Annotated in this window: 54 protein-coding genes (1 of these 54 cut by a window edge); 32 read left to right on the top strand and 22 right to left on the bottom strand. The window is 72.0% G+C overall.

Going from position 1 to position 55,492, the window contains the following annotated elements; genetic code table 11:
• A protein-coding gene (locus E1300_RS17560) for an SIS domain-containing protein (RefSeq protein ID WP_131758087.1) crosses the window boundary here: on the bottom strand, window positions 1–551 show its 5' portion. The gene continues 322 nt to the left of window position 1, outside the view; the window shows 551 of its 873 coding nt (coding positions 1–551); it begins with the start codon at window positions 549–551; its stop codon lies off the left edge, out of view.
• A gap of 227 nt (window positions 552–778) precedes the next feature.
• Between E1300_RS17560 and E1300_RS17555 the strand changes: the two genes are divergently transcribed.
• Entirely contained in the window at window positions 779–2,335 is a 1,557-nt protein-coding gene (locus E1300_RS17555; protein WP_131758086.1) for a CYTH and CHAD domain-containing protein, read from the top strand.
• A 69-nt stretch (window positions 2,336–2,404) separates the two neighbouring features.
• Here the strand turns inward: E1300_RS17555 and E1300_RS53450 are convergent, their stop codons facing one another.
• Both E1300_RS53450 and E1300_RS17545 read right to left on the bottom strand, forming a co-directional pair.
• Window positions 2,405–4,108, bottom strand: a complete 1,704-nt coding sequence (locus E1300_RS53450; protein ID WP_131758085.1) for a serine/threonine-protein kinase — start codon at window positions 4,106–4,108, stop codon at window positions 2,405–2,407.
• A gap of 69 nt (window positions 4,109–4,177) precedes the next feature.
• Window positions 4,178–4,558 carry a VOC family protein gene (locus E1300_RS17545; RefSeq protein WP_131758084.1) on the bottom strand — a complete coding sequence of 127 codons (381 nt, stop codon included), beginning with the start codon at window positions 4,556–4,558 and terminating at the stop codon, window positions 4,178–4,180.
• Window positions 4,559–4,716: 158 nt separating this feature from the next.
• Here E1300_RS17545 and E1300_RS17540 point away from each other — a divergent pair, with 158 nt between their 5' ends.
• Together E1300_RS17540 and E1300_RS17535 are read left to right on the top strand one after the other, a co-directional pair.
• Complete coding sequence (locus tag E1300_RS17540) at window positions 4,717–5,274, top strand: RNA polymerase sigma factor (protein WP_165502882.1); 558 nt, start codon at window positions 4,717–4,719, stop codon at window positions 5,272–5,274.
• Window positions 5,271–6,377, top strand: coding sequence for a CU044_5270 family protein (locus tag E1300_RS17535; RefSeq protein WP_131758082.1), 1,107 nt, complete (start codon window positions 5,271–5,273; stop codon window positions 6,375–6,377). Before E1300_RS17540 ends, E1300_RS17535 begins: the two co-directional genes overlap by 4 nt.
• Window positions 6,378–6,497: 120 nt before the next feature.
• Here the strand turns inward: E1300_RS17535 and E1300_RS17530 are convergent, their stop codons facing one another.
• Complete coding sequence (locus tag E1300_RS17530) at window positions 6,498–7,724, bottom strand: MFS transporter (RefSeq protein WP_131758081.1); 1,227 nt, start codon at window positions 7,722–7,724, stop codon at window positions 6,498–6,500.
• A gap of 63 nt (window positions 7,725–7,787) precedes the next feature.
• On the opposite strand from E1300_RS17530, the gene E1300_RS17525 reads away from it, so the two are divergent.
• Entirely contained in the window at window positions 7,788–8,177 is a 390-nt protein-coding gene (locus tag E1300_RS17525; protein WP_131758080.1) for a MerR family transcriptional regulator, read from the top strand.
• 6 nt (window positions 8,178–8,183) lie between these two features.
• On the opposite strand, the gene E1300_RS17520 is transcribed toward E1300_RS17525, so the two are convergent.
• Window positions 8,184–8,597 (bottom strand): ATP-binding protein, encoded by a 414-nt coding sequence (locus E1300_RS17520; RefSeq protein ID WP_165502881.1) that lies wholly within the window; start codon window positions 8,595–8,597, stop codon window positions 8,184–8,186.
• 110 nt (window positions 8,598–8,707) lie between these two features.
• On the opposite strand from E1300_RS17520, the gene E1300_RS17515 reads away from it, so the two are divergent.
• The 4 genes from E1300_RS17515 to E1300_RS17500 are packed head-to-tail and all read left to right on the top strand — an operon-like array spanning window position 8,708 to window position 10,089.
• Window positions 8,708–9,523: a helix-turn-helix domain-containing protein gene (locus E1300_RS17515; protein WP_131758078.1), complete on the top strand. Its 816-nt coding sequence runs from the start codon at window positions 8,708–8,710 to the stop codon at window positions 9,521–9,523.
• The gene (locus E1300_RS17510) at window positions 9,520–9,708 is read left to right on the top strand and encodes a DUF397 domain-containing protein (RefSeq protein ID WP_131758077.1); all 189 of its coding nucleotides are present in this window, start codon (window positions 9,520–9,522) and stop codon (window positions 9,706–9,708) included. The genes E1300_RS17515 and E1300_RS17510 overlap by 4 nt, the downstream gene beginning before the upstream one ends.
• 2 nt (window positions 9,709–9,710) lie before the next feature.
• Window positions 9,711–9,911 carry a DUF397 domain-containing protein gene (locus tag E1300_RS17505; RefSeq protein WP_131758076.1) on the top strand — a complete coding sequence of 67 codons (201 nt, stop codon included), beginning with the start codon at window positions 9,711–9,713 and terminating at the stop codon, window positions 9,909–9,911.
• Entirely contained in the window at window positions 9,883–10,089 is a 207-nt protein-coding gene (locus E1300_RS17500; protein ID WP_242619206.1) for a DUF397 domain-containing protein, read from the top strand. Before E1300_RS17505 ends, E1300_RS17500 begins: the two co-directional genes overlap by 29 nt.
• A 58-nt stretch (window positions 10,090–10,147) precedes the next feature.
• Here E1300_RS17500 and E1300_RS17495 read toward each other — a convergent pair whose 3' ends face one another.
• The 3 genes from E1300_RS17495 to E1300_RS17485 form a co-directional block, all read right to left on the bottom strand.
• Window positions 10,148–11,572 (bottom strand): M20/M25/M40 family metallo-hydrolase, encoded by a 1,425-nt coding sequence (locus E1300_RS17495; protein WP_165502880.1) that lies wholly within the window; start codon window positions 11,570–11,572, stop codon window positions 10,148–10,150.
• Window positions 11,573–11,586: 14 nt separating this feature from the next.
• Window positions 11,587–12,732: a carboxylate-amine ligase gene (locus E1300_RS17490; protein ID WP_131758074.1), complete on the bottom strand. Its 1,146-nt coding sequence runs from the start codon at window positions 12,730–12,732 to the stop codon at window positions 11,587–11,589.
• A 156-nt stretch (window positions 12,733–12,888) separates the two neighbouring features.
• On the bottom strand, window positions 12,889–13,794 hold the full coding sequence (locus tag E1300_RS17485) for an NmrA/HSCARG family protein (protein WP_131758073.1): 906 nt from the start codon (window positions 13,792–13,794) through the stop codon (window positions 12,889–12,891).
• An 86-nt stretch (window positions 13,795–13,880) separates the two neighbouring features.
• Here E1300_RS17485 and E1300_RS17480 point away from each other — a divergent pair, with 86 nt between their 5' ends.
• From E1300_RS17480 to E1300_RS17445, 8 genes are all read left to right on the top strand, one after another.
• The gene (locus tag E1300_RS17480; protein ID WP_131758072.1) at window positions 13,881–14,681 is read left to right on the top strand and encodes a TetR/AcrR family transcriptional regulator; all 801 of its coding nucleotides are present in this window, start codon (window positions 13,881–13,883) and stop codon (window positions 14,679–14,681) included.
• Between the two features lie 793 nt (window positions 14,682–15,474).
• Window positions 15,475–16,185 (top strand): hypothetical protein, encoded by a 711-nt coding sequence (locus E1300_RS17475; protein WP_131758071.1) that lies wholly within the window; start codon window positions 15,475–15,477, stop codon window positions 16,183–16,185.
• A gap of 13 nt (window positions 16,186–16,198) precedes the next feature.
• Window positions 16,199–16,522, top strand: coding sequence for a hypothetical protein (locus E1300_RS17470; protein WP_131758070.1), 324 nt, complete (start codon window positions 16,199–16,201; stop codon window positions 16,520–16,522).
• Window positions 16,522–17,016: a WXG100-like domain-containing protein gene (locus E1300_RS17465; protein ID WP_131758069.1), complete on the top strand. Its 495-nt coding sequence runs from the start codon at window positions 16,522–16,524 to the stop codon at window positions 17,014–17,016. Before E1300_RS17470 ends, E1300_RS17465 begins: the two co-directional genes overlap by 1 nt.
• Before the next feature lie 8 nt (window positions 17,017–17,024).
• Window positions 17,025–17,906, top strand: coding sequence for a hypothetical protein (locus E1300_RS17460; RefSeq protein WP_131758068.1), 882 nt, complete (start codon window positions 17,025–17,027; stop codon window positions 17,904–17,906).
• Complete coding sequence (locus tag E1300_RS17455) at window positions 17,903–18,691, top strand: hypothetical protein (protein WP_131758067.1); 789 nt, start codon at window positions 17,903–17,905, stop codon at window positions 18,689–18,691. Before E1300_RS17460 ends, E1300_RS17455 begins: the two co-directional genes overlap by 4 nt.
• A gap of 129 nt (window positions 18,692–18,820) precedes the next feature.
• Window positions 18,821–19,396 carry an RNA polymerase sigma factor gene (locus E1300_RS17450; RefSeq protein WP_131758066.1) on the top strand — a complete coding sequence of 192 codons (576 nt, stop codon included), beginning with the start codon at window positions 18,821–18,823 and terminating at the stop codon, window positions 19,394–19,396.
• Window positions 19,389–20,318, top strand: a complete 930-nt coding sequence (locus tag E1300_RS17445) for a CU044_5270 family protein (RefSeq protein ID WP_131758065.1) — start codon at window positions 19,389–19,391, stop codon at window positions 20,316–20,318. The genes E1300_RS17450 and E1300_RS17445 overlap by 8 nt, the downstream gene beginning before the upstream one ends.
• A gap of 124 nt (window positions 20,319–20,442) precedes the next feature.
• Here the strand turns inward: E1300_RS17445 and E1300_RS17440 are convergent, their stop codons facing one another.
• Window positions 20,443–22,044: an alkaline phosphatase D family protein gene (locus E1300_RS17440; protein ID WP_131758064.1), complete on the bottom strand. Its 1,602-nt coding sequence runs from the start codon at window positions 22,042–22,044 to the stop codon at window positions 20,443–20,445.
• A gap of 352 nt (window positions 22,045–22,396) precedes the next feature.
• Between E1300_RS17440 and E1300_RS17435 the strand changes: the two genes are divergently transcribed.
• The 7 genes from E1300_RS17435 to E1300_RS17405 all read left to right on the top strand — a co-directional run bounded on the left by E1300_RS17435 (window position 22,397) and on the right by E1300_RS17405 (window position 34,638).
• Entirely contained in the window at window positions 22,397–23,185 is a 789-nt protein-coding gene (locus E1300_RS17435) for a DeoR/GlpR family DNA-binding transcription regulator (protein WP_131758063.1), read from the top strand.
• Between the two features lie 175 nt (window positions 23,186–23,360).
• Window positions 23,361–26,048 carry an alpha-L-rhamnosidase gene (locus E1300_RS17430; RefSeq protein WP_207399804.1) on the top strand — a complete coding sequence of 896 codons (2,688 nt, stop codon included), beginning with the start codon at window positions 23,361–23,363 and terminating at the stop codon, window positions 26,046–26,048.
• Window positions 26,049–26,142: 94 nt separating this feature from the next.
• On the top strand, window positions 26,143–27,426 hold the full coding sequence (locus E1300_RS17425) for an ABC transporter substrate-binding protein (RefSeq protein ID WP_131758062.1): 1,284 nt from the start codon (window positions 26,143–26,145) through the stop codon (window positions 27,424–27,426).
• Between the two features lie 2 nt (window positions 27,427–27,428).
• Window positions 27,429–28,448 carry a carbohydrate ABC transporter permease gene (locus E1300_RS17420; protein ID WP_242619205.1) on the top strand — a complete coding sequence of 340 codons (1,020 nt, stop codon included), beginning with the start codon at window positions 27,429–27,431 and terminating at the stop codon, window positions 28,446–28,448.
• Window positions 28,445–29,272: a carbohydrate ABC transporter permease gene (locus E1300_RS17415; RefSeq protein WP_242619204.1), complete on the top strand. Its 828-nt coding sequence runs from the start codon at window positions 28,445–28,447 to the stop codon at window positions 29,270–29,272. Before E1300_RS17420 ends, E1300_RS17415 begins: the two co-directional genes overlap by 4 nt.
• Entirely contained in the window at window positions 29,269–33,003 is a 3,735-nt protein-coding gene (locus E1300_RS17410; protein ID WP_131758061.1) for a glycosylhydrolase-like jelly roll fold domain-containing protein, read from the top strand. The genes E1300_RS17415 and E1300_RS17410 overlap by 4 nt, the downstream gene beginning before the upstream one ends.
• Window positions 33,004–33,042: 39 nt before the next feature.
• Window positions 33,043–34,638 (top strand): alkaline phosphatase D family protein, encoded by a 1,596-nt coding sequence (locus tag E1300_RS17405; protein WP_131758060.1) that lies wholly within the window; start codon window positions 33,043–33,045, stop codon window positions 34,636–34,638.
• On the opposite strand, the gene E1300_RS17400 is transcribed toward E1300_RS17405, so the two are convergent.
• A complete protein-coding gene (locus tag E1300_RS17400; RefSeq protein WP_131758059.1) occupies window positions 34,601–35,650 on the bottom strand; it encodes a LacI family DNA-binding transcriptional regulator in 1,050 nt (349 codons plus the stop codon). The two genes, E1300_RS17405 and E1300_RS17400, sit on opposite strands and share 38 nt — an antisense overlap.
• Before the next feature lie 314 nt (window positions 35,651–35,964).
• Here E1300_RS17400 and E1300_RS17395 point away from each other — a divergent pair, with 314 nt between their 5' ends.
• From E1300_RS17395 to E1300_RS17385, 3 genes are all read left to right on the top strand, one after another.
• A complete protein-coding gene (locus tag E1300_RS17395; RefSeq protein ID WP_131758058.1) occupies window positions 35,965–36,984 on the top strand; it encodes a class I mannose-6-phosphate isomerase in 1,020 nt (339 codons plus the stop codon).
• Between the two features lie 16 nt (window positions 36,985–37,000).
• Window positions 37,001–37,891 (top strand): carbohydrate kinase family protein, encoded by an 891-nt coding sequence (locus E1300_RS17390; RefSeq protein WP_131758057.1) that lies wholly within the window; start codon window positions 37,001–37,003, stop codon window positions 37,889–37,891.
• A gap of 120 nt (window positions 37,892–38,011) precedes the next feature.
• The gene (locus tag E1300_RS17385; protein ID WP_131758056.1) at window positions 38,012–38,938 is read left to right on the top strand and encodes a M23 family metallopeptidase; all 927 of its coding nucleotides are present in this window, start codon (window positions 38,012–38,014) and stop codon (window positions 38,936–38,938) included.
• 300 nt (window positions 38,939–39,238) lie between these two features.
• Here E1300_RS17385 and E1300_RS17380 read toward each other — a convergent pair whose 3' ends face one another.
• Window positions 39,239–39,733, bottom strand: a complete 495-nt coding sequence (locus tag E1300_RS17380) for a VOC family protein (protein WP_131758055.1) — start codon at window positions 39,731–39,733, stop codon at window positions 39,239–39,241.
• Window positions 39,734–39,993: 260 nt separating this feature from the next.
• Between E1300_RS17380 and E1300_RS17375 the strand changes: the two genes are divergently transcribed.
• Complete coding sequence (locus tag E1300_RS17375; protein WP_131758054.1) at window positions 39,994–41,364, top strand: HNH endonuclease signature motif containing protein; 1,371 nt, start codon at window positions 39,994–39,996, stop codon at window positions 41,362–41,364.
• Between the two features lie 20 nt (window positions 41,365–41,384).
• Here the strand turns inward: E1300_RS17375 and E1300_RS17370 are convergent, their stop codons facing one another.
• A complete protein-coding gene (locus E1300_RS17370; RefSeq protein ID WP_370784977.1) occupies window positions 41,385–41,810 on the bottom strand; it encodes an ATP-binding protein in 426 nt (141 codons plus the stop codon).
• On the opposite strand from E1300_RS17370, the gene E1300_RS17365 reads away from it, so the two are divergent.
• From E1300_RS17365 to E1300_RS17355, 3 genes are all read left to right on the top strand, one after another.
• Window positions 41,782–42,732 (top strand): helix-turn-helix domain-containing protein, encoded by a 951-nt coding sequence (locus tag E1300_RS17365; protein ID WP_131758052.1) that lies wholly within the window; start codon window positions 41,782–41,784, stop codon window positions 42,730–42,732. The genes E1300_RS17370 and E1300_RS17365 overlap by 29 nt on opposite strands.
• Window positions 42,729–42,917: a DUF397 domain-containing protein gene (locus tag E1300_RS17360; protein WP_131758051.1), complete on the top strand. Its 189-nt coding sequence runs from the start codon at window positions 42,729–42,731 to the stop codon at window positions 42,915–42,917. The genes E1300_RS17365 and E1300_RS17360 overlap by 4 nt, the downstream gene beginning before the upstream one ends.
• Before the next feature lie 89 nt (window positions 42,918–43,006).
• Window positions 43,007–43,189, top strand: a complete 183-nt coding sequence (locus E1300_RS17355) for a DUF397 domain-containing protein (RefSeq protein WP_131758050.1) — start codon at window positions 43,007–43,009, stop codon at window positions 43,187–43,189.
• Window positions 43,190–43,220: 31 nt separating this feature from the next.
• Here E1300_RS17355 and E1300_RS17350 read toward each other — a convergent pair whose 3' ends face one another.
• From E1300_RS17350 to E1300_RS17315, 8 genes are all read right to left on the bottom strand, one after another.
• A complete protein-coding gene (locus E1300_RS17350; protein ID WP_131758049.1) occupies window positions 43,221–43,403 on the bottom strand; it encodes a hypothetical protein in 183 nt (60 codons plus the stop codon).
• A 325-nt stretch (window positions 43,404–43,728) separates the two neighbouring features.
• Window positions 43,729–44,517, bottom strand: a complete 789-nt coding sequence (locus E1300_RS17345) for an SAM-dependent methyltransferase (protein WP_207399801.1) — start codon at window positions 44,515–44,517, stop codon at window positions 43,729–43,731.
• A 66-nt stretch (window positions 44,518–44,583) separates the two neighbouring features.
• Window positions 44,584–45,351 carry a peptidoglycan recognition protein family protein gene (locus E1300_RS17340; protein WP_131758048.1) on the bottom strand — a complete coding sequence of 256 codons (768 nt, stop codon included), beginning with the start codon at window positions 45,349–45,351 and terminating at the stop codon, window positions 44,584–44,586.
• Window positions 45,352–45,428: 77 nt separating this feature from the next.
• Window positions 45,429–46,079 carry a TetR/AcrR family transcriptional regulator gene (locus tag E1300_RS17335; RefSeq protein ID WP_131758047.1) on the bottom strand — a complete coding sequence of 217 codons (651 nt, stop codon included), beginning with the start codon at window positions 46,077–46,079 and terminating at the stop codon, window positions 45,429–45,431.
• Between the two features lies 1 nt (window position 46,080).
• A complete protein-coding gene (locus E1300_RS17330; RefSeq protein WP_131758046.1) occupies window positions 46,081–47,337 on the bottom strand; it encodes an acyl-CoA dehydrogenase family protein in 1,257 nt (418 codons plus the stop codon).
• Window positions 47,338–47,486: 149 nt separating this feature from the next.
• On the bottom strand, window positions 47,487–47,852 hold the full coding sequence (locus E1300_RS17325; RefSeq protein WP_131758045.1) for an STAS domain-containing protein: 366 nt from the start codon (window positions 47,850–47,852) through the stop codon (window positions 47,487–47,489).
• Window positions 47,853–47,914: 62 nt separating this feature from the next.
• Window positions 47,915–48,235 (bottom strand): STAS domain-containing protein, encoded by a 321-nt coding sequence (locus E1300_RS17320; RefSeq protein WP_131758044.1) that lies wholly within the window; start codon window positions 48,233–48,235, stop codon window positions 47,915–47,917.
• Complete coding sequence (locus E1300_RS17315; protein WP_242619202.1) at window positions 48,232–52,359, bottom strand: SpoIIE family protein phosphatase; 4,128 nt, start codon at window positions 52,357–52,359, stop codon at window positions 48,232–48,234. The genes E1300_RS17320 and E1300_RS17315 overlap by 4 nt, the downstream gene beginning before the upstream one ends.
• A 282-nt stretch (window positions 52,360–52,641) precedes the next feature.
• On the opposite strand from E1300_RS17315, the gene E1300_RS17310 reads away from it, so the two are divergent.
• Complete coding sequence (locus E1300_RS17310; protein WP_242619201.1) at window positions 52,642–53,001, top strand: STAS domain-containing protein; 360 nt, start codon at window positions 52,642–52,644, stop codon at window positions 52,999–53,001.
• Between the two features lie 49 nt (window positions 53,002–53,050).
• Here E1300_RS17310 and E1300_RS17305 read toward each other — a convergent pair whose 3' ends face one another.
• A complete protein-coding gene (locus E1300_RS17305; protein ID WP_207399799.1) occupies window positions 53,051–53,593 on the bottom strand; it encodes a hypothetical protein in 543 nt (180 codons plus the stop codon).
• 209 nt (window positions 53,594–53,802) lie between these two features.
• A complete protein-coding gene (locus E1300_RS17300; RefSeq protein ID WP_131758041.1) occupies window positions 53,803–54,363 on the bottom strand; it encodes a hypothetical protein in 561 nt (186 codons plus the stop codon).
• A gap of 125 nt (window positions 54,364–54,488) precedes the next feature.
• Between E1300_RS17300 and E1300_RS17295 the strand changes: the two genes are divergently transcribed.
• Window positions 54,489–55,247, top strand: coding sequence for an Fpg/Nei family DNA glycosylase (locus E1300_RS17295; RefSeq protein WP_131758040.1), 759 nt, complete (start codon window positions 54,489–54,491; stop codon window positions 55,245–55,247).
• Window positions 55,248–55,492 lie beyond the last annotated feature (245 nt).

The following is a 55,492-nucleotide window of genomic DNA, read 5'->3' as shown; positions in this document are numbered from 1 at the left end:
CAGCCCGTCCCGAGGAACGTGACCTGGCCCCGCCCGGCGGCGCCCGCGGGCAGCGGCTCCGCGACCGCGGCGCGGCACTGGTCGACCAGGTCGGCGGGCAGCGCGCCGAGGTGCGCGCGCAGCAGCACGAGCGCGGACGTGGCGAACCGCGTCTGCACCACCGACCGCTCGTCGGCGAAGTCGAGCGCCGTCCACGCGTCGGCGACCTCCGTGATCGGCGTGTCCGCGCTGCCGATCACCGCCGCGGTGGGCAGGTCCGTCGCCCGCAGCAGGTCCAGGACCTCCGTCGTCGTGCCCGACCGGCAGATCGCCACGATCCGGTCGTAGGCGCGCGTGCGGGGGAACTCCGAGGCCGGGAAGGCGTCGCTCTCGCCCGCCCCGGACGCCTCGCGCAGCGCGGCGTACGCCTGCGCCATGAACAGCGAGGTGCCGCACCCGACGACCGCGATCCGCTCGCCCGGTGCGGGGAGCCCGTCCGCCGCGCCGGCCAGCTCGGCGGCGCGCCGCCAGCAGTCCGGCTGGGACGCGATCTCCGCACTAATGAACGACACCGCAGCTCCCAAATGCTCGTTTGTGCGCTTTATCCGCGTGTAACGTACAAGAGTGAGCACATCCGGGCAAGGGTCCGGGCCTCCATGACCGGACGGCACCCCCGGCCGCGGTCACGGCTTCGTCCCAGAAAGATCAGTTTCGTCAGTGTTCGTGGCCTCGATCACTGTTAGGTCGTGCTGAGCGGGTAGGGCTCAGCGCATACCGAGACGCGGAAGGGGACGATCACGTGAGCGGCCACGTTGAGGTCGAGCACAAGTACGAGATCGACGACGGCCATGCCCTCCCCGACCTGCGCGGCGTGCGCGGGCTGTCGGGCGTGGGCGAACCGGAGCGGCACACGCTGCTCGCCCGCTACTACGACACCGCGGACCTGCGGCTGGCGCGCCACGGCGTCACGCTGCGGCGCCGGACCGGCGGCAGCGACGAGGGATGGCATCTGAAACTGCCCGAGGCGAAGGGGCGGCGGCGCGAGCTGCGGCGGCCCGCGGGCGAGCCCACCGACGCGGTGCCGGACGACCTCGCCGAACTGGTCACCGCCTACGTCCGCGAGCGGCCCCTCGTCGCCGTCGTGGAACTGCGCACCGACCGCACCGAGCGCGCCCTGCTGACCGAGGGCGGCGCGGTCGCGGCGGAGCTCGCCGACGACCATGTGACCGGGATGCGCCTCGACCAGGACGGCGGAGGCGTCAGCACCTGGCGCGAGCTGGAGGTCGAGGAGATCGACGGCCCGCCCGAGGTCGCGGCCGCGGTCGGCGACGCCCTGCTCCGGTCGGGCGCGCGCCGCAGCAGCGCGCCGTCCAAGCTCGCGGTCGTGCTCGGCGACCAGACCGCCGGCGCCGAGCGGCCCGCCGAGGCCCGCACCGCCGCCGACGTCATCACCGGCTACGTCGGGACGCACACCGAGCGCATCCTCACCTACGACCCGCTGGTCCGGCTCGCCGACCACGACGACGACTCGGTCCACAAGATGCGCACCTCGATCCGCCGGATCCGGAGCGTCCTGCGCACCCACCGGCGGCTGCTGGACCGCGACGTGACCGACCCGCTGGACGCCGAGCTCAAGTGGCTCGCGGACGCGCTGGGCGAGGTCCGTGACCGGGAGGTGCTGGCGGCGCGCTTCCGCAGGCAGCTCGCCGACCTGCCGGCCGCGCCGTCCGGGCCGTCCGCGACGTCCGCGGCGACCATGGCGGACGACCCGGTCAGGCCGTCCGTGGCCGACGAGCCGAACTGGCTCGCCGCGCTCGCCGTCGAGGAGCGGACCGCCCGCGCCGAGCTCCGGGAGGTGCTCCGGTCGCCCCGCTACCTCGCCCTGCTCGACCGGCTCGACGCCCTGGTCGCCGAGCCCCCGGTCACCGAGAAGGCGTGGCGTCCGGCGCGCGGCCAGGAGCGCAAGGTCGTCGCGAAGGCGTGGGAGAAGATGATCAGCCGCTACCGGGACGCCGCGCACCTGCCCGAGGGACCCGAGCGGGACGCGGCGCTGCACCGCACCCGCAAGTCCGCCAAGCGGCTCCGCTACACCGCCGAGGCGGCGGCGCCCGTGCTGGGCAAGCAGGCCGACCGGATCGCCAAGCGCGCGAAGAAGGTCCAGGAGGTCCTGGGCGAGCACCAGGACAGGATCGTCGCGACCCGGCACCTCGCCGGAGCCGACCTCTCGTCCGCCTCCGCGGCCGACGGCTACGCGCTCGGCGCGATCACCGTCCTCCAGGACCGGCTGACCCCGCTCGACGACCTGCCCCGCACCTGGAAGAAGGCGGCCGACCCGAAACCCGTCAAGAAGCTCTGACGCGACCGCGAGCGCGCCCGCGACCGCGACCGCGCCGCGCCCGCGCCTCCGTCCTCGGGGGCGCGGGCGCTACCTGGCGGGGATGCGGACGCCCTTGCTGAGCGTCCGCTCGTGCAGGAGGACCGACGTCGGCTGCGACGCCGCGGGGACCTCGAAGACCAGCATCCCGGTGAACCTCTCGCCCGGGGACAGCACCTCGGACGCCTGGCTGTTGCGGCTGTCGGCCGTGGTGCCCTTCACCATCGTCCTCGGCGTGTACGAGGTGTCCCCGACGAATATCTTCTGGTGCTCCTCGGACAGCGTCCGGGTCTTCGGCCCCGCGTTGGTGACCGTGAACCGAACCCGGCAGAACTTGCCGCCGGTGTAGATCGTCATGCCGCGCACCGAGCCGCCGCAGGACACCGGCGACACCACGAACGTGAACTGGCCGTCCTTGATCGGCTTGTTCACCTCGCCCTGGACGGGCTTGAAGTACCGGTACGCGGTGATCCCGGCGACCACGGCCAGCGCGATCACCACGACGGCGGCGATCAGGCAGCCCAGGCACCCGCGGCCGCGCCGCCGCGTCGGCGCGGCCGGACCCGGGGCCATCGGCGGGCCCACCCAAGGCCGGGGCCCGGGAGGCGGCGTCGCCGGACGCAGCTCAGGAGGCAACGTCGTCGGCCTCGGCGGCGGTGTCGTCGGCCCCTGCCAGGGAGGCGGCGTGCTGGGGCCCTGCCGAGGAGGCGGCGTGCTGGGGCCCGGCCCGGGAGGCGGCGTGTTCGGGCCCGGTCCGGGAGGCGGCGTCTCGTACATCCGGGTCCCCGACCGCGTGCCCTGCGGCGGGGACGGCGGCACCCACGGCGGCGGCAGCGCCTCGGCCTGCCAGCTCCGCGTCAGCTCGGCGTCGACGGCGGCCTGCGCCGCGGTCGGCGACGCCTCCGCCGGGGCCGCGCCGCCGACCAGTTCGAGCAGCAGCTCCTGGGCGTCCGGGCGGCGCTCCGGATCGGGGTTCAAGGCGCGCTCGACCAGGCCTCGGAGCGGCTCGCCCAGGCCGTCGAGATCGTGCTCGCCGTTCTCGGCCCGGGCCGCCATCGTCAGCACCGTGCCCGTGCCGTGCGGGTGGCGGCCCGTCCCGGCGAAGGCCACGAGGCAGCCCCACGCGAAGACGTCCGCCGCCGTCGACACCTCGCCGCGCAGCACCTGCTCGGGCGCCATCCACCCCGGCGTCCCGACGACGAAGCCCGCCTGCGTGTGCCCCGACGCCGCGCCGGCGACCCGCGCGATCCCGAAGTCGATCACCCTGGGACCGGACACCGACAGCAGCACGTTCGGCGGCTTGAGGTCCCGGTGCACCAGCCCCGCGGCGTGGATCGCGGTCAGCGCCGCCGCGACCCCCACCGCGACGCCGTTCAGCGTGCCGTCGGGCAGCGCGCCCCGCGCCTCGATGTAGGCGTCCAGCGGCGTCCCGTCCACGTACTCGGTGACCAGGTACGGCCGCCCGTCCTCCGCGCCGCTGTCCAGCACCTTCGCGGTGCAGAACGAGGCCACCCGCCGCGCGTGGCCGACCTCGTCCCGGAACCGCGCCCGGAACCCCTCGTCGGCCGCCAGCTCCGCCCGGATCACCTTGATCGCGACATACCGCCCGGCGCCGTCCCGGCCCAGGTAGACGGCCCCCATGCCGCCCTCGCCCAGGCGGCCGACCAGCTCGTACTCGCCGATGGCGGACGGGTCGCCGGGACGGAGCGCCTCGGCTCCGCTGGGCAGCTCCGTACGCCTCGTCTGCTCCTGCACCGGGCGAACCCTTCTCTACCCACGCCTACCCGCACGTTCTCGATACGGCCTGCGGGCAAACCGTATCGCTCACCCGCCGCCGTACGGGCGCGTGATGATTTCAAGGAAGTGCCCACTGGGCTCCTCCCAGTAGACGCCCCGTCCACCGTCATTGTTGTTGATCTCGCCCTGCCGCTTCTGCATCGGATCCGCCCAGTACGGCAGCCCGCGCCCGCGGATCCGGTCGAAGATCTCGTCGAACTCGTCCTCGGACACGAGGAACGCGTAGTGCTGCGGCCTGACCGGCCCGTGGTCGTCGGCGAAGTCGAGCGAGACGTCGTTGTCGACCTGCACGACCAGAAACGGCCCGAACGGGACGGGATCACCCAGGCCGAGCATCTCGGACAGGAACGTCGCCGACTCGTGCTTGTCGCGGACGTTCACGATGGTGTGGTTCAACCGGACCGGCATCGGAACTCCCCACTGGCTCGAAGCCCCGCGGCGCGGGGCCCTCACCCCCGACGCTACGCACCGAACACCGCTCCGCGAAGATTCCGCGCCTCGTGTGTAATCCGATGGCGCCTTCTCCGACTTCTTGGCGTATCTGCCCCGAGAAGAGAGGAGGTGGCGTGGACGAGCGAGAAGCCCGGTTCACCCGCCTCTACGAGAGCCACTACCGCAGCGTCTTCGGCTACGTGGTGCTGCGGACGGGCGTGTCCGCCGCCGAGGACGTCACCGGCGAGGTGTTCACCGTCGCCTGGCAGAAGATCGACGAGGTCCCCGAGCGGGCGCTGCCATGGCTGCTCGGCGTCGCCCGGAACCTCGTCCGCCGGACCCACGACGCCACCGGACGGACCCGCCACCTCGTCGACCGGCTCGCGGACCTGACCACCGACGCCGACCGGCACGCCTGGGACGCCGCCGACCACGTCGTCGCCCGCGACCAGGCGCTCGCCGCCCTGCGCGCCCTGTCCCCGAAGGAGGCCGAGGCCGTCACGCTCACCGCCTGGTACGGCCTGGACCCCGCCGAGGCCGCCCGCGTCGCCGGCTGCTCCCGGACGGCCCTCGTCGTCCGCCTGCACCGGGGACGCCGCCGCCTGGCCCGAGCCCTCCACCCGTCCCGCGAACCCGGCGCCGAGGCGTCCGACCGCGCACCGCGCCCCCGAGCCATCCCGGAGAAGCCGTGAAGCACAGCGAACTCGACGACGTCCTCACCGCCCTGAAGCCCGCGACGATCGACGACCTCGCCGACGCCGCCCGCGCCCGGCACCCGGCCACGGAGATCGTCCGAGCGGCCCCCCGGCCGCCCCTCCACACCCGCCGCCGGAACCGGAAGCGGCCCATCCTGCTGCTGGCCGCCACCGGCGCGGCGACAGCGGTGGCGGTCACGGCGGTCCTGGCGTCCGGGACACTGTCCGGCGGACGGCCGAAGTCCCACGACCGCGCCGCGCCGCCCCCTGACACGCGGACATTCCTGCTGGCCAGCGCCGAGACGATCGCCAAGCAGCCCGCGTCCAAGGGGAACTGCTGGTACTCACGGACCCGCATGTGGCAGGACTTCCTCCCCTACAAGAAGGCCCACGGCGTCCCGATCCCCAAGACCGGGCCGAAGGCGTACAAGGCGCGAACCGCCAGCAGCACCGAGGAGTGGGCCTGCACCCTGCCGGGCGGCACCGGCATGCGGTTCCGCACGCACCTGCCACTGGACGTCAAGGTCACGTTCCCCACCAAGAAGGACGAGGCGGCCTGGCGCGCGGCGGGCTCCCCGCCCCTCGACGTCAACGGCGGCACCACCGCGACCAAGCCGTTCACCACGACCTACGACAAAGGCTCGCACCTCGTGAACCCCCTCATCGGCTCCCATGAGATCGAATGGCGGACGCTGCCGAAGCTCCCCGCGACCGAACGCGCCCTGGAAACGCACCTGCGGAAACTGTGGAAGGAGGACCTCGCGGGCGGCGCGCACGGCTACCGCGCCCCCGCCGACTTCTGCCAGTACGTCTTCGTCAGCGCCTGGGACCTGTTCATGTCCCCGACCACCCCCGGCACGCGCGCGGCCCTCTACCGCATCCTCGCGGGCTGCCCCTCGGTCCGCGTCACCGGCAAGGTCAAGGACCGCGAAGGCAGGCCGGGTGTGGCCATCGCCGCCGGGGACGTCCGGCTCGTCGTGGACCCGGCGACCGCCCAGCTCCTCGTGTTCGAGCAGGACACCGGCCCCACCGCCACCGAATACCTCGCCTTCGAACGCCAAGGCTGGGTGAACAAACTGGGCGCCCTCCCCACCCCCTGACGACGACCACCCCGTCCCAGCACCGGCCCGGCGCGTCCACCCAAGACGCGCCGGGCCACAACCACAGAGGAAAGCTCGGCAGCACCGCCCGCACGCAGTGCTACGCACACGGAGCACGCGTTACCGGGTGCGCGCCCCACGCGTCTCTACCGATGGGACGACGGGATGACGCCCGCTGACGCCGTCCGGGAAGGTCCGAGCAGACGAAGAGGTGCGGGGCAGAACGAGATAGGTCAAGGCGAGGCCCACCAGACTCAAGGTCGCCCCGACCAGACCGGCCCAGCGCAGCGCGCCCGCCGCGACGATGACACCGCCGATGGCCGAGCCTCCGGCCGCGCCGAGGTTGAACGCGCCGACGTTCGCCGCGACGGCAAGCGTGGGGGCATCACCGGCGTGGCGGAGGATCAGCCCCTGGAGCGGCGCGATGGTGGCCGTGGCCAGCAGCCCGAGCACCAGGACCGCCGCCATCGCGGACGGCTGCCAGAGAGCGGCGAACGGCATGAGGGCGAGCACCCCGACAAGCCCGCCGAACACCCCCCGAACGGTGGCGCTCAGGGACCTGTCGGCGAACCGTCCAGCGAAGAGATTGCCCACGAAACTGCCCGCCCCGTAGGCGAGCAGCAGCCCGGACACCGCCGCCGGGGAGAACCCCGACACCCGCGTCAGCAACGGGGTGATGTAGGTGAACACGGTCGCGACACCGGAGAAGCCGACCGCCGTCGTGACGATGGCCAGCAGGACCGGGCGGCGCGTCACGACCCGCACCTCGTCCCGCAGCCGCGTGGCCGGGGCCTGCTGCCTGGGCAGGACGGCCGCCAGCAGCACGACGCCCGCCAGCGCCAGCGCGGTCAGGACGGCGAACGGGGCGCGCCACCCGGCCCTCTCGCCCAGCAGCGCCCCCAGCGGCACGCCGAGCAGGGTCGCCACGGTGAAACCGGACGCGACCGTGGAGATCGCCGTGCCGGTCCTGTCCGGCGGGACCACGCTCGTGGCCATCACCATCGCCAGAGCCAGGAAGGCGGCATGGCTGAGCGACGAGACCAGACGTCCGATCAGCAGCAATTCGAACGAGGTCGCCGAGGCGCTGATCGCGCTGCCCGCCGCGAACAGCAGCATCAACCCCAACGCAAGCGCCTTGCGGGGCGTCCTCGCGGTCAGCGCGGCCACCAGCGGCCCGCCGACCACGACGCCCAGCGCGTAGACGGTGACGGCCTGTCCAGCCGTGCCTACCGAGACCCCCAGGTCCGCGCCGACCTGCGGCAGCAGCCCGGAGATCAGGTACTCCGACGTTCCGACGACGAAGACGCTCACGCACAGCACGGCGAGCGTAGTGAAGCCCTGTCTCATGACGAGGGACGCTAGAGTCTCACACGGATGTCAGAGTCAAGGCGTATCGACCGGGAGGGGCCCATGCGCATCGGCGAACTGTCGCGACGGACGGGTGTCCACGAACGCCTGCTGCGCTACTACGAAGAGCAGGGCCTGCTTCATCCCCGCCGACGTCCGAGCGGCTACCGGGAGTACAGCGACTCGGACATCGACACCGTCCGCCGCATCCGCAGCCTCCTGGCCGCCGGCCTGAACACGTCCACCATTGCCACGATCCTTCCCTGCCTGCGCGACGACGGCGACCGCCTGGTTCCCACCTGCTCGGACCTGCTCGCCGACCTCCATCGGGAACGTGCCAGGATCACCCGCTCGATCACCGACCTCCAGACGTCCCTGGGCGCCCTGGACGAAGTCATCGCGGCGGCCCCGCCCGACGTCACCCGCCGAGCGTTGACCGTCCTGAACGACTGAGCGCACTCACGCGCGCAGGCGAGCCCACACCCACTTGCCGCCGACGGCGGGATCCGGCGTGACGCCGCACGCGCTGGCCAGGCACTGAACCAGATGCAGCCCCCGTCCACCGTTGTCATCGAGGTCGTCGCCGCAGAGGTCGTCCAGAGTGAGTTCGACGATCGGCCTGACCTGCGGCAGGCGAGGGCTTGAGTCCCAGACGGCGACGATGACCCCGGCCGCCTCCCGGCTCACCTGGAGGACGATCTCCTTCCTGGGCGTTTCGGTGATGGCATTCGTGACCAATTCAGCGACGACAAGAAGTGCGTCGTCAATGATGGCGAAATAGTCCCATTTGCGCAGGCGCCCGTCCGTCAGGCTCCGCGCCATGCCCGCCGTCGCCGGAGTCGCGAGCATCGGAATGATCAAATCTCCCGTCATCGCCGCCCTCGTTCTGTTCTCGTCTGGATTACCGATTCCCTGGCACACGTTCGTTCGCATGCCTTACGGTTCGCCTGTAGTTCCAAGAACGGAAAACAGAAGGAGACGTCATGCCGATCGTCCGGGAACCCCTCGACCCGAAGATCTCGATGTGGCACTTCCTGGCTTTCTTCATGCGCTTCTGGCGCGAGCGCATGGGGATGTCGCTGACGCAGTGTGGCCAGGTCATCGGCTGTCAGCGATCCACTGTTTCCAACTTCGAGTCCGGACGGCGCCGTCCGCACGACGACCACATGCGCCTGCTCGACAAGCACTACGGAACAGGCGTGCTATTTCAGGTCATGCTCTGGTTCGCCCGAATGGCCCACGACCCCGACTGGGGCCGCCAACTCATCAAGTACGAAGAACAGGCCATCGCGATCAGGAGCTACCACGGTCACAGCATCCCGAGGCAATTCCAGACTGAGGACTACATCCGCGCGCTGGTGGAGGCGGGGTCGGCTGAAGATGTTCAAGCGGAGGTTGCCGAGCGTCTCGCTCGGCAACGGAAACTCCGCGAACGTGAGAGGCTGCCGTTCACCATCTTGATCATGGATGAGAGCGTGCTCGGATCATGTGTCGGTGGGGCGGATGTCATGAGGGCGCAGCTCGTTCAGCTACGGCAGGCCATGGACCTTCCGAACGTCATCATCCGTTTCGTTCGATCGTCCGCTGGTGCGCACGAAGGCTTCGACGGTCCCTTCCAGATCATCGGCTTGGAGAGCCGGGATGTCGCCTATGCGGGGGCTCAGAACGGCGGACGACTGATCGAAGGACCATGGAAAGTCAGGGAAATGTGGTCTAGATTCGACCGTATAGGCGCGAAGGCTCTCCCGGAGGACGCTTCGCGAGCCCTCGTTGAACAGTACTTGGAGCAGCACACATGATCGTGCAGTGGCGCAAGAGTACGCACAGCGGTGGTGTCAACGACCAACACTGCGTTGAGCTGGGACGTCTTCCGCGAGGAATCGGTATCCGCGACTCCAAGAACACGAGCGGTGGGCACCTTCACCTCAGCGTGGCGGAGTTCTCGTCCCTCGTGAATCGGATCAAGGAGACGCCGGAGCGTTAGCTATGTCCATCTGCTGGCGCAAGAGTTCGCATAGCGGCGGTGCGAACGATGAGCACTGCGTTGAGGTGGGACGGTTCGCGCGGGCGATCGCCGTCCGTGATTCCAAGGATCCGGGCGGTGGACACCTCATCATGAGTGCCGCGGAGTTCGCTGCGCTCGTGGTCCGAGCCAAGCATGAACGTAGAGGCGACCATGCCCGTTGAGTGGCGCAAGAGCTCCTACAGCGGCGGTGTCAGTGATGAGCACTGCGTTGAGGTGGGGCGGCTCGCGCGGGCGATCGGCGTTCGCGATTCCAAGGACGTGGGCGGCGGGCATCTCCACCTGAGTGCGGCGGAGTTCTCTTCCCTGGTGGCCCGAATCAAAGAGGGGGCGGAGCGGTAGCGACTGGCCGCGTGGGTGCGGTGGGGCTGCCGTCGGGCGAAGAGGGCTCGGAGAGGGGTCAGGGGTGGAGGGATGGGTGTTCCCATAGGTGGGTGAGGGTGGCGGCGCCTTTGAGGAGCATGTCGATGCGGATGCTCTCGTCGGTGTCGTGCCAGTTGTCCTCGGGCAGGCCGGTGCCGAAGAAGATGACCGGGGCGTCCAGGGCGCCGGACAGCAGTGCGGCGGGGGCGGCGCCGGCGTTGCGCATGTGTCCGACCTCGTCGCCGAAGCCCGCGCGCATGGCCTCGGTCAGGGCGGTCAGGGCGGGATGCCCGGACGGGGTGACGTAGGGGTTCTGGCCGGTCTCCTCCGGGATGCTGAGCTGGTAGTCGACCGCGTCGCTGATCTGGTCGGCCACCCAGCGGCGCAACTGCTCGGCGACCTGGTCGACGCGCTGGTCCGGGACGGTCCGGACCGTGATCGAGGCGGTCGCGACCGCAGGAATCGCGCCGCGCGAGGGCCCTTCCGGATCACCGGAGGCCATCGACAGCACCTCCGCGACCGGACGCGCGTAGATCCGCTCGGGGACGGTGTAGCCCGGCTCGCCGACGACGGTGCGGGTATGGGAGCGCTGTCGCCAGTCCTCGTCGTCGTAGGGGAGGGCGCGCAGCTGCCGGCGTTCGGTGTCGGAGAGTTCGACGACGGAGTCGTAGAAGCCGGGGACGGCGACCCGGCCGTCGTCGTCGTGGAGCCGCGCCAGGAGGCGGCACATCTCCGACAGCGGGTTGACGGTCGCTCCGGCCACGGCGCCGCTGTGGATGTCGTGCCCGGGACCGTAGATCTCCAGGTCCGCCTGGACGGATCCGCGCACCCCGTGGCAGACGGCGGGGTGCTCGGCCGACCACAGCATCGTGTCGGACACCATGATCAGGTCGGTGCCGGTGAAGCGGTCGCGGTGCTCGTCCAGGAAGGCGGCGAGGTGCGGTGAGCCGATCTCCTCCTCGCCCTCGACGAGCACCTTGAGGTTGAGCTCGGGCGTCCCGGACCGTTGCAGGTGTGCTCGCAGGCCCCACAGGTGCGCGATGATCTGGCCTTTGGCGTCGGAGGCGCCGCGGCCGAACAGCCGTCCGTCGCGCAGGGCCGGGTCGAACGGCGGCGTCTGCTCCCAGATCTCGTCCTTGGCGGGACGGACGTCGTGGTGGCTGTAGACCAGCACGGTCGGCGCCTCCGGGCGCGTGCACCATTCGGCGTACACCGTGGGGCTCCCGTCCGCCGACAGGACCTCCGCGGTGGGGAATCCGACCTCGCGGAGCGCGCCGGCCAGCCAGTTCGCCGACCTGATCAGATCGGCGCGGCGCTCGGGGAGCCCGGACACCGAACGGAGCCTGACCCACCCGGCGAGGGCGGCGATCACGTCGTCACGGTGCGCGGCCAGGTACTCGGCCACTTCGGCGGCCCGCGCCGGGGACACGGTCTGCGCTCGGTCCTCGGACGGGTGCGTCATGGGGTTCCTCGGTCCTAGATCGGGTCGTGTCGCTGGACGGTGTGGTCGGCCAGGAGGGCGCGGACGTCCTGGAGGCGGTGGTGGTGCTGGAAGGCGCGCCGCTGTACGACGGCGCCGTTGCCGTGGTCCAGGATGCGGGCGAGCCGGGCGGCGACCGCGGCCAGCTCGCCGGTCCGGGCCAGTGCGGGGCGGACGTGGTCGAGCAGGTGGTGCAGCAGCCGTCCGGCCGGGACGCACCGTCCGGTCGCCAGGTCGATCCCGCTGCCCGCGATGCCGTCGTGCGCGGCCCGCCAGTAGGCGGCGCGCAGGGCCTCGCCGCTGACCCGGGGGGCCGCGACGCCGCGCCGGTCCGCCTCGATCGCGGTCATGACCAGGGCGCGGACGAGCACGGCCAGCAGCACCGTCTCGTCCACCGTGGCGGGCACGTCGCTGACGCGGACCTCGACGGTGGGCAGGTGCGAGGAGACCCGGACGTCCCAGTAGACCATCGCGCGGTCCAGCACCGCGCCGCTGCCGATCATCATGTCGACGACCGCGTCGTAGTGGTCCGGGGAGGTGAAGTACGGCGGGGCGCCGCCGCAGGGCCAGCGGCCGCACAGGATCGACCGCCAGCTGGCGTAGCCGGTGTCGCCGCCCTGGTAGATCGGCGAGTTGGCGGTCAGCGCGAGCAGCACCGGCAGCCAGGGCCGCAGGTGGTTGCAGACCTGCACGGCCGTCCGCCGGTCCGGTACGCCGACGTGCACGTGGCTCCCGCACACGCCGTACTGCGCGGCCAGCGCCCCGTAGTCGCGGCTGATGCGCTCGTAGCGGGACGACTCCGTGATCGGCAGCTCGCCGGGGCCGGCCAGCGGGACCCCGGCGGCCAGGAGCTGCCCGCCCGAGCAGGCCGCCGCCGTGGCGGCGGCCGACCGGGCGGCCAGCAGATGCTCCCGCACGTCCGCGAGGCCGTGGCAGATCGGGGTGTTGCTCTCCACCTGGACCTGCGTCACCTCCAGTTGCAGGACGACCCCCAGCCGCCGCGCGGCCCGCACGACGGCGTCGGCCTTGGCCACCGGGACGCCGGTCACCGGATCGGCGATGAAGAACTCCTCCTCCACGCCGATCGTCGCCGGCTCGGCCCCGCGCAGGTCGAGCGGGCGGTGGAGATCGAGGTCGACCATGTCGCCTCCTGCCGGTGACCTGCGAAGCGGACCCTGGGACGTCACCGATGAGCCCGCCTACAAACCGGCCTTTTACGACAAAGAGGACAAAATCACCCACCTATTGGGCTGGGACGCGCCGGACCGGCCGCCGGCGGCGGAGGCGCCCGCTCCGGTTCAGGAGGCGGTGTGCTGGGCGCGGATGGCGGCGGCGCCGGACTCGGCGAGCCAGTCGGCGAGGGTGCGGAGCCCGGGGTGGATGACGCGCAGCGCCTCGATGTCGGCGTGCCAGCGGAGGCCGTCCTGCCAGCGCTTGCGTATCTCGGCGAACCTCGGGCCCAGCGCGGCGACCTCGGCGTCGGTGAGCTGCTCGTACCGCACGGGGATCCCGGTGGCCTCGCTGATCGCGGCGGCGGCCTCGACCGGGGTCGGTTCGTCGCCGGCGAGCTCCAGGGTCCGTCCGGCGAAGCGGGCCGGGTCCGCGAACGCGAGCGCGGCGAACTCGGCGATGTCCTCGACGGCGATGACCTGCATGGGCTGGTCCGGGGTGAAGATGTGCCGATGGACGCCGCGGGCGATGCCGTCGACGCCGATGGGCGTGCTGCCTAGATAGTTGGTCATGAACCGGACCGGGCGCAGCACGGTGGGCTGTGCGACGCGGTCGCGCAGGTACTCCTCGATCAGCGCCTTCCCCGCCCAGAACGACGCCGAGCCCGAGGTCGAGGCGACGGTGCTGAAGACGACCTGCCCGACGTCCGCCGAGACCGCCGCGTCGATGAGCGCGCGCCCGCGTGCCGCTTCGAGATCCGTCTCGGGCCCGGCGGGTCCGAAGGCGACCGGAGGCACCCCGAACACGCCAGCGACGCCGTCGAGCGCGGGAGCCAGGCTCGCAGGATCGTCGAAATCGCCCTGGACGAGCTCGGCGCCCGCAGTGGCCAGCGCTGCGGCGGCGGGCGCGGCCGGATCGCGCACCAGGGCGCGCACCGGCCGTCCTTCGGCGAGCAGGCGCCGGGCCGTGGCGCCGCCCTGCCTGCCGGTGGCGCCGGTGACGAGGATCGGGGAGTCGGACGCGCCTGATGTCATGGTGCCTCTTCCGGATGCGTGGGGGATACTCAAGGTGATCCGGAATGCTCCACCCGCTTCACTGCCGCGGACAAGGATTTCGTGACATGGCAGCACCACCGACGCCCGTTCCCACCGGGCGCGCCGACGCCCGCCGCAACCGCGAGATCGTGCTCCGCACGGCGATGCGCCTGTTCGCCGAACAGGGGCTGGAGGTGTCGCTCGGCACGATCGCGCAGCACGCCGGAGTCGGCGCCGGAACCGTCTACCGGCACTTCCCGACCAAGGGGATCCTGATCGAGGCGGTCCTCGCCGAGCACCTCGCGGACCTGGTGGCCGCCGCCGACCGCTGGGCCGCCCGCGCCGCGCCCGGCGACGCGCTGTTCGGGTTCCTGCTCGAAGTGATCGAGGACTCCGCGGGCCGCCAGCCGTTCTGCGACGCCCTCACCGCCGACCGGGGCTGGCCGCGCGCCGTCCTGGCCGCCGCGTCGCAGCGGCTGCACCGGGCCCTGGAGCGCCTCCTCGACGACGCCAGGCAGGCCGGGGCGATCCGCGCCGACCTGCGCGCCGAGGACCTGACCGCGCTGACCTTCGGCGGCGCCGCCCTGCGCTCGGTCCACCGCGACCCGGCACGCGGCTCGCGCCTGATGCGGATGCTGCTGGACGGGCTGCGCCCCCATCCCGTCACGGAACCCGACTCCTTTCGTGACGGGAGCGCCGTCCCGCGTCACGAAAGCACCGTCCCGACGTACTGCGAGGAGTGCGGAACGCGCCTGCACGTCCGCCCGACCGGCCGTCCGCCCCGCTACTGCGGACCGACCTGCCGCCAACGAGCCCACCGCCGCCGCCCCACCCCTCGCCAAGCACCAGAGAACGCCCGCGGCGGGCAAGAAAGCTCAAGCAGCTAGGCCCGGATGTATCGGTTGGAGCCCCGCCGGGGGACGCGACCGGTGCCCTGACACTCCCGGCAGTCCCTAGGATTCGGCGGCGTCCTGTGCCGCTTGCGCGCTTGATCGCGCTTCTTGACGCACCTGCAACGCTTCGTCACCGGGCGAGTGGCGTTGCGCCAGAGACCCCAAGCAATGAGCGCACTGAGGATAAGCCCGGTGACAAGGCCACAAGCATAGGCCGCCGGATGGGCGAAGGACTCCTGTAGGAAGCTCATGGTCCTACCTCGCGGATCGCCGGGGGCTGCCGTGACGGGGCCCGCTGCGTTCGAGGATCCGGGACGTGCGGCGGGTGCGCTGCGTCAGGCGGCACAGATCCGGACGCCTCGTCGAATCGGCGGCGGTCAGGAGTCGGCGAGGGCCGGAAAGGTCAGCGTGACGCCCTCGGAGATCCTTATGACTGCACGGTCATAGGTAGTGCAGTAGTTCGGCGGGGGAAATACGGGACCCGTCCCTACGCTCACGCGAATGAAGCGGCGGCCTGTTGTCTTTGGCGGGGTTCGCGGGGAGCCGGTGGCGCGTCAAGGATAGTCGGTCCATCTCGGAATGATCGGATGCGGGGAATGGATATCCGCTGGTGGCCAGTGTCGGACGGGGGGTGGGGGATCGTCGGTGTGGGTGGATACCGTCGAAGTCTGCTGATCATCTTGTGCGAGGACCAGGCGGGGGCATGGACGAACAGGTCGATCAGGCGCGCCGGCGGTTGGCGGCGCTGCGTGCGGGGGGCGGGGAGCGAAGATCGCCGGACGGGACCGTGCCCGTTCGGGCCGTCGCGGTGTCCGAGGACGAGCGCGTCCGGGTGACCGCCGCCGATCGGCGGGTCGAGGGCATCGAGGTCGACGCCCGGGTGCTGCGGCTCCCGCTCGACGAGGTGGCGGAGCTGCTTCTGCACACCGTCAACGGCGCGCTGGAGCGGGCGCGGCCCGCGGCGGCCGTGCCCGACGTCCCGCGTGTGGACGTGGACGAGGTCCGGCAGGCGCTCGACCGGGCGCTGGACGAGGGCCTTGTCGGGATGCGGAGGATGACGGCGTCCCTGGGGGAGGCCGTCGCGCAGATCAACCGGCGTGCGAACATGCGCGGTTCGTTCGAGCCGCCGGATCTGGAGTCGCTGGCCGAGCGGACGCGGGCCGTGCTGGACGCGGCGCGGGGCGGGCGGCCGGACGGGCAGGACGGGCAGGCCGAGGCGTCGGCGGCGGACGGCCGCGTCCGTGTGACCGTGTCGTGGGACGGGCGGGTCGTGCGGCTCGTCCTGGAGAGCGGCATCGGTGTCGTCGATGTCACCGATGGTCTGCGGGTGGCGGTGAACGAGGCGCTCGGTGAGGCCGAGGGAATGGCGCGGAGGGCTGTGGAGCCTTCGCCGGAATTCGCCGAGGACGTAAGGGCCGTCCAGGAGAGCGGGGTCCGGATGCTCCGCGATTACGCGGCGTCCCTTCAGGATCTGATGAACAGCGCTGAGCCGAAGTAGGCACGGAGAAGTCATGGCACCGGAACTGAAGGTCGACCACCAGCAGATGTTGAAGACCGGTCGGAGCCTCGGGGAGGCGGCCCAGGGGGTGAAAGCCCATTGGGAGCAGTTCCAGGCGGAGTTGGAGTCGTTCGGGCAGCCCTGGGGGCAGGACGATGTCGGTTCGCTGATCGGCGGCTGCTACCAGGCGATTTTCGAGTATTTCCAGGAGTGCCTGGGGGAGAACGCCGACGCGGTCGGTGAGCACGCCGCGGGCGTCCAGGAGATGGCGCACGGCTACCGTGAGGCCGAGGACACGTCGCATCTGGAGGTCAACCGCGTCAGGGACGTCCTCTGATGGGGCTGCAACTGCCCGGGGAACTGCGTTCGCTGCTGTCGATGCTCGGCTACACGTGGCCGGAGGCCGACGAGACGAAGCTGCTCGACATGGGGCAGGCGTGGCTGCGGTTCGCGGGGACGCTCGGGGAGCCGGTCGCGGACGCCCACGGCCACGCCCAGCAGGTGTGGACGGGGGTCCAGGCGGACGGGGTCACCGCGTTCCAGCGGGAGTGGACGGACCGCGAGGCGCCGCACGCCAACCTGGAGGACGCGCGGACGGCGGGCCAGCTCATCGGCGCGGGGCTGATGGTGTGCGCGGCGATCGTCCTGGCCCTGAAGATCAACACGATCGTGCAGCTCGCGATCCTGGCGGCGGAGATCGCGCAGGCGATCGCCACGGCGCCGGCGACGTTCGGCGCGTCCCTCGCCGAGATCCCGATCTTCAAGGAGATCACCGGTCTGATCGTCGACCAGCTGATCGACCTGGCCCTCAACGCGATCCTCAACGACTAGGCGGCGCGATGGGGCACGGACGGGGCGGCGGGGGCGCGGGCGGGGCCGCGGGCGGCGTGATCGGACGGGCCGCGGCGCGGTTCCTGCGGCGCCCGCGCGGGCATCTGCCGCGGGGGTCCCGTCGCGGCGGGCTCGGCGGTGCGACGCCCAAGGTGCCGAACAGCCCGCGGGACATCCAGAACCGGTGGGGCATCCGGCGCAAGGACCAGAAGAAGTTCCAGGAGTACGCCGACCGCAGGAAGCTCCAGATCGACGTGCGGCCGGTGAACCCCGAGTCGCTGAAGCATCTGCGGCACGGGAACGCCATTCCGAAGCCGCAGTTCGTCAAGTCGAAGACCATCAACGAGTACGACGTGATGCTGAAGCCGGGCCTCAAGGGCAAGGAGGGCCAGGTGGGGTACTTCAAGCCCGACCCGCCGCCGAAGGTGAAGCCGGACGGCATGTCCGACAAGGACTGGGACGGGCTCAACGACCGCTACCGGCAGCGGTACAAGGAGTACTACGACCAGCAGGGCGCCATGGAGGAGTACGGGCGGAAGGGGAAGCTGCACGTCGACGAGGACGGCGTGGTCCGGGGCATCGACCCGAAGGACGGCCAGACCAAGCCGTTCGCGGGCGACAACGACCTCTACGACATCCGGCACCATCCGAGCGGCGAGCGGCTGACGCCCGAGGAGTACGACCGCACGATCCAGGAGATGATGGACAACGACATGGGCGTCAACCATGGCGCGCACAAGTACTGGGTGCCGGAGAACGACGTCAACCAGGGCATCTGGGACAAGATCGAATACAATCACTCACCGGCGAACCCGAACATGGAGCCCGTCGTGCGCTTCACCCCGGGAGGCCCGGTGTCCTTGGCCCGTGGAGACGGAGTACCCCTATGAGCGGTCCTTTGGACGCCGAGCAGCTCGCCCTCCGCGCCGAGCTGCTCGACCTCGGCGGCCGCTGGAAGGAGCGCGCCGAGCGCCTCGACGAGGACGCGGAGAACGTCGAGTCCGCGGAGCTCGACCGGGCGCTCGCCGAGGCCCGCGAGCACCGCAACGAGCTGACGGACCGCTACCGGGCGTGGCTGCCCGACGTCCCGCTGACCCGCGACCCGCACACCGGTACCGCGGTGGAGTGGCCGATGGACCCGGTCGACCTCGACGGCTGGTACTGGAACTACGAGGCGCCGGTCCGCCGCCGCCCGGCCGCGCTGCCCCGCACGTGGCTGACGCTGACCGGCGCGATGCGGATCGCCGATCCCGTGACGTACACGCCGTTCATGTGCCAGCCCGGGCCCGGCGCCCCGTACGTCGTCCCGCGGATCCTGGAGTCGCCGGACGTCCGCGCCGTCATCTCCGAGGTGCCCGTCGGCCGTCACACGGGCTGGGCCATCGCCTACTTCGGCCCGCGTCCGGGCGTGCGGCTGGAGAACGTCTGGGGCACCCAGCAGTACGACGTCTACGACGAGCGGGGCGACTGGAAGGGCTGGGCCGACAACATCCCCTGGCCCGCCGACTGGGACTTCGACCTCCAGCCGTGGCTGGCCTCGGGCCGCCTGCTGTGGATCGCCCCCGGCGACCCGACGCTCACCCTCCGGCAAGGCCCGGAGTCGTGTCCGTACGTCGGCATCAAGGGCCCGCACGACCTCGCCTACATCAGGAAAGGCACTCTCGCCTACCACTGAGGGCCCCGCGGGGGTCGTCGCGGGCCGTCCGTCGCCGGGTCCGGGCGACGGAAGACGGAACCGGTGTTCGGCGAAGTATGGGTGATCTGGCCGAACACCCGAAAGGTTCCGCGATGACAGGACGAGCACGTGACCGCCGAGTTGGGTGAGCCGCCCACCGACGTCGACATCGTCACCGGCTTCCGGCGGGACCCGGAGCGGTTCACCGATGTCTACGACCGGTACTTCCGAGACGTCTACCGCTACGTCGCCGGCCGGCTGGACGCCCAGGCGGCGGAGGACATCGCCGCCGAGACGTTCTGCCTGGCGTTCAGGGGACGCGACGGTTTCGACCCCCAGCGGGGCGGCCTGCGCCCCTGGCTGTTCGGGATCGCCACCAAGCTGCTCGCGCAGCACCGCCGCAAGGAGGCGCGCCGCCTCAGGGCGCTGGCGCGGACGGGCGGCGACCCCTCCGCGGCCGACAGCCATGAGGACCGCGTCGTCACCGAGGTGGCGGCGTGGCGCATGCGGCCCCAGCTCGCCAAGGCGCTGACCGCGCTGTCCCCGGGCGAACGCGACGTGGTGCTGCTCGTCGCGGTGGCCGAGCTGAGCTACGACGAGGTCGCGGACGCGCTCGGGATCTCCCAGGGCACGGTGGGCTCGCGCCTCTCCCGCGCCCGCAGGAAGCTGCACGACGTGATCAAGCCGGAGGCGTTCCATGGATGAACTGACGATGCTCGGCACCGCGCTGGCCGGGCCCGAACCGTCGCCCGACACCGTCGACCGCGGCAGGCACCGGCTCCAGAACACGATGCGGGGCGGCCCCGCGAGGAAGGCCCGCGGGAGGCGCTGGATCGCGGCCGGGGCGGGGCTCACGGCCGTGGCGGGCGCGGCGGCCGTCGCGGCCGTGGTCGTCTCCGACCCGTCCGCGCCCGAGCAGGGGAAGGAGCAGGTCCTGTCCGGGCAGCAGGTCATGCTCGCCGCGGCGACCACGGCGGAGGCGCAGCCCGTGACCGTCGGAACGTACTGGCACACCAAGACCGTCTCCCAGCTCGGCAAGGTCACCGACGTCAGCGAGACGTGGATCCGGCGCGACGGCCGCACGTGGATCAGCGCCGCGCCCGGCCTGGTCAGCCCGGTCGAGAAGCGCCCGCTGATCAGCGGGACGAGCCTCGACATCAAGGGCGTCCAGCAGCTGCCGACCGACCCCGGCCGGCTCAAGGCCGCGCTGCTCGCGCGTTCCCGGGCCGCGCGCACCGAACCGCAGATCACCGCCGTCAACCTGCTCCAGCAGGTGATCGCCGAGACGCCCGCCCCGCCGAAGGTCCGCGCGGCGGCCTACCGGGCGCTCGCGGCGCTGCCCCATGTCGCCAACCTCGGCAGGACGGCGGGCGGGTACCGGCTCAAGATCTCCTACATGGGCGCCGGCGGGCACGTGGACGGGACCGAGACGATCGTCGTCGACACCAAGAGCGCGCGGCTGCGCGTCGAGGGATGGGCCGGTTTCGGGGACGGCGGCCTCCCCGTCGGCCCCTCGCAGACGACCTCCGGCTGGACGGACCGGATCCCGGGCCGCCTCGTCCCGTGGAGCGAGCAGATCCCCTTCATCGAGAAGGAGAACAAGCAGCTCGGGTCGCAGGGCCACTGACCCGCAGCGACGCGGCGAAAGCGGTCTTCCCCGGTGCCGGCCGGAGCAGCTCGAACCGCTCCGGCCGGCACGGGGGCACCTGGGGGGACCGCGGCCGCGCTGGGCCGCCGCCGATGTGCCGGTGTCAGGCGGGCTGGACGCCCGGGCGGCGGTCCTCCACGACGAACGAGGCGCGCGTGGAGACGGGCGCATTCGGCTTCTGGACGTAGGGCATCACGCGGAAGTCGCTCTGCCAGCGCTCGTGGTCGACGTTGACCCGCACGTAGCCGCGCTGGGAGTTGAAGAACTTCATGTGCGGGTTGGCCTTCAGGAACGTCTGGCCGTCGGCCGTCATGTCGGCGCCGTCGCCGCCGCTGGTCACGGACGTCCCGACGAACTCGCTCGCGACCGTCGGCGAGTCCGGCCGCTCGAAGTCGCGCTTCAGGTCGCACGCGTAGTTCTGGTGCCGGTCGCCGGTGATGACGACGAGGTTGCGGACGCCGCGGTCCTGCGCCGCGCCGAGCACCGCGGCGCGGTCGGCGGCGTAGCCGTCCCACGGGTCCATCCACAGGTTCTTGCCGGGCCCCGGGTCCCAGTCCGTCTCCGTCATCGGCGCCTGGTTGCCGAGGACGTGCCAGCGGGACCCGGACGAGCGGAAGCCGTCCAGCAGCCATTCCCGCTGGCGGTCGCCGAGGATCGTGCGGTCCGGATCGAGCCGCTCGTCGCAACCCGCGATCGGGCCGAGCTTGCCGCACGCCTGCGTGTCCCGGTACAGCCTCGTGTCGATCATGGTGAAGGTCGCGAGCCGCCCATACGACAGGCGCCGGTGCAGGTGCATGCTCGGGCCGGACGGGAGCTGGGCGCGGCGCAGCGGCAGGTTCTCGTAGAACGCCTGGAACGCGGCGGCCTTGCGGGCGGCGAACGCCTCGGGCGACGGGTTCGGGTTGCGACCGAGGATCACTGTGTCGCCAGCCCAGTCGTTGACGACCTCGTGGTCGTCCAGTGTCACGATCCACGGGAAGAGGGCGTGGGCCTTCTGCAAGGGCGCCTCCGACTTGTAGAACGAGTACTGGAGCCGGTAGCGGGCGAGGTCGAACGCCTCGGTGCCGACCTGCGGCGGCACCGGCACGCCGCGCCGGTTGGACGCCGTGATCTCGTACTCGTAGATGTAGTCGCCGAGGTGGACGACCAGCTCGATGTCCTCGTTCGCGATGTGGTCGTAGGCGGTGAAGTACCCGTCCTGCCAGGCCTGGCAGGACGCGAACGCGAAGCTGAGGCTGCGCGGGTTGGACGTGCGCGCCGGCATCGTCCTCGTGCGGCCGACGGGGGAGATCTGGCCGCCCGCGCGGAACCGGTAGAAGTACTCGCGGCCGGGCTGGAGCCCGTGGATCTCCGGGTGCACCGAGTGCGCGAGCTGCGGCGTCGCGACGGCGGCGCCGCGGCGGACGACGTGGCGGAACCGCTCGTCCCGCGCGACCTCGTACTCGACCTTGACCGGCCGGTCCGGCATGCCGCCCCGGCCGTCGGCCGCGAGCGGGTCGGGCGCCAGCCGCGTCCAGAGGACGAAGCCGTCCGGCGCGGGATCGCCCGAGGCGATCCCGAGGGTGAACAGCCTCCCGCTCTCGGCGAAGGCGCGGATGCCGGGCGCGCCCCAGGCGCCGGTGCCGAGCACCACCGCGGTGGCCGTCGCCCCGCCGAAGCCGAGGAACCTGCGCCGGGACACCCGCGGCGCGCGAGCTGAGCCCATGGGGACCTCCTGTCCATGATCGACCGGCGGTCAGCAAACCATCGGAACGGGCCACTCGTCGATAAACAGGGCGTGATATTCACATGTCTAAGTGTTACTCACATCGTTAAACACGTGAAGAAGTGCGGGGATCTGATGGTGATGCCGGAGATCGCGGTGTCAAGGCGAGGCGGCGACGGTGCCCAGGGCGACGGCTCCCACCTGCCCGCCTGACCTCAGCGAACGCCGCGCCGGCGGGTGCACTCCTTCGCTGACTCCGATGTTAACTGACCATCATGCTGTGTTACCTTGTCTGCCGTCCGGTGCCCGCCGACGCGCCGTCCGCGCGGACCGGACACGGGAGGATCGAGGGATGAGCAGGGAGACCGACGGCCTCCGCGGCCCGGAGCGGCGCCGGCAGGACATCGCCGACGTCGTGCTGTCCGCGGGCTCGGTCACCGCGGCCGAGCTGGCCGAGCGGTTCGGCGTCAGCCTGATGACGATCCACCGCGACCTCGACGAGCTGGAGCGGCAGGGCATCGTCCGCAAGCACCGCGGCGGGGTCACGGCGCAGCCGTCCGGGGTGTTCGAGAGCAACGTCGCCTACCGGGTGAAGTCGATGCGCCCCGCCAAGGAGGCCATCGCCGCCCGCGCCGCCGAGCTGGTCGAACCCGGCATGGCCGTCATGCTGGACGACTCGACCACCGCGCTCGCGCTGGCCCGCCGCCTCACCGGCATCACGCCGCTCACCGTCGTCACGAACTTCCTCCAGGCGCTCAACCTGCTCGCCGACGAGCGCGACGTCCGGCTGATGGCGCTCGGCGGCGACTACGACCCGCTGCACGACTCGTTCCTCGGCATGTCCTGCGTGGACGCGATCGAGCAGCTCAACGTGGACCTCTGCTTCGTCTCCACGTCCGCGGTGTCCGGCGGGTACGCCTACCACCAGGAGCAGCGGATCGTGTCGGTGAAGCGCGCCATGCTCGGCGCGGCGTCCACCGGCGTCCTGCTCCTCGACCACTCGAAGCTGAACCGGGTGGCGCTGCACCGCGTCGCGCCGCTGTCGGCGTTCGACCGCCTCATCGTCGACGACGGCGCCGACCCCGGCGCCCTGCGCGAGCTCGACGAGCACAAGGTCGCCTACGACCTGGCCGCCACCTGACCCGCCCCACCCGCGCGCCCGTCCGGTACCGTCCGCCCGGGCATGTCCGAAACACACCGATGAACTGGGCGAAAGCATCTTGACACCCGGATCAGCCGCCTCTTACGCTCTTGCTCACATTTTCCGGCGTTAACTTAACAACGTCGTCCGTGGAGATTGTGAACGGAGTGGGCTCGTGACCGGTTCCCCCAGCGCGACGGTGACCCCGTACGGTCTCCGCTGCGACCACCGGGCCGAGCCGCTGGGCGTGGACGCGCCGGCGCCGCTGCTGTCGTGGCGGCTCGCGTCCGCGCACCGGGGCGCCGCGCCCGCCGCGTACCGGGTCCGCGTGCGCACAAGCGACGGCACGCCGGTCTGGGACTCCGGCACCGTCGCCGACCCGGCCGCCACCGGCGCGGTCTACGGCGGGCCCGCGCCGCGTCTCCGCACCCGCTACCACTGGACGGTCGAGATCACCGCCGCGGACGGCGGGACGGCCGAGGCCGGGTCCTGGTTCGAGACGGGCATGCTCCGCCCGGACGCGTGGACGGCCGCCTGGATCACGCACGACCCGTCCGCCCTCGATGTCGTGGACGCCCCGGAGGAGGGCGAGCTCGCCCTGACCGACCACGGCCTCCAGCCCGCGGTGCGGCTGCGGCGCGCGTTCGAGGCGCCGCGGGTCCCCGTCCGGGCGCGGCTCTACGTCACCGCGCGCGGCCTGTACGAGATCCGGGTGAACGGGGTCCGCGCGGGGGACGCCGAGCTCGCCCCCGGCTGGACGGACTACCGCGACCGCATCGACTACCAGGCGTACGACGTCACCGCGTCGGTGCGGCAGGGCGCGAACGTGCTCGCCGCGACCGTCGCGGACGGCTGGTGGAGCGGCTTCGTCGGCTTCGACCCGCGCCGCTCCGGCGCCCACTACGGGACGTTCCCGCAGCTTCTCGCCGAACTGCACCTCGACCACGCCGACGGGACGACGGAGGTCGTCGCCACCGGCGGCGACTGGCTCAGCTCCCGCTCGCCCGTCCGGTACGCCGACCTGCTGATGGGCGAGTGCCACGACCTCCGCCGCGAGACCCCCGGCTGGGACCTCCCCGGGGGCGACGCCGGGGGATGGCGGCCCGCCTGGGTCGCGGGCACGGACCGCACGGGGCTCACCGCGTCCGTCGCGCCGCCGGTGCGGGCCGTCCGGGAACTGGAGGCGCGGTCGTTGACCCGGACGGGCCGCGACCGCTTCATCGTCGACTTCGGCCAGAACTTCGCCGGACGGGTCAGGCTCGTGGCGCGCGGCCTCACGCCCGGCGACCGGGTCGTCGTCCGCCACGCCGAGGCACTGGAGGAGGACGGCGGCCTCTACACCGCCAACCTGCGCACCGCCGCCGCCACGGACGTGCTCATCGCGGGCACCGACCCCGAGGCGGTCTTCGAGCCGCGCTTCACCTACCACGGCTTCCGGTACGCCGAGGTCAGCGGGCTGGAGGACCTGGACGCCGCCGACGTCACCGGCGTCGTCCTGCACAGCGACACCCCGTGGGCGGGGGAGTTCGCCTGCTCCGACCCCGACGTGAACCGGCTCTTCGCGGCGATCGCGTGGGGGCAGCGGTCCAACTTCGTCGGCGTCCCGACCGACTGCCCGCAGCGCGACGAGCGGCTCGGCTGGCTCGCCGACGCGCAGGTGTTCCTGCCCACCGCCTGCCTGAACGCCGACGTCGCCGCGTTCTTCGACGGCTGGCTGCGCGAGGTGCGCGGCGCCCAGTCGCCGGACGGCGCGTTCCCCAACGTGGCGCCCCGGCTCGCCGGCGTCGCGGACGAGGGCGCCCCCGGCTGGGGCGACGCCGGCGTCCTCGTGCCCTGGCACCTGTACCGCGCCTACGGGGACGAGCGGTTCCTGGAGCGCAACCTCGACGCGATGTGCGCGTGGGTCGACCACGTCCACCGGCACAACCCCGACCTGGTGTGGCGCGACCGGGTCGGGCCCCACTTCGCCGACTGGCTCGCCCCGGCGCCGACGCCGCGCGAGGTCCTCGCCACCGCCTACTTCGCCCGGAGCGCGGAGCTGACGGCGCGGTCCGCGGAGGTCCTCGGGCGGCACGACACCGCCCGCCGGTACGGCGACCTCGCCGAGCAGGTCCGGAAGACCTTCAACGACCGCTTCGTCACTCCCGACGGGCGCGTCGAAGGCGACACCCAGACCGCCTACCTGCTGGCACTGGCGTTCGACCTGCTCCCGGAGGACCTCGTCCCCCGTGCGGCCGACCGGCTCGCCGAACTGGTCGAGGACGCGGGACCCGGCGTCACCACCGGGTTCCTCGGCGTCGGCCTGATCGCCCCGGTGCTGGACGCGCACGGCCGCGCCGACCTCGCGCACGCCCTGCTGCGCCGCACCGACCCGCCGTCCTGGCTGTACCCGCTGCGGCACGGCGCGACCACGATCTGGGAGCGCTGGGACGGCTACACCGAGCGCGGGTTCCAGGCCGCGGCGATGAACTCGTTCAACCACTACGCGCTCGGCTCGGTCGGCGAGTGGCTGTACCGGGGCGTCGCCGGGCTCGACCAGGCCCCCGGCTCGACCGGCTACCGCGACCTGCTCGTCCGGCCGCGCCTCGGCACCCTCGCCTGGGCGCGCGCGAGCCACGAGTCCGTTCGCGGGACGGTCGCCGTCGAGTGGGCCCGGCGGGACGGCCGCCTCGATCTCCGCGTGGTGGTGCCGCCCGGCGCCACCGCGACCGTGCACGTCCCGACCGGCGATCCCGGGAGCGTGCGCGAGAGCGGGGTCCCGGCGGCGGACGCCGCCGGGGTGCGGATCGCCGGCACCGCGGCGGACGGGCTCCGCTGCCTGATCGCTTCGGGGGAGTACCGCTTCACGGCGGACGTTCAATGACCGCCGTCCCCACGACGGGACGGCCCATGACGGACATGGCCGGAAACCGCCGACCCCACCCCGGCGGGCCGCGCCATGGACGCGAGGAGGACAGATGACAACGTCGTTCGACCGGGCGCCGCTCAGCCGCCGCGGATTCCTGCGGCTGTCGGGCGGCGCGGCCGCCGCGGCCGCGCTGCCCGCCGTCCTGGCGGCCTGCGGAGGGTCCTCGGGCGGCTCCGGCGGCACCCTGCGGCTGGTCGGCGTCGCCGACCAGCAGAAGCCGCTCGACCTGCTGACCAAGGCCTACACCCAGGCGAAGTTCAGCACCTCGTACGCGCCGACCGACCAGGTGCAGACCTCGGTGCGCACCCAGCTCGGCGCGGGCAACGCCCCGGACCTGCACGTCGTCTACCCGGGCAACGGCAGCGCGATGAGCATGGCGCAGATCGCGCAGGCCGGGCTGCTGGCCGACCTCAGCGACCAGGCCTGGACGAAGCGGATCCCGGACAACTTCAAGCCGGCGTTCCAGCTCGGCGGCAAGACCCTCATCTACTCGGCCGGGTCCAGCGTCATCGGCGCGATCTACAACAAGAAGGTGTTCGCGGAGGCCGGCGTCGAGCCGCCGAAGACCTGGAGCGAGTTCCTCCAGGTCTGCGACAAGATCAAAAAGAAGGGCAAGGTGCCCATCGCGCTGGGCGCCCAGACCCCGTGGATCACCCAGCTGATCACCTACGCGCTGGTGCCGTCCACCGTGTACGCCAAGAACCCGCAGTTCGACGCCCAGATGAAGGCCGGTTCGGCGACGTTCGCGAACTCCGGCTGGACGCAGGCCCTGGAGATGTACCTCGACCTCCAGAAGCGCGGCTTCTTCAACGACAACCCCAACGGCACCACGTTCGAGCAGCAGACGTCCATGGTCGCCACCGGCAAGGCCGCCATGGCGATCCAGGTGTCGGCCGTCCTGCCCGACTTCCGCAAGGCCGCCACCAGCCCCGACGACCTGGCGATGTTCCCGGTCCCCGGCGCGGACGACGCGTCCCAGGTGTGGATCCCCGCCGGCGTCGTCGTGGGCCTTGGCGTGAGCGCCCGCAGCAAGAACCGCGACGACGCCAAGGCCTTCATCGAGTTCCTGGGCAAGCAGGAGAACATCAACAAGTGGGCCGAGGCGGTCGCCTGCGTCCCGCTCGTCCGGGACGCCTCGTCCAAGATCGACCCGGTGCTGAACCCGTTCCTGCCGTTCATGGACGGCGGCAAGGCCGTCCCGTTCATGGACCAGGCCTGGCCCAACGCCGAGGTGCAGCCCGCCCACTTCGCCATGGTGCAGGAACTCCTCGCAGGCAAGACCACGATCCCGAAGGGCCTGGCCAAACTCGACGAAACGTACAGGAAGAAGTAGCGGTGAGTTCGACGACGCGTCGGGCGGTGGGGGCGGCGGCGGGGCGGCGTGCCGCGTCGGGCGCTGCTCCCGGGCCGCCCGGCATGGACGGGGCCCGCGCGAGCGGGGGCCGTGCGGGCGGGGGTCGGGTGCGGTCGCGGCGGCGGCGGGGTGGATTTCTGACGCCGCCGTGGTGGTTCGCCGCGCCCGCCGTCCTCGTGTACGCGCTGGTGGTGCTGTATCCGAGCGCCAGCGGCGTCATGTACGCCTTCACCGACTGGAACGGCATCGGCGACCGCTCGTTCAACGGGCTCGACAACTTCCAGCGGCTCTGGCAGGACGACGCCGCGCGCGGCTCGCTGACCAACACGCTGCTGCTGACGGTCGCGATCGTCGTCGTCCAGAACGGGATCGGGCTGCTGCTCGCGCTGGGGGTGCACACCCACATCAAGTCGCGGGCGGTGCTGCGGGTCGTGTTCTTCACGCCCGCCGTCGTCAGCCCCGTCATGGTCGCGTTCCTGTGGAAGTACGTCTACAACCCGGCGCCGGACGCGGGCCTCAACGGCATCCTCGGCGCGGTCGGGCTCGGCTCGCTGCGGCAGGACTGGCTGGGCGACCCGTCGCTGGCGCTGTGGTCGGTGGCCGGGATGGTGGTCTGGCAGTTCGCGGGCTACTCGATGGTCATCTTCCTGGCCGGGCTGGAGGGCGTGCCCGCCGAGCTGCACGAGGCCGCGATGATCGACGGCGCCGGGCGGTGGCAGCGGTTCCGGAGCGTGACGTGGCCGCTGCTCGCCCCGTCCGTGACGATCAACGTGATGCTGTCGACGATCGGCGGGCTGAAGCTGTTCGACCAGGTGTACGCCGCCACGAGCGGCGGCCCGGGGCACGCCAGCGAGACGCTGTCCACCGTCCTGTACAAGCAGGCGTTCGTGTACGGCAACTACGGCTACAGCACGGCGATCGCGCTCGTGCTCGCGCTGTTCGTCGCGGCGGTGTCGCTCGTCCAGGTCTACTACCTGCGCAGTCGGGAGGTCGGCTCGTGAGCCTCCGGTACGGTCTCCGGACGTTCCTGCTGGAACTCGTGATGGTCGCCGCGGCCGTGGCGTTCCTGTTCCCGGTGTACGCGCTGGTGACGTTGTCGCTGAAGGACAAGCAGCAGCTCGCCGCGTCGCCGCTGTCGCCGCCCACGTCGCCGACCCTCGGCAACTACTCGGACGCCTGGTCGCGGGCGTCGCTCGGGTCGGCGCTGCTGAACAGCACGGTGATCACGGTGGCCAGCCTCGTCGTGCTCATCGCGATCGGGTCGTTCGCCGCGTACTTCCTGGCGCGCTGCGCCACCCGGCTCGGGTTCGGGCTGTACGTGCTGTTCCTGCTCGGCATCGTGCTGCCGTTCCAGCTCGGCATGATCCCGCTGTTCAAGATGGTCGACTCGGCGGGGCTGCTCGGCACCTACCAGGGCATGATCGTGTTCTACACCGGCATCCAGCTGCCGTTCACGGTGTTCCTCTACACGGGGTTCATCCGGGCGCTGCCCGCCGACTACGCCAACGCCGCGCTGATCGACGGGGCCGGGCACCTCCAGGCGTTCACCCGCGTGGTGTTCCCGCTGCTGCGGCCGATCACCGGCACCGTGCTGATCCTCAACGCGGTGTTCATCTGGAACGACTTCTTCACGCCGCTGCTGTACCTCGGCGGGTCGGCGCGGGAGACGGTCCCGGTGCGGATCTTCGCGTTCGTCGGGCAGTACGTGTCGGACTACGGCCTGGTGTTCGCCGGGCTGGTGCTCGCCGCGCTGCCGATCATCGTGGTGTTCCTGGTCCTCCAGCGCTATGTGATCAAGGGCTTCGCCAGCGGGCTGAAGGGATGAGGGGGCCTCGTCCGCGGGCGCCCCGTCCGGCCGGGCCGGTCCCGGGGCCGCTGCGGGCGGTGCTGGACGAGCCGCCCGCCGCGTTCTCCCCGGCGCCGATCTGGTGGTGGAGCGGCGAGCGGCTCGACCGGCGGCGGCTGCGCGACCAGCTCGGGCGGTTCGCGGACGGCGGCGTCCGCAACCTCGTCGTGCTGAACCTGGCACCGTCCGGCCCGATGTTCGGATCGGACGCCGACGACCCCGCGTTCTTCTCCGGCGCCTGGTGGGACCTCCTCGACGGCGTCTGCGAGGACGCCGCCGGGCTCGGGGTGTCGCTGTGGTTCTACGACCAGCTCGGGTTCTCCGGCGCCGACCTCCAGGCCCGGCTCGTCCGGGACGTCCCGGAGTACGCCGGGCGGTGGCTGGAGCGGGACGGGACGGCGACCGCGCGCGGGTTCGACTACCTGTCGGCGGAGGCGTGCGCGGCGCTGCTCGACCGGGTGCACGGCGAGTTCGCGCGGCGGCTCGGCCACCGGCTCGGCTCGGTGATCGTCGGGTCGTTCCAGGACGAGCTGCCGTCGATCCCGACCTGGTCGGCGGCGTTCGCGGCCGAGTTCGCCCGCCGCCGCGGCTACGACCTGCCCCTGGACGTCCTCTGGAAGGACGGCGGCGACGAGAGCGCCGCGATCCGCCGCGACTACCACCTGACGCGCGCCGAGCTGGCCGAGGAGGCGTTCTTCCGTCCGCTCGCCGAATGGCACGACGCGCACGGGCTGCTGCACGGCTGCGACCAGCAGGATCCGGCGCGGGCCGGGCGTCCCGTGGACGGCGTGCGCCTCTACGCCGACTACGCCCGCACCCACCGCTGGTTCGGCGCGCCGGGCTCGGACCACCACGGGGACGCCCGCATCCACTCGTCCCTCGCGCATCTCTACGGGCGCGACCGCGTCTGGATCGAGGCGTTCCACTCCAGCGGGTGGGGCGGGACCCTGGAGGAGACGTTCGACTGGCTGCTCCCGTGGCTGCGCGCGGGCGCCACCCTCTACAACCCCCACGCGGTCTACTACTCGACCAAGGCGGGCTGGTGGGAGTGGGCGCCGCCGTCCACCGACTGGAGGCAGCCGTACTGGCGCCACCACCGCGTGTTCGCCGACGCGGTCGCCCGGCTCTGCGCGGCGCTGTCGCTGGGACGGCACGTGTGCGACGTCGCCGTCCTGTTCCCCACCGCGACGGCGCAGGCGGGGACGCGGCTGGACGGCGTCGACGCGTCCGCCGCGCTCGCCCAGGACACCTACCGCGCCCTCGTCGGCGATATGGCCTGGTTCCGGATGGTCCCGGGCGTCCTCGACCGGCTCCGTGTGGACGCCGACGTGGTGGACGACGACTCCGTCCAGCGGGGCAAGGTCCTGAACGGGCGGCTGGAGGTCGCGGACGAGTCGTACCGCACCATCCTGCTCCCTGCCTGCACCGTTCTGGAAGGCGAGACGGCGCGGCGGCTGATCGCCCTGGCCGAGTCTGGCGGACGCGTCATCGCGATCGGCCCGCCGCCCCGGCACGGAGTCGGCGACCCGGGCGCTGGCGAGGCGGTGGCGCGGCTGCGCGAACTCCTGGAGGCGGTACCGGACGCGGACGCCCTGGTCCTCGACGGCGAGCGGCGGGTGGACGCCCCGGTGCCCGCGCTGGTCCGCGAGATCGACGGCGCGACCGTCGTGTTCGTGACCGCCGCCGCGTCCATGGCCAGCCGCGTGTCGGTGGGCCGTCCCGACGAACGCGGGATCGACCTCGGCTGGCTCGACGTGTCCTACGACTTCGACCCCGGCCGCTACCTGCGCGACATGCCGCTGCGGGTCCGGGACGTCACCGGCCCCGCCTACCTGGCGAGCCTGTTCGGCGGACCGCTCCGGCCGCTCCCCACGCGGGCGGTCGGCGACCGCGAGGTCGAGGTGGTCGTCCCCTTCGACGACGGCCCGGCGGCGCTGCTGATCTTCCCGGGCGGCCCGGACGAGCCGGTCGCACCGGCCTCCGCGGTCGCACCGGGCGCACCGGCCGCAGCGGGCGCGGAGAGCGTCATAGAGTTCGGTCCGTCCTGGACGATGGAGACGGTCCCGACCCTGGACAACGCCTGGGGCGACTTCGCCCGCCCGGCCGGCGCCGAAGTGCCACTGGAATGCTGGAAACTCCTCCACAAGGTGGCGGGCGACGCCACCTGGACGGAGGCCCACGCCACGTTCGGCCCGCACGGCGTCTGGTCGCGGGCTTCGGATGGACGATGGCAGCCCGCCGTCTACTCCGACTCGCGCGGCATCCGCAAGGACACGGTCCACCGCACCTTCCTTGGGCCCAAAGGACACGTCCCTGAGGAGTTCCTCGACTTCGGCGACATCCCGGCAGGGGAGACGGTCATCTTCCGCGCGCGCTTGGACGTGCCTACCGACGGCGGCTTCCCGGCCATAGGCGCGGCAGCGGCGAAGACCCTCCGGGTAGACGGCGTGGACGTCCCCCTCGACGACCACGGTTACCTGGCGATCGCCGAAGCCCGCATCCCGGCGGGCGAGCACGACGTCGAACTGCGGCTCGTCCCCGACGAGGACGTCCGGCTCCGCGCCCACCTCGCCGTCGTCACCGATACCGAGCGGTATCGGCGGCCGGAGTGGATGACGGTCGCGGGCCCGGGCGTCCCGGGAGCGCGCGTGACGTTCACCGCACCCCTGTCCGGCACCGCGACGGTGCTCCAGGTCGCGTCCGCCGCGCCGTGCCGCGTCCTGGTGGACGGCGCGGAGGTCGGCCGCCAAGGCGGCTTCGACCCGTACGCGGAGCACGCGGTCCCGCGCGTCGGCCGGTACGACGTCCCCGGCGGGCGCGAGGTGAGGGTGGAGCTGACCGAGGGCACGACGCCGCCCGCCGTCCTCGTGGACGGCGCCGCGGTCTCGGGCCCCGGTTGGGCGGCGGAGCGTGACGGCGCCCCCGTGGCCGTCACGCCGAGCCGTCGCCAGCACGGCGACCCGGCCGCGCTGCACCTCCACCGCCGCCCGCACCCGCTGCCCGGCGCGTCCTGGCTGGAGGACGACCCGTCCCCGGACGCCGTCCTCCCCACCCGCCTCGCCGAACCGGACGCGGAACCCCGCGTCGAACGCCTGCGCTTCACCGTGCCCCCGGGCACGACCCGCATAGCGCTGGACCTGCACGGCGAACTGGTGGAGGCCCACATCGACGGCCGCCCGCTCGATCCGCACATCACGGGCGACGAACTGGCGCCGTCCGTCGAGATCGCTCTGGCGCAGGGCCTCACAGGCGTCCGGTCGGTGACGTTGCGCGTCCGGACACTGCCGGGACACCGCGGCGGCGCGATGCTCGGCGGCCCCGTCCGGTTCACCGCCGGACCAGGCACGATCGGGCTCGGCGACTGGGAGGACGCGGGCCTCGCCGGCTTCAGCGGCGCCGTCCGCTACCGCCGCCGCTTCGACCTCCCCGCCGACCCGGTCCCGGGAACGGCGACCCTCGACCTGGGCCGGGTCCGCGGCACCGCCGAGGTCACGGTCAACGGCACGCCGGCCGGGACGCGGATCTGCGCGCCGTACCGCTTCGACGTCGGCCCGGCGCTCCGTCCGGGACCCAACGAGATCGAGGTCCTCGTCTGCGGGACGCTCGCGCCCTACCTCGACGACGTGAGCCCGACCCACTTCGTCTTCCCAGGTCAGCGCACGTCCGGCCTGTTCGGCCCGGTCACCCTCCGGCTGCGCGAGAACACCTGATCCCCGCGACTCCTTCGCCCCCCACACGAGGAGATGTGCATGTCCAGTGCCCAGCGACCGTCCGGCCCGGCGATGGGACGGCGGGGCCTGCTGCTGTCCGGCGGCGCCCTCGCCCTCTCCGCCGCCGCGGCGGGCTTCTCACCGAGCCGCGCGTGGGCGGCGCCCGCGTTCCGGTCCGACCCGTTCGCGCTCGGCGTCGCCTCCGGCGACCCGTGGCCGACCGGCGTCGTCCTGTGGACGCGGCTCGCCCCCGAACCGCTGGCCCCGGACGGCGCCGGAGGCATGCCCGCCCGCAAGGTCGAAGTGACCTGGGAGGTCGCCGCCGACGACCGGTTCCGCACGATCGTCCGACGCGGACGGACCTACGCCGTCCCCGAACTGGCGCACTCCGTCCACGTCGAGGTGAACGGGCTCAAGCCGGGACGCGAGTACTTCTACCGGTTCCGCGTCCACGGCGCCGACAGCCCCGTGGGCCGCACCAGGACGGCCCCGCCGCCATGGGCGCCCCTCAAGGCCTTGAACTTCGGGTTCGTCTCCTGCCAGGCATGGTTCGAGGGCTTCTACACCGCCTACCGGCACCTCGCGGCGGAGGACATCGACATCGTCTTCCACCTCGGCGACTACATCTACGAGAACCCGATCGACGCGTCCGGCGGCGTACGGGGCGTCGCGCTGCCCGCCGAAGTGCGGGCCGAACCGTACGACCTCACCCAATACCGCCTCCGGCACGCCCTCCACCACTACGACGCCGACATCATCGCCGCGCACCAGGCCCACCCGTGGGCCGTCGTCTGGGACGACCACGAGATCGACGACAACTGGGCCGGCGACTACGGCAAGGACCCGGGCACCGACCCCGCAGCGTTCCGGCAGCGCAAGGCCGCCGCGTTCCAGGCGTACTACGAGCACCTCCCGCTGCGCCTGCCCAACAGGCCGAAAGGCCCGCAAGGACGCCTCTACCGCTCCCTCGACTACGGCAGGATGGCGCGCTTCCACATCCTCGACACCCGCCAGTACCGCGACGACCAGGCCTGCGGCGACAAGACCGGCGACTGCGCCGACCGGCTGCTGCCCGGCCGGACCGTCCTCGGCGACGCCCAGGAGAGATGGCTCTTCGACGGCCTGGAGCGGTCGTCCGCGACCTGGAACATCATCCCGCAGCAGATCCCCGTCACCCAGGTCGACACCGTGCCGGGCGACGGCCGCGCCTTCGTCATGGACTTCTGGGACGGCTACAAACCCGCCCGCGACCGGCTGTTCACCGAACTCGCCGAACGGAGGATCCGGAACCCCGTCGTCCTCACGGGCGACATGCACCGGCACATGGCGGCCGACCTGAAACTGGACTTCGACGACCCCGGCTCCCGCACCGTCGGCGTCGAATTCGTCGGCACGTCCATCTCCACCAAGATGGACGGGACGGACCTCGACCCGAGCGGCCAGAACCTCCTGGACGCCAACGAGCACATCAGGTTCACCAGCTACCAGCGCGGCTACGTCCGGTGCACGCTCACCAAGGACGCGTGCCGCGCCGACTTCCGCGTCCTGCCCTACGTGACGAGACCGGGCGCGCCCGTGAGCACGCGGACCAGCTTCGTCACCGAGAACGGGAACCCGGGCCTGCAACCGGCCTGACCCGGCTCGCGCGGTCGCCGCCCGCTTCCACGCCCCGCCGGACGAGGCGAGTGGGGATCGTGATCTCGGACGGCCACGACGCGTCGCCGCCGATCCGCTCGAACAACCGGACGGCGGCGGCGCGGCCGAGCTCCCGCACGTCATAGGCGATCACGGTCAGCGGCCGCGGCATCAGCGCGGACAGCTCGAAGTCGTCGAACCCCATCAGCGCCGCGCCCGAACCCCGCCGGAACAGCTCCCGCACCGCGCCGACGGTGATCCGGTTGTTGCCGGTGAAGAACGCCGTCGGCGGATCGTCCGCGTCCAGCATCGCGGCGACCGCGCGCGCGGCCCCCTCCGGATCACCGACACCCGCCCTGACCAGCGAATCGTCATAGGGGACGCCCGCGCCCGCCAGCGCCGTCCGCACCCCGGCCAGCCGCTCCCGCGCCGTATGGATCGCCGGCGAGTCGACGATCACGCCGATCCGGCGGTGCCCGTCCGCCAGCAGGCTCCCGATCCCCGCCCGCGCACCCGCCGCGTTGTCCACCAGGACGCTGTCGGCGAGGATGCCCGACGGCGGACGGTCCAGGAAGACCATCCGCATGCCCATCTCCGCCTCCGGCCGCGTGTAGGAATGGTCGGCGCCCGCCGGGACGATGACCAGCCCGTCCACCCGGCGCTGGCACAACTGCGCGAACTGCCGCTGCTCCAGCTCGGGATCCTCCTCCGAACTGACCGTGATCAGATGCGTGTCATGCGCCCGCGCGACCCGCGCCACCTCCGCCGCGATCGTCGAGTAGAACGGATTCGCCAGATCCTCGATGATCAGCCCGATCGTCGCTGTCTCCCGCCCCGACCGCAGCGAACTCGCCATCGCGTTCCGCCGGAACCCCAGCTCACCGATCGCCGCGAGCACCCGCTCGACCAGCTCCGGCCGCACGTTCGGCTCATTGTTGATCACCCGCGACACCGTCTTCGGACTGACCCCCGCCAAGGCCGCCACATCCGAAATCGTAGGTCGTTGTTTCATTGCACCGCCCTTGGCGTCACGCGCTGGCGCGCGTTCCTTCAACGGGCGTTGCGGCGATCGCCGCATCGCTTCGGCTCGCCTGGCGGCTCACTGCGCGATCAGATCCTCGCAAGCTCGGATCTGGCTTCGCATGCGATCGCAGCGCCCCGACAACGTTATCAGCCAGCTTAAGGACGATCACTGCGGCTCGTCGCGTGTACTGCGAGGTTTGGATGGCCGTACGGGTGGATCATCTCGGCTGAATCTTGACAACGTTGTCTCGGCGCGGGGAGGGTGGGGCGTGACGTCATCCGACCAGCCCCGTTCGAGGACGAATGCCTGAGCTCCGCCCCATCGCCCTGCCCGCCAACCAGCCCCGGCACTTCTACCGGGGCGGCGCCAATATCGGCCGTTTCCGGGGTGCGCCACCGCCCGACGAGTACCGTCCCGAGGACTGGGTCGGGTCGGCGACCAGCCGATTCGGAGGTGACGTGGGGCTGACCTTCCTGCCTGACGGGCGGTCGCTGCGGGCGGCGATCGCCGAGGATCCGGACGGATGGCTCGGGCCGGAGCATGTTCGTGCGTGGGGGGAGTCTCCGGCGCTGCTCGTGAAGCTGCTCGACGCCGGTCAGCGGCTTCCGGTGCACGTCCACCCGACCCGGGAGTTCGCGCGCGACCACCTCGGCAGCGTGTTCGGCAAGACCGAGGCGTGGCTTGTGATGGACGTGCCGGACGGCGGCGAGGGGCGCGTCCACCTCGGGTTCCGCGAGGACGTCGGGGACGACCGGCTGCGCGAGTGGATCCGCACGCAGAACGGCGCGGCGATGCTGGGCGAGATGAACGAGGTGGCGGTCCGCCCGGGCGACGCCGTGCTGATCCCGGCCGGGCTGCCGCACGCCATCGACGCCGGGGTCTTCCTCGTGGAGGTCCAGGAGCCGACCGACTTCAGCATCATGATCGAGTGGGAGGGCTTCCTGCCGGCGGGCGCGGACGCGGACCTGCGGCTCGGCTGGGACACCGCCGTCCAGTGCGTGGACGGGCGCGGGCACCACGCCGAGGAGGTCGGACGGCTCGTCCGGCGGCCGTCCGAACTGCCCGAGTCGCGGCCCGGTGTGCGGCGGGTGTGGCCCGAGGGCGCCGACCCGTTCTTCCGCGCCGAGCTCGCCGGTGAGGGCGCGGAACTCGATCCGGGCTTCGCGGTGTTGATCGTGCTGCGCGGCTCCGGTGAACTGCGCGGCGCGGATGGCATCGTGTCCCTCCGGGCCGGGCAGACCGTCCTCGTCCCCTACGGGGCGGGGCCGGCGACGGTGCGCGGCGACGTCGAGGTCCTGCGGTGCCTGCCTCCGGCGCCGTGACCGCTGAGGAGGGGTGATGGCCCGGATCGTGGTGGTCGGTGAGGCTCTCGTCGATCTCGTGGCGGAATCCGACGGACGCCGTTTCCGTGCTGATCCCGGCGGCGGGCCCGCCAACATCGCCGTCGGCCTCGGCCGGCTCGGGAACCCCGTGACGCTCGTGACCACCCTCGGCGACGACGCGTTCGGCCGCCTGGTCACCGGGCACCTGACGGCCGCCGGCGTGGCGCCGACCGTGCATCCGGCGCTGTTCACGCCGCTCGCCGTGGTGACGGTGGACGGCGCGGGCGTCCCGTCCTACGACTTCGCGATCTCCTGGGACGTGCCCGCGCTCGACGTGCCGCCGGACACGGCCGTCCTGCACACGGGTTCCCTCGCGGCGGCGATGGCCGCCGGACCGGTCGAGGCGGCGATGGCCGCGGCGCCCGTGGTGAGCTACGACCCCAACATCAGGCCGCCGCTGCTGGGCGACCGCGCGTCCGAGCGGACGCGGGTCGAACGCCAGATCGGGCTCAGCGACGTCGTCAAGGCCAGCGACGAGGATCTCGGCTGGCTCTATCCGGACGACGATCCCGTGGAGGTTGCGCACCGCTGGCACGGCCTCGGTCCGGCGCTCGTCGTCGTGACGCGGGGCGCGCGTGGCTGTGTCGCGGTCACCGCGTCCGGCCAGATTGAGCGTCCGGCCCCGAAGGTCGAGGTCGTGGACACGGTCGGCGCGGGCGACGCCTTCATGTCCGGCCTGCTGTCGGGCCTGCTGGCCGGTGGGCTATTGGATCGCAACGGCCTCGCCCGAGCAGACGAGACAACGTTGTCAGCCCCTCTCGCGGACGCGCTGGCCTCCGCCGCGATCACCTGCACCCGCCCCGGCGCCGACCCCCCGACCAAGGAGGAGCTCAGAACCGCCACATGAGCCGGTAGTGCCAGGGCACTAGTGCCAGGGGCCTGCTTTCGCGCTTTCCTCTTGCGCGCCCGGGGCGCAGCCGTGAGGATCACCATCCACTCGGACGGAAAGAGCCGAAGGATGGTGCAAATGGGACGCATCAGTTCCCGTGGTGGCGGCGCGCGGCGCAAGATCGTCCTCGCGGCCGGAGGAACGGTCGCGGTCACCGGGCTGGCCGCCGCGGGCGTGGTCGCGGCCGTGCAGGGAGGCGGGGACCCGAAACCCGCCTCGGCGGCGGCCGCGGCCATGCCGACCTTTCAGCTCCCCTTCCCCTGCGGGCAGACCTGGACGGGCTCGAACAAGAGCTCGGCGCACACCGGCTACGAGATCGACTTCAACTGGGGCACCACCGGCGAGGCCGACAACGGCAAGCCCGTGGTCGCCGCGGCGGCCGGGACGGTGATTCGGTCGGAGTACAGCACGTCCAGCGGCTACGGCAACATGGTCTACATCCGGCATTCCGGCGGCTACGTCACCCGGTACGCGCACCTGAAGAAGCGCCTCGTCGCGGTCGGCGCGTCCGTGGCCAAGGGGCAGCAGATCGGGCAGGTCGGCAACACCAGCGCGAAGTACGCCATCATCTCGCACCTGCACTACGAGCTGCGCGACTCCGCGGGCTCCCAGCTGCCCGCCTACTTCGAGGGCAGGAAGTTCGGCTACCCGACGCAGACGCTGACCGCCTGCGGGGGCGCCCCCAGCGATCCGGTGGCGTCGGTGTGCGGCAGCGGCTTCACGAAGATCGACGAAGCCGTGCTGAAGAAGGGCGCCACGACCCTCGGCAGGGTCTACCTGGGCTACGGCGCCGGGCAGAACTGCGTCGTCACCGTCAAGCCCAAGGGCGCCAAGGCCGCGATGGCGGCGACGCTCCAGGTCGAGGGCGCCACGGCGAAGTCCGACAAGGGCGACTTCACCTGGTACGCCGGACCAGTGAAGGCCGCTGCCGCCAGCAAGTGCGTCAAATGGGGCGGCACCATCGACGGCGTCACCTACACCAGCACCTACGAGCACTGCGCCTGAGGCCGAGATCTCCGAGCGCGCCCGCGAGCACTTCGCGTGGAGCGGGTTGGCCTGCGGGTGGGCGTCCCGTCCAGCGCCGCGGATGCGGCGCCGTCCCAGAGCACGGTGGACGCGGGTCTGGCGGCGCCGCGCGGCGCGGACTGGGTGTTCGCCGGGCACGGGGGCCAGACATACGCCCCGGCACAGCGGCCCCATCGGCGAGACGCTGACCGTCCGGGCGGCGCTGGTCCCGCACCGTCCGCCCGGGCCCACGCTCGCACCGCCATGGGTCACGCGGCTGGTCTGCGTACATCGGCTTGATCAGGTCTTCGTCCGGGGGAAGAACTCGGTCTCGGGGTGCTGCATGTACTCCATCGCCGCGGTGAACTCCGGGTCGCCGGCGCGCCGCTCCATCTCCTGAGGCGTCACGTCCTCGATGTGGGTCTGGATCCACCACACGTTGCCGAACGGATCGCGTACACGGCCGACCAGGTCACCGAAGGCGAGATGGGTGACCTCGGAGATGGAGACGCCGCCCGCCTCGACCGCTTGCCGGTGCACGGCATGGGCGTCCTCGACGTACAGCCGCAGGAACGCGGGCATCGCCGGCCACCCGGGGTCCCCGTCGAAGAGCATCACGATAGCGTCGCCGATCCGGACCTCCGCGTGCCCGATCACCCCGCGAGCGTCGATCACCCGGCCCAACTCCTCGGCGCCGAAAGCCTTGCGAAGGTAGTCGATGACCGCGGCCGTGTCCCGCGAGATGATCCATGGTGTGACGGTCGTGTAGCCCGTGGGTATCGCCTTGACGGACATATTCGTGGCTCCCGTGCTCGTTGGGGAATGGGTCACCGACACTAGGCGCGATATAGGTCAGTTCTCGTCCTACTTGGACGCGACGCGTCTGGCGGTCATCTCGCGCACGCATCCCACACGCGACATATCCTCCAATAGCGCCGATCTACCACACTTGTCGTAATAGCACATTTTGCGATTCGGAGCGCGCTAATATCGCTTCCCTGTCTGTCGGAGGTGGCTGATAGATTGACGATGATGGTGGATAAGGAGGTGAACGCATGGCGGTCTCGGTCGCGGTCGATACTCGCGCGGCTCGCGAATGGGAAGGGCGCCGATGGTTCCCTCCTGGGCCGCAACTCGCCATCTGCCTTTCGGGCGGCAAAGACCGACTGAGCGATCTCTCGGACGCCGAACTGGTCGAGGTCGCGGCGGCCGCGCGGCGCCAGACGTCCTGGGCGCAGGCACGCGAGCTGGCCGCGATCGCCGAACTCGCGCAACGCCGCCGACATGATGAGGACGAGACGGATGCCCCACGGATCCTGTCCGCCCACGAGTCGGTGGTCGAGGAAGTGGCCGCAGCGCTCACCGTGACCGGCAACACCGCCGCCGCCCTCGTCCACCTCGCTGAACGGCTCGCCGACGACCTCCCGAGCACGATGCACGCTCTGGAGGCCGGGCACATCGACCTGCCCAGGGCGCGCATCATCTGCGACGCCACCGACAACCTTTCGAGCGACCTCGTGAAGCGGGTCGAGAGCGCCGTCCTGGACAAGGCGTCCGAGCAGACCACGGGGCAGCTCCGCCGCCGGACGCGACGCATCCTTCACCGCATCGCTCCGGCCGAGTTCGAGGAACGCAAACGCGAGACCGTCGCCCAGCGGCGCATCGAGGTATGGGACGATCCGGCGGGCACCGCCGGCCTCGCCCTGCTCGACCTCCCCGCCGAGGACGCGCACGCCATCCACAACAAGATCACCGCAGTGGCGCACTCGATCAGGGCCGACGGCGACGGCCGCACGCTCGACAACCTCCGCGCCGACCTGGCCGTCCGCCTCCTGCGCGGCGACCGGCTTCCCGAAGCCGTGCACGCCCTGGTCACCGCACCGGTGCCCGACAGCACCTCGGCGGCCCCGTCACCGGCGTCCGCCGACCCGTCCGTGTCCCCGCCTGCGGCGAACGACGAGGCACTGACCGAGGTCGCGCACGCCGTCGATCGGGAGCTCACCCACGTCCTCAACCATGCCCGCGCGACCGGACGGCTCGAAGCCCTTCCCCTCCTCACCGCACGCGCCGTCCAGGACATGCACCGCAGCCTCCACACCCGCCGGGACGCCGAATGCCGCCCGGCACACAGCGGACACGGGCACTCGGCCTACCGGCCACCTGCGGCGATGCGGAAATCGGTCGAAGCCCGCCACGCCACGTGTGTCTTCCCGACCTGCAATGTCCGTTCCAGTCGCTGCGATCTCGACCACACGGTGCCCTACGGCCGCGGCGCCACCTGCGCCTGCAATCTCGCCCCACTGTGTCGCCGCCATCACCGCGCCAAACAGTCGCCCGGGTGGCACCTCACGCACCTGCTTCCCGGCCTCCTTATCTGGACGACCCCATCCGGCACCTGGCACATCGTCCGCCCCGAACGCCAGTAGATCGGCTCGCCGTTCACGAGTTACGGCACCATCCGGGCCCAGATCCATTTCCCGCCGACGGTGTCGCGGGTGGCGCCGCAGGTGGACGCCAGCGTGCTGACGATCGAAAGGCCCCAGCCCCCGTTGTCGTCGAACGCGTCCTCGGAAAGGTCGAGATCGTCAAGCGTCAGCTCGACGACGGGCTTCGGCTGCGGCAACCGGGGACTGGCGTCCCAAACAGCGATGATCACCCCTTGGACGTCCCGGCTCACCTGAAGACGGACCTTCTCGTCCGGCGTCTCACTGATCGCATTGGTGACCAGCTCGGTCACGATCGTCAGCGCATCGTCATGAAGATGCGAATAACCCCATTTGTGTAGACGGGCTCCGGTCAGCGTCCGCGCGAGTCCGACCGACGCCGGCGACCCCAGAAGTGAAATGACCAAGTCGTCCGTTATTGTTGCCATCCTCGCGCCTTCCTTGACGTCGGTTCTTTCGATTCCCGCACCAAGGCTCGCTGGCGTGTCCTACCGTTCGCGTGTACATCAAACAACTCCAAACTCGGGAGGACCGATGCCGGCCATCCGCGAACCGCTCGACCCCAAGATCTCTCTCTGGTACTTCCTTGCGTTCTACCTGCGCTTTTGGCGCGAGAAGCACGGCATGACCTTGGATCAGTTCGGTCGGATCATGGGAGTTGCTCGTTCCAGTGTTTGCAACATGGAGGCTGGGAGGCAGCGGCCACAAGACGATCAGATGAAAGCGCTGGACGAAAGATTCGGAACAGGTAGGCTATTCCGTCTGATGCTCTGGTTTGCCCGAATAGCTCACGACCCCGATTGGTTCCGTCAATACAGCCAATACGAGAGGGAAGCCAGTTCGCTCAGGTCCTACCACGGGCAGGCGGTACCACTGCATCTCCAAACCGATGAGTACACCGGGGCGCTCGTCCGGGCGAGTACCACGAGGGACCGCGAGGGTGAGATGGCTGAGCGCATCGAGCGCAAAGCCGGTGTGCTGGGACGCGAGGTCGTGCCTGACATGTGGGTGCTCATCGACGAAGGCGTCCTGATGCGTGAAGTTGGCGGTCCAGAGGTCATGGCGAACCAGCTTGAGCACCTGCTGGAGATGGGGGATCAGGGGCATGTGAGCATCCGCATCGTCCCCTTCTCGTCTGGTGCCACCCTCGGCGTGGACGGATCGCTTCAGATCATCAGCCTGGAGACCAGGGACATCGCCTACGCGGGAGCTCAGGGCGGTGGCCGCCTGATCGAGGTGCCTGGCGAGGTCCGCGAGCTGGCGGATAAGTTTGACCGTATCGGTGCGAAAGCCGCGTCGGAGGATGGCTCTCGCGCGATGATCGAGTCGTACCTGGAGAGGTATAGATGAGCGTGCGGTGGCATAAGAGTTCGCACAGCGGCGGTGTGGATGACAAGGCGTGCGTTGAGCTGGGGCGACTTTCAGTCGGGGTCGGGGTGCGCGATTCCAAGGATCCCGAGGGTGGCCAGCTCAGCTTGACGGCTGGGGAGTTCGCCAGTCTTGTCCGAAAGATCAAGGGGCGGGTCGAGCGGTGACCGGGATGTGAGCGGCCGGGCATGGATAGGCCGCGCCTCGGGAGACGGCTTTCTCGCGAAGATCGAGTCGTGCTGAGAGGTAGCTGAATATGGAGTGGCGCAAGAGCTCGTACAGCGGCGGTGTGAACGACACGCAATGCGTTGAGCTGGGACGGCTCTCGGTTGGGGTCGGGGTGCGTGACTCCAAGGCCCCGGAGGGTGGGCAGCTCTATCTGACGGTGGGGGAGTTCGCGGGGCTCGTTCGGCGGATCAAGGGGCACGTGGGGCGGTGACCGGCGGTCCGAGCGGGCGGGTGGGGGCGGGTCAGACCGACTCGTCTATGAGGTGGGTGTTCCAGACTTCGGCGGCCCGTTCGTGGGAGTCGACGCCGGAGAAGAAGTGGTCGGCCAGGGTGGCGTAGTCCGGTGAGTCGACGCCGGTGACGTCGATGAACTTCGGGCGGTAGACGGCGAAGCCCTCGGAATGCGGCCGGTAGGGGACGGCCATCCGAAGCGAGCGGCGGGCCGGGCCGTATGGTAGGCGTCGGTGACGAGGACCGCGTGTGCCCAGCCTTCGCGACCCGCCTCTAGGGCGCGCTGGCCCGCTTTCGCGGCGTCGCCGACGTCGTCGTGGACGAGGCGCTGCATGCCGCGGGTGCCGTCGGGCTGCGCGTGGCCGAGGATGGGGATCAGCGTCTCGCCGTCCGAGACGCTCCAGATGCCGTGGGCGGCGAGGAATCCGGCCGTCCGGGCGAGTTCGTTCATGGCGAGTGACCCTAGCGGGCGGGGACGACATCACCGAAGCCGGAAATCCGGCGGGGGAGACCGTTCTCTTATTCCTTCTGGGCTACGGCGGTCCAGCCGGCGTGGGTGACGTATTCGCCGCCTTGGGGACGCCATTCGTGGAGGGGGACGACGCCCGGGTCGAGGATGGTGAGGCCGTCGAGGAGCGCGGTGACCTCCTCGCGCGTCCGGGCGACGAGGGGGGCGTTCGCCGAGGTGGAGCGGTAGGTCTGGCCGACCTGCATGTTGCGCTGCTCCTCGATGGCGGCGTGGGAGAGGATCACGTGGCTGCCGGGCGGGATGGCGTCGATGTAGCGGCGCATGAGGCCCGCCGGGCCCTCGGCGTCGCTGACGAAGTGCAGGACGGCGACGAAGAGGACGCACAGCGGGCGCTCGAAGTCGAGCAGGGCGTGGACCTGCGGGTCGGCGAGCAGGGGGTCGGGGTCGCGGACGTCGGCCTGGATGACGGCGGTCTGCTCGTCGGTGCTGACCAGGGCGCGCGCGTGGGCGACCACCACGGGGTCGTTGTCCGCGTAGACGACCCTGGTGGCGGGCTGGACGGTCCGGGCGATCTCGTGGACGTTGCCCTGGGTCGGGAGGCCGGTGCCGATGTCGAGGAACTGGTCGATGCCGCGTTCGGCGACGTAGCGGACGGCGCGCTGGAGGAACGCCCGGTTCGCTCGGGCGACGCCGGCGACGGTGGGCAGGACGCGTTCGACCTCGTCGGCGGCGTCCCGGTCGCAGGCGTAGTTGTCCTTGCCGCCCAGGAAGTAGTCGTACATGCGGGCGACGTTCGGGGTGAGGGCGTGCTCGGGTCCTGGTGTTGTCGCGTCGTCCACCGTCGTCCGCCCTAACTACGTGAAACCACAATGAATCAGGCGACCCAGTCTAGGACGGGACGGCGGTCAGGGGCGTTCGTCCGGGCCGACGGCGGGGCCGTGGTCGCCGCGGCGGCGGGGGCCGGGCAGGCCGCTGCGGACGGTCGGGCGCGTGCGTTCGGTGGCGTGGGAGGCGCCGAGCGCGGCGGCGACCATGTTTCGCAGGACGGGCAGCTTGGCGTAGAGGGCGTCGCCCGGGCACTGGGTGGTGGTGACGTAGTCGCGGTGTCCGACGATGGACGTGTGGGGGTCGAGGTCGTAGACGTCGCAGAGCCAGGCGAGGGTCCGGACGAGCGCCTTCCACAGGGCCGGGGTGGGGAGCTCGGTGACGTAGGTGCCCTCGTTCTCGATGCCGAGGGTGTGGTCGTTGTGCCCGGCGGTCTGGGCGCCCATCACGTTGGCGCCCTGGGCGATGGCCTCCAGGGAGCGGTTGCGGCCTTCCATGACGTATCCGCCGCGGCTGATGGTGAGCTGCTGGCCGGTGTCGTCCCAGCCGTTGGTGTCCATGTGAAGGTTCTGGCAGTCGCGGGACAGCTGGAACGCGTGGGCGCGGGAGTAGTCGGTGGAGTTCGGGAAGGCCATGTGGTGGACGACGAGGTGGTCGGGCGCGGCGATGATCGGCGCGGGTGCGACCGGTGGCCTGGCCTCCCACTCCGCGCGCGTGTAGACGCGCGGCCGGTTGGCGGCGGCGGCCGGGAGCGCGAGGTCGGCGGCGCCGAGCAGGACGGCGCCGCTTGCGACGGCGCTGGCGCGGGTGAGGAAGTCGCGGCGGGCGAAGGGCGAGATACCGGACATGGCGGGAGCTCCTTGCGGATGGGCCTTGCCGACCATGCTGACCGACGGGCCGGAAGCGGGGGAAGGCGGGGAGGCCGTCAGCGTCCGGCGGCGGCGGCCATGTCGAGGGCGAGCCGCCGGTAGCGGTGGGCGATCTCGGTGCGGCCGAGCGGGCCGTCCGGGGAGAACCAGCTCGCCACGCCGGTGCACATCACGACGATCGCGCGGGACGCCTCCAGGGGGATCGGCGTACCGAACGCGCCGAGCTCGGCGCCGCGGAGGAGGACGTCGTCGAAGAGGCGTTGCTGCTGGTGCCGTTTGTCCAGGTGGCGAGTTCTGACGGGTTCCTCCAGGGCGCGGAGTTCGCTCGTGCCGAGCATGGTGCCGCGCTGGTCCTCCAGGTGGAACAGGACGTGCGTCTCGACGGCCGCGCCGAGCCGGGACGCGGGGTCGTCGCCGGCGTCCGCCAGGGCCGCGCGGGTCCGCCGGAGGAGCTCCTCGATCCCGCGCTCCATGATCGTCGCGAGGACCTCCTGCTTGGACGCGAAGTGGTAGTAGAGCGCGGACGGGCTGAGGCCCGCGCGGACCGCGATGTCCCGCACCGAGGTGCCGTGGTAGCCCTGCTCGGCCATCACCGCGATCGCGGCCTTCAGGATCCCCTCCTCGCCGGGGCCCTGGACGGGCGCCGGTGCCGCGTCCGGCACGGCGTCCGGGTCGGCGGGGACGGTGTCCCGGGAGCGTGCGGCCATGTCAGCCCTTCCTGCGGGGGCCGGTGAAGCCGAACAGGTGGCCGGCGACCTTGCGCATCTGGATCTCCTCGGCGCCCTCGGTGATCCGGTAGCGGCGGTGGTGGCGGTAGATGTGCTCGAACGGGGTGTGCCGGGTGTAGCCGAGGCCGCCGTGGACCTGCATCGCGCGGTCGGCCGCCTCGCAGACGAAGCGGTTGGCGCGGTAGTTGCACATCGACACCCGGTCGCTGATCTCCATGTGCGGGACGCGGTCCAGCTCCCACGCGGTCTTGCGGACGAGCCCGCGCAGCAGCTCCGCCTCGGTCTGGAGCTCGACCAGCGGCCACTGGATCGCCTGCCGGGTCGCCAGCGGACGTCCGAACGTGCTGCGCTTCAGGGCGTACTCGACGCTGCGGTCGATGCAGTACTGCCCGGCGCCGACCCCGGAGGCCGCCTGCCGGATGCGGTTCTCGTGGACGAAGGTCTGCGCCACGGCGAGGCCCTCCCCTTCCGCGCCGAAGATCGCCGAGTCGGGGACGCGGACGTCCCGCAGGGTCACCTCGGCGTGGTCGGTGGGCATGTTGAGCGTCCACCAGTGGAAGTCGACCGACAGGCCGGGGTCGCTTGTCGGAACGAAGAACGCGGTGATGCCCTGCGCGTCGCCGGGCTTGCCGGACGTCCGGGCGAACACGACGTCGTGGGTCGCGGAGTGCATCCCGGAGTTGAACCGCTTGGCCCCGTTGATGACCCAGTCGCCGCCGTCGCGGACCGCGGTGGTCTCCATCCAGGTCGCGTCGCTGCCGTGGTCCGGCTCGGTGAGCCCGAACCCGATGCGCTTCTCCCTGGCGAGCATCGGCTCCAGGAACTCCTGCTTCTGCTCGGCCGTCCCGAATTCCAGCATCATGTGGACGAACGGGAAGTTGCCCACGACCGAGGACTCGTTCTGGAGGTCGTTGTGCAGGCCCAGCCCCTTGTGGGCCAGATGCTCGCGGATCACGGCCATGTCGAGGTTGGTGCCGTCCGAGCCGCCGACCTCCTTGGGCAGGCCGTAGCGGAGCCAGCCCGCGGCGTCCGCGCGGCGGAACATCTCGGCCAGCAGCTCCTCCCACTCCGGCCGCGGGACGCCGCCGTTGTCGAAGTCGGTGCGGGCGTACTCGCGGCGGTGGTCGAAGAAGCGCTCGTTGTCGTCCTGTTCCTGGAGCGGTCGGATCTCCCGTTCGATGAAGGCGTCGAGGTCGGCCAGCAGGCGGGTCAGGGTCTCGGGCAGCGCGAAATCCATAAATCCTCCTGAACGATTGTTCAACCAGCATCGCACCGCCGCAGCGCCGGGCCAAGAGGGAGAGCACGGACGCGTGAGATCCGCTACGAGTTCGCGGTACGCGTCGCGGAGGCTGGCGCGGCGGGCGGCGCCGGGCCGGTGGCGCCGGGTCAGGTGGGGTCGCCGGTCGGTAGTGGGTCGGCCAGGGCGGTGTCGAGGTTCGGGCGGATGGTCAGCCGCTCGTCGACGTGCGTGACCTGGAGGACGCGCAGCACCTCGTCCTGGATCGGGCCGGCCAGGACGGCGCTGCCGCCGCGCCCCTCGGCGGCCAGGTAGAAGCGCAGCAGCAGGCTGAGGCCGGTGGAGTCCAGGAACCGCAGGCCGCGCAGGTCCAGGACGAGGTGCTCGCCGTGCCGGCGGCGGGCGTCGCGCATGTCCTGCTCGACCTGCTGCACGGTGTCGAGGGCCAGGTCCCCGGTCAGGGTGATCACGGCGCGCCCGTGCTGGGCGCTGCCGGTCACCTCGTACTCGGCCATGTGGCTCCTTCGGCGTGGGTTCGCGGTCGTCCGGCGGGCGGGGGTGGCGCCCGCGGGGCGGCTCAGGTGCCGTCCGCCGAGGACGGCACGGGACGGACGGTGGTCAGGTCGGCGATGCCCGAGAGGGTCAGGACCGGTTCCAGCACGGGCGGGGCGACCAGTTCGAGGCGCTCGGCGTGGCGGAACAGGATGCTGAGGCCGGCGCTGTCGAGGTACTCGACGGCGCTGAGGTCCACCACGAGCGGGCCGGCCGCGCCGTCGAGGGCGGCGGTGATGGCGGCGGCGAAGTCCTGGCTGTTGCTCATGTCGATCTCGCCCGCGGCGGCCAGCACGGCGGTGCCGTCCGGGGCCCGGCCGGGGGTGAGCGTGAGCGGCGTGGTCATGACTCGATCCTGGTGTGCATGCGGACGGTCGTGCCGTCCGGCCCGGGAGTGATGGTGATCTCCTGCATCAGTGCGCGCATCAGCGCCGTCCCGTGGCCGCGGTTCGGATCCGGCTCCGCCCGGGGCGTCCGCCAGCGACCGCTGTCGGCGATGACGAGGTCGAGCCGGTCGGCGTGCGCCTCGGCGCGCAGCCGGACGGCGTCGCCCGGGCTGTGCCGGTGGCCGTGCTCGATGGCGTTCGCGCACGCCTCACCGGCGGCCACCAGGACGTTCTGGGTGGTGCGGCGGGAGAGCCCGCAGCGGGCGAGCCAGCCGCGCAGCGCGTCCCGGACCCGGCCGAGCTGGGACGACTCGGCGGGGAACGTCACCTCCAGCGGGGCGGGGTGCCGGTACAGCAGCAGCGCGACGTCGTCGTCGTAGCCGTCCGGCGGGGCCAGCCGGGTCATGATGCGGGTGGCGAGGTCGTCGACGGCCTCGTCGCGGCCGTCCTGCACGGCCTCGCCGGCCTGGGCGATGCCGTCGCTCAGCGGGCGGCGGCGGCGCTCGACGAGCCCGTCGGTGTAGAGCAGCACGGTGGCGCGCGGGGGAATGGTGGCTCCGGCCTCCGGCCGGGATGCGCCCGGCCGGACGGCGAGCGGCAGGGACCGGCCGCCGTCGAGGAGCTCGACCGAGCCGTTCGGCCGGGCGAGGATGGCGGGCGGGTGCCCGGCGCTGGCGTAGGTGAGCTCGCCGGTCTCGGGGTCCAGGACGCCGCAGAACACGGTGGTGCACACCGCCTCGGGGATGCCCGCGGCGAAGTGGTCGAGGGTCATCAGCGCGCGGGCGGGGCTGGCGTCCCGTAGGAGCAGGGCCCGGCATGCGCTGCGGAGCTGCCCCATGACGGTCGCTGCGTCCAGGCCGCGGCCGACGCAGTCGCCGACGACGATGCCGATCCGGCCGTCGGGGAAGGTCAGCACGTCGTACCAGTCGCCGCCGACCTCCAGCGGACGGGCCGCGGGCTCGTAGCGGACCGCGAACCCGATCGGGAGCTGCGAGGGGCCGAGGATGGCGCGCTGGAGCGCCAGGGCGGTCTCCCGCTGCCGGTCGATCTGGTGGGCGCGGGCCAGGCCCTGGGCGAGCCGGCCGGCCAGCAGCGACAGCAGCACCTGGTCCTGGTCGGTGAACGGTCGCCGTTCGCTGAGATCGATCCACAGCACCAGGGACCCGAGCGGATGCTCCAGCGTGATCGCCGTGGTGTGCTCGGCGGACGGAGAGAGCGTCGGGTGGTCGCGCAGGGACGCCAGCTCGTCGCGCCGCCGCTCCGGAAGGGACTCCCAGGTCACCTCCGGGTCGGTGGACGTCAGCGCGGGCGGGCCGTCGCCCTGGAAGATCGCGGCGAGCACGCGTTCGGCGCGCCACACGTCCCGCAGCTCCGCGAGCGCGCCGTCCAGCGCCTCCGACAGGCTCACGGCCTCGGCGAGCCGCATGCTCAGCGCCGCCAGCGCGGTCTCGCGCTGGATGGCGTAGTGCTCGGCGGTGACGTCGCGGAACGTGCCGACGACGACGCGGCGCCCGGTCTCGGGGTCGCGGACCTGGTTGAAGGAGGCGCTCGCCCACAGCCGGTGCCCGTCGCGGTGGTCCACGGGGATGGTGTAGGTGCCGCGCTCCTGCCCGAGCAGGGTGCCGAACGCCTCGGCGACCTGCCGGTACGCCTGCGGGTCGGTCCGCTCGTCCGGCCACCAGGGGTGGACCGGCGGGTAGGGCAGCCCCTCCGGGCCGTATCCGAGGATGTCGGTGAACGCGGTGTTGATCTCGATGACGGCGCCGTCCTCGTCGCAGACGAAGAACGCCTCCTGGAGCGAGTCGACCAGCGCGGTGCGCCAGCGGGCGTGGTGGTTGCGCAGCCGCGCCAGCTCTACGTTCGCCCGGGCCCGGGCGAGCAGCTCGGCGGCGGCGAACGGCTTCAGCATGTAGTCGTCGGCGCCCGCCCGCAGCCCCTCGATCGAGGCGTCCTGGTCGGCGCGGGCCGACAGCAGCAGCACCGGCACGGCCGCCGTGCGGGGGTCGCCGCGCAGCGCCGCCACCAGCCCCAGCCCGTCCAGGTGGGGCATCATCACGTCGCTGACGACCAGGTCGGGCGCGGCCGCGCGGACGGCCCCGAGCGCCGCCCGCCCGTCGGCGACCGCGTCCACCTCGTAGCCGGCGCCGCGCAGCAGGCGGGTGAGGTACTCGCGCATGTCGGCGTTGTCGTCGGCGACCAGCACCCGGGCCGGCACCTGCGGCGCGGTGGTCGCGGCCGTGGGGCCCGCCTCCGCCGGGGCGTCGGCGGCGGGCTCGTCGGCCTGCTCCCGCGGCAGCCAGCGCAGGGCCTCCTGGACGTAGGGGTCGGCGCTGGCCGACACCCCCGCGGACCCGCCCGGCGCGCCGTCCGGCCCGTCCGCCGCGGCGACGGCGTCCGCGGGCAGGTGCGCCGCCCCGAACGGCAGCCGGACGGTGAACCGGGTGCCCTCGCCCTCGCGGCTCTCCGCGGTGATCGTGCCGCCGTGCAGGCCGACCAGCTCCTTGACCAGGGCGAGGCCGATGCCGCTGCCCTCGTTGGACCGGGCGCGCGTGCGGCCGTTCTCGATGCGGTGGAAGCGCTCGAACAGCCGGGGGATCTCGTCCTCGGCGACGCCGACGCCGGTGTCGGCGACCGTCACCTCCGCCTGCCCGTCCACGACGCGCGCCCCGACCCGGATCGACCCCTCGAAGGTGAACTTCAGCGCGTTGCTGAGCAGGTTGAGGATCACCTTCTCCCACATGCCGCGGTCGACGTACACGGGCTCGGGCAGCGGGTCGCAGGCCACCTCGAACGCCAGCCCGGCCCGGTCGATGGCGGAGCGGAAGACGCTGGCCAGCTCCGCGGTGACGGCGGACAGGTCGACCGGCTCGTAGTGCGCCTGCATCCGGCCGGCCTCGATGCGGGAGAAGTCCAGCAGCGTGTTGACCAGCTTGCCCAGCCGCAGCCCGTTCCGGTGGATGATCTCCAGCTCCTGGAGGACCCGCTCGTCGGCGTCCTCCAGACGGCCGCGGAGCTCCTGCACCGGCCCCATGATCAGCGTGAGCGGGGTGCGGAACTCGTGGCTGATGTTGGAGAAGAACGTCGTCTTGGCGCGGTCGAGCTCGGCCAGCTCCTCCGCCCGCCGCTGCTGCGCCTGGTAGCTCCGCGCGCTCGCGATGCCCGCCGCGAGATGCCCGGCGGTCAGCTCCACGAACCCGCGGTACCCCTCGTCCAGCGGGCGGTACCGGTTCAGCCCCGCCACCAGGAACCCGTACGGCGCGCTGCCCTGCTGGAGCAGCGGCACCACCAGCGCCTGGACGGGCGGGTCCTGCCAGTCCCCGGACGGCAGCTTCGCGAACGCCTCGCCTTCGAGCGGCACCACGACCGACTCTCCCCGGGAGAGCGCCGCCACGGGCCACACGCCCTCCCGGGCGGCCGGATGGACGGCGGGGATCCCGGTCGCCTCCGCCAGCCGCGCCCCGCCGTCCTCCTCGAACAGGTACGTCAGCGTGAAGGGGAGGTCCCGCTTGTTGCGGTCGAGCTGCCGGTGGGCGAAGGTCAGCGTCTCCTCCTCGGTGCGGATCACGCTGGGGTCGGAACCGAGGTCCCGCAGCGTCGTCATGCGCCGCGCGCCGATGACCCGCTCGGTCTCCTCGATGACCACGCACAGCATCCCGACCACGGCGCCGGAGTCGTCCCGCAACGGGCTGTAGGAGAAGGTGTGGTAGGTCTCCTCGGAGTAGCCGGACCGCTGGAGGAACAGCAGCAGCGCCTCGTCCCAGGTGGCCTCCCCGGTGGTCAGGACGGTGTCGATCCGCGGGCCGATGTCGTCCCAGATCTCCGTCCACACCTCGGCCGCCGGACGGCCCAGCGCCCAGGGGTACTTGCGGCCCAGGGTGTCGCGCCGGTAGGCGGCGTTGCAGAAGAACGTCAGGTCGGGGCCCCACGCCATCCACATCGAGAACCGCGACGACAGGAGGATGCTCACCGCGGTCCGCAGGCTCTGCGGCCAGCCGGACGGCGGCCCGAGCGGGGTCGCCGCCCAGTCCACGTCGGCGAGATCGCGCCCGATCTCGCTGTCGGCGCCGAACACCCCTTCGTTCACACCGACCCCTCCCACGCTCACGCCGCCCCCCTCTGGCGTCCGCACCGGCCGCTCGAAACGCTCGCGGTGGTCGTGCCGGTGACCGGATCACGGCAGCCGTTGCCGTACGTTGTTCCCGGTGCACGCTCGATCCCTCGGCGCTCGTGCCCCGTACATCTTTACCGAGCGTCGAGGTGAATTAACGAAAAAATAGGATAGATCAGCCCAGGATATGTGTCCGTTCGGACGCTGCCCGCGAACGAGGTGGAGATGACGGATGCCATCCGCACAGGAGCGTCTTCGGTGACCGACCGCACCCTCGCCGTCACCCTCCCGCCGGCGGACGCCGAGATCCCCGTCGTGGGCGTGGCCGGGGACCTCGACTACCACACCGCCTCGGAGCTGCGGAAAGCCCTGGAGACGGTGTCGTTCCCGGCCGGCTCCGGCGTCGTCATCGACCTGTCCGGGCTCGCCTTCTGCGACTCCACCGGCATCACCGTGCTCATCGCCGCCTACCGCCGCGCCCAGGCCGCCGGCAGCGCGCTCCTGCTCGCCGGAGCGAACGCCGACCTCGTTCAGGTCCTCCGCATTATCGGGCTGGAGGAGATCTTCTCCCTTCACCCCACGGTCGACGACGCGATCGGCGCCCTCAACCAGTCCTGACCGTGCCCTGACCGCGTGCCCTGATTGCGTGCCGTGGCCCTTGAGCGGGCTATGGCCGGGCGCCTCCCGTGCAGCGGTGCTCGCCCTTGCCGCCCTCGGAGGAGGGGGCCCAGGGAGAGCGCCGGGGCGCCTTCCGGCGGGCCCTGAACGCCGTGACCCTCGCCCGGAACGTGTCGTCGGCGTCGTCCGGCCCCTGCCCCAGGAGCTCCACGCCGGCGTCGGACGGCAGGTACGGGACGGTGCCGCGGCCGGCGGCCCGCGCCGAGGTGATCGTGAGCTCGTAGTGGGCCCACACCATGGCGGCGCCTTCCAGGCGGCGGGCCGTGGCGTCGACGAGGTAGACCTCGGACAGCGCGGTGACGATCAGCAGGACGGGCGCGTCCCGGTCCAGGTTGAGGGCGGTGGGGTCGGACGGCCAGATCGCCACGCGCAGGCGCCGGTCGTCGAGGACGCGCAGGTCGCCCCAGTCGGGCACGCAGACCCGGGGCCGGCCGTCGGCGTCGGAGGTGACCATGACGATGGGGCGCTGCCGCCCCGGGGAGCTGGTGATCGCGTTGACGGCGGCTGGGAGCACCTCGGAGGGGAACACCATCGGCATGTCCGCCTTACGTCGAAGGTCCGGCCGGGTCGGGAGCGTCCCCTGAGCCGGTGGGGGCCCCTTCCCGGACGGCATGATCGTCCACCCGAGATATGACCCGGCCGCGCCGCCGCCGAACGTATCCGGACCGCCATAGAAGGCAGCCATCGGGGATGGCGGGTGATCACGGAAACGGTGCGGACGGCGGCGCGGCCAGGGCGTCCTTACGGCCGGGCCCCTTCGGTGCAGCGATGCTCCCCCTTGCCGCCCGGACCCGGCGGGCGGGCCCAGGGGGAGCGCTGCGGCGAGGTCCGGCGCCGGGCTTCGAGCGCCGGGGCCCTGCCGGCGGGCGCGCCGTCCGCCTTCGAGGGCCGCTGCGCCAGGACCTCCCATCCGGCCTCGGCGTCGCTCTCGGACCGCGGGCGCGGGACGGTGCCGCGGTCCGCGACCCCCGCCGAGGTGATCGTCAGCTCGTAGTGGGCCCACACCATCGCGGCGCCTTCCAGCAGCCGGGCCGTGGCGTTCACGACGTAGACGTCGGACGGGATGGTGACGATCAGCAGGGCGGAGGCGTCGCGGTCCAGGTTGGCGGCGGTGGGGTCGGACGGCCAGACCGCCACGCGCAGGTGCCGGTCGTCGACGGCGCGCAGGTCGCCCCAGTCGGGCACGCAGACCCGGGGCCGCCCGTCGGCGTCGCAGGTGATCAGGACGACGGGGCGCTGCCGCCCCGGGGAGTTGGTGATCGCGTTGACGGCGGCTGGGAGTACCTCTGGTGAGAACGCCATCGGCTATCCGTCCCTTGCATCGAAGGTTCGGCCGGCCCGGGGCACCCGGACAGGTCAGTGCCCCCAGCCTATCGAAAGTATGTTCGACTCTGCGACCACCGGACCGTGGTGGGTATGACGCGGGTATGCCAGAGGGACATCTGCTTCACCGGTACGCCGTCGAGCAGGCCGGAGCGCTCGCCGGCCGCCGTGTGCGCGCGACGAGCCCGCAGGGCAGGTTCGACGCGGATCCCTATGACGGCTGCCGGATGCGGACCGTCGAGGCGTACGGCAAGCACCTGTTCTACGTGTTCGACGACGCTCGGGCCGTGCACGTGCACCTCGGCATGCGCGGGCTGTTCCTGCGCTACGACGACCCCGCGACCCCGCCGCGCGGCGGGACGCGGCTCCGCCTCGCCACGGCGGACGCCGCGTTCGACCTCATCGCCCCCTCCCGCTGCGAGGCCTTGGACGAGCCGGAGCTCGCCGCGCTGCGTGCCTCGCTCGGCCCCGACCCGCTCAGGGACGACGCCGACGAGGCGGAGGCGGTCCGGCGGATGGCCGCCGCGCGCGTCCCGGTCGGCGCGGCGATCCTCGACCAGGCCGTCTGGGCGGGCGTCGGCAACGCCTGGCGCGCCGAACTGCTGTTCGTGACCGGCCTGCACCCCGCCGCGCGCGGCCTCGGCCCCGGCGGCGCGTCCCGGCTGTGGGAGGCCGCCGTCCGGTACATGGCGCTCGGACGGGACGCCGGGCAGGTCGTCAGCGACCCGTCGGCGCCGGACGAGCGGTGGGTCTACAAGCGCGAGACGTGCCGCCGGTGCGGCGCGCCCGTCCGCAGCTGGCAGCTCGCCGGACGGACGGCCTACGCCTGCCCCGTCGACCAGCCGGAACCCGCCACCGGCTGACGGCGGCACGGGCCGAACCGACCGCCCGGGCTGTGGTGTGCGGCTCGGGCGGCACGGATGGAACGCGGCGGAACGGGATGGAACGCCCAACGGGTGTAGGGCCATCGATCCGTATCCGTGAGCCGTAAGGAGCCACCCGTGTCCATCCGGTTGTCCACACGCGCGCCCCGGCCGGCGCCCAAGCGGCCGTCGAAGCGGGCGTCCGGGCGGGCGGGCGGTGCCGTCCTCGCCGCCGCCGCGCTGCT

Origin of the sequence: Actinomadura fibrosa (assembly GCF_900659615.1) — a bacterium.
Classification (GTDB): Bacteria; Actinomycetota; Actinomycetes; order Streptosporangiales; family Streptosporangiaceae; genus Spirillospora; species Spirillospora fibrosa.
Note: the sequence above shows the minus strand (reverse complement) of the source record. Positions and strands in the feature narration are given on the sequence as shown.

What these genes read in the sequence shown, in the direction of transcription:
- E1300_RS17335 (WP_131758047.1), bottom strand. Translation starts at nt 46,079, where the DNA reads ATGGCCGCACGCTCCCGGGACACCGTCCCCGCCGACCCGGACGCCGTG.
- E1300_RS17490 (WP_131758074.1), bottom strand. Translation starts at nt 12,732, where the DNA reads ATGGTCGACCTCGATCTCCACCGCCCGCTCGACCTGCGCGGGGCCGAG.
- E1300_RS17470 (WP_131758070.1), top strand. Translation starts at nt 16,199, where the DNA reads ATGGCACCGGAACTGAAGGTCGACCACCAGCAGATGTTGAAGACCGGT.
- E1300_RS17465 (WP_131758069.1), top strand. Translation starts at nt 16,522, where the DNA reads ATGGGGCTGCAACTGCCCGGGGAACTGCGTTCGCTGCTGTCGATGCTC.
- E1300_RS17505 (WP_131758076.1), top strand. Translation starts at nt 9,711, where the DNA reads ATGTCCATCTGCTGGCGCAAGAGTTCGCATAGCGGCGGTGCGAACGAT.
- E1300_RS17350 (WP_131758049.1), bottom strand. Translation starts at nt 43,403, where the DNA reads ATGGCCGTCCCCTACCGGCCGCATTCCGAGGGCTTCGCCGTCTACCGC.
- E1300_RS17515 (WP_131758078.1), top strand. Translation starts at nt 8,708, where the DNA reads ATGCCGATCGTCCGGGAACCCCTCGACCCGAAGATCTCGATGTGGCAC.
- E1300_RS17340 (WP_131758048.1), bottom strand. Translation starts at nt 45,351, where the DNA reads ATGTCCGGTATCTCGCCCTTCGCCCGCCGCGACTTCCTCACCCGCGCC.
- E1300_RS17370 (WP_370784977.1), bottom strand. Translation starts at nt 41,810, where the DNA reads ATGGCAACAATAACGGACGACTTGGTCATTTCACTTCTGGGGTCGCCG.
- E1300_RS17500 (WP_242619206.1), top strand. Translation starts at nt 9,883, where the DNA reads ATGAACGTAGAGGCGACCATGCCCGTTGAGTGGCGCAAGAGCTCCTAC.
- E1300_RS17410 (WP_131758061.1), top strand. Translation starts at nt 29,269, where the DNA reads ATGAGGGGGCCTCGTCCGCGGGCGCCCCGTCCGGCCGGGCCGGTCCCG.
- E1300_RS17455 (WP_131758067.1), top strand. Translation starts at nt 17,903, where the DNA reads ATGAGCGGTCCTTTGGACGCCGAGCAGCTCGCCCTCCGCGCCGAGCTG.
- E1300_RS17300 (WP_131758041.1), bottom strand. Translation starts at nt 54,363, where the DNA reads ATGGCGTTCTCACCAGAGGTACTCCCAGCCGCCGTCAACGCGATCACC.
- E1300_RS17365 (WP_131758052.1), top strand. Translation starts at nt 41,782, where the DNA reads ATGACCAAGTCGTCCGTTATTGTTGCCATCCTCGCGCCTTCCTTGACG.
- E1300_RS17360 (WP_131758051.1), top strand. Translation starts at nt 42,729, where the DNA reads ATGAGCGTGCGGTGGCATAAGAGTTCGCACAGCGGCGGTGTGGATGAC.
- E1300_RS17385 (WP_131758056.1), top strand. Translation starts at nt 38,012, where the DNA reads ATGGGACGCATCAGTTCCCGTGGTGGCGGCGCGCGGCGCAAGATCGTC.
- E1300_RS17295 (WP_131758040.1), top strand. Translation starts at nt 54,489, where the DNA reads ATGCCAGAGGGACATCTGCTTCACCGGTACGCCGTCGAGCAGGCCGGA.
- E1300_RS17320 (WP_131758044.1), bottom strand. Translation starts at nt 48,235, where the DNA reads ATGACCACGCCGCTCACGCTCACCCCCGGCCGGGCCCCGGACGGCACC.
- E1300_RS17520 (WP_165502881.1), bottom strand. Translation starts at nt 8,597, where the DNA reads ATGACGGGAGATTTGATCATTCCGATGCTCGCGACTCCGGCGACGGCG.
- E1300_RS17545 (WP_131758084.1), bottom strand. Translation starts at nt 4,558, where the DNA reads ATGCCGGTCCGGTTGAACCACACCATCGTGAACGTCCGCGACAAGCAC.
- E1300_RS17325 (WP_131758045.1), bottom strand. Translation starts at nt 47,852, where the DNA reads ATGGCCGAGTACGAGGTGACCGGCAGCGCCCAGCACGGGCGCGCCGTG.
- E1300_RS17510 (WP_131758077.1), top strand. Translation starts at nt 9,520, where the DNA reads ATGATCGTGCAGTGGCGCAAGAGTACGCACAGCGGTGGTGTCAACGAC.
- E1300_RS17495 (WP_165502880.1), bottom strand. Translation starts at nt 11,572, where the DNA reads ATGACGCACCCGTCCGAGGACCGAGCGCAGACCGTGTCCCCGGCGCGG.
- E1300_RS17400 (WP_131758059.1), bottom strand. Translation starts at nt 35,650, where the DNA reads ATGAAACAACGACCTACGATTTCGGATGTGGCGGCCTTGGCGGGGGTC.
- E1300_RS17525 (WP_131758080.1), top strand. Translation starts at nt 7,788, where the DNA reads ATGCGCATCGGCGAACTGTCGCGACGGACGGGTGTCCACGAACGCCTG.
- E1300_RS17440 (WP_131758064.1), bottom strand. Translation starts at nt 22,044, where the DNA reads ATGGGCTCAGCTCGCGCGCCGCGGGTGTCCCGGCGCAGGTTCCTCGGC.
- E1300_RS17375 (WP_131758054.1), top strand. Translation starts at nt 39,994, where the DNA reads ATGGCGGTCTCGGTCGCGGTCGATACTCGCGCGGCTCGCGAATGGGAA.
- E1300_RS17395 (WP_131758058.1), top strand. Translation starts at nt 35,965, where the DNA reads ATGCCTGAGCTCCGCCCCATCGCCCTGCCCGCCAACCAGCCCCGGCAC.
- E1300_RS17380 (WP_131758055.1), bottom strand. Translation starts at nt 39,733, where the DNA reads ATGTCCGTCAAGGCGATACCCACGGGCTACACGACCGTCACACCATGG.
- E1300_RS17355 (WP_131758050.1), top strand. Translation starts at nt 43,007, where the DNA reads ATGGAGTGGCGCAAGAGCTCGTACAGCGGCGGTGTGAACGACACGCAA.
- E1300_RS17445 (WP_131758065.1), top strand. Translation starts at nt 19,389, where the DNA reads ATGGATGAACTGACGATGCTCGGCACCGCGCTGGCCGGGCCCGAACCG.
- E1300_RS17330 (WP_131758046.1), bottom strand. Translation starts at nt 47,337, where the DNA reads ATGGATTTCGCGCTGCCCGAGACCCTGACCCGCCTGCTGGCCGACCTC.
- E1300_RS17435 (WP_131758063.1), top strand. Translation starts at nt 22,397, where the DNA reads ATGAGCAGGGAGACCGACGGCCTCCGCGGCCCGGAGCGGCGCCGGCAG.
- E1300_RS17485 (WP_131758073.1), bottom strand. Translation starts at nt 13,794, where the DNA reads ATGACATCAGGCGCGTCCGACTCCCCGATCCTCGTCACCGGCGCCACC.
- E1300_RS17460 (WP_131758068.1), top strand. Translation starts at nt 17,025, where the DNA reads ATGGGGCACGGACGGGGCGGCGGGGGCGCGGGCGGGGCCGCGGGCGGC.
- E1300_RS17480 (WP_131758072.1), top strand. Translation starts at nt 13,881, where the DNA reads ATGGCAGCACCACCGACGCCCGTTCCCACCGGGCGCGCCGACGCCCGC.
- E1300_RS17405 (WP_131758060.1), top strand. Translation starts at nt 33,043, where the DNA reads ATGTCCAGTGCCCAGCGACCGTCCGGCCCGGCGATGGGACGGCGGGGC.
- E1300_RS17530 (WP_131758081.1), bottom strand. Translation starts at nt 7,724, where the DNA reads ATGAGACAGGGCTTCACTACGCTCGCCGTGCTGTGCGTGAGCGTCTTC.
- E1300_RS17305 (WP_207399799.1), bottom strand. Translation starts at nt 53,593, where the DNA reads ATGGTGTTCCCCTCCGAGGTGCTCCCAGCCGCCGTCAACGCGATCACC.
- E1300_RS17390 (WP_131758057.1), top strand. Translation starts at nt 37,001, where the DNA reads ATGGCCCGGATCGTGGTGGTCGGTGAGGCTCTCGTCGATCTCGTGGCG.
- E1300_RS17425 (WP_131758062.1), top strand. Translation starts at nt 26,143, where the DNA reads ATGACAACGTCGTTCGACCGGGCGCCGCTCAGCCGCCGCGGATTCCTG.